The following is a 56540-nucleotide window of genomic DNA, read 5'->3' on the forward strand; positions in this document are numbered from 1 at the left end:
CGTGAAGCGCCTCGCCGTCGGCGAGAGCGTTGACGTGGTCGACGGCGCCGGGCGCCGGCTCACCGGAACCGTGACCGAAACCGGTGCCTCGGTCCTCGAGCTGCGGGTGGAAAACGTCCTGGATGAACCGGCACCCTCCGAACGGTTTTTCCTGGTGCAGGCACTGGCCAAGGGGGACCGGGACGAGCAGGCCGTCGAGGCCGCCACCGAGCTGGGGGTGGACGCCGTCATCCCGTGGCAGTCCGACCGCAGCATTGTCCGCTGGCGTGCGGAGAAGGCCGCCAAGGGACAGGCAAAATGGCAGGCACTGACCTCGTCCGCAGCCAAGCAGTCCCGCCGCTCCCGCATCCCCGTGGTGGAGCCGGCACTGGACAGCCGCGCGCTGCCGTCCCGGTTGTCGGACCTGGATCTGGTCCTGGTCCTGCACGAGGAAGCCGACATGCCGCTGGCGGAGGCGCTGGGGGAGCTGGGTGCGCGCAGCCCGGCAGCCGGTGCCGCATCCATTGGCGTGGTGGTGGGCCCCGAAGGCGGCATCAGCCCCGCGGAACTCGAGGCGCTGCGCAGCGCCGGAGCTGTGGCCGTCCGGCTGGGACCGCATGTGCTGCGTTCCTCAACCGCCGGCCCCTCGGCGCTGGCAGTACTGAACCAGCTGCTGGGCCGCTGGTAGCAGGCAGGCCCGGCTACTGGTCCCGGGTCCGGGCGGAATCGGTCACCGTGATGCGTTTGGAGTCCCCGCCCGTTTCCTGCCCGCTGTAATAGACCCGGAGACTGTATTCGCCCGGGGCAAGCGCAGTGGTGAAGCTGAACTCGGCGGTTTCGCCGTGGGCCTCGTCCAGTTCCACCGTGCCCGAAGCAGCGGCGGCGGTGGACGGCCTGCCGTCCACTATGGGTTCGGCCCGCCATTGCAGTCCCGCGGACTGCGCCACCGCCGTGCCGCTGACCAGGACATCGGTGCCCCGCACGTGCGACTCCTGCGGATCGATGACCCAGATCGGCGCGACGAGGGCGGGATCCCGGCTCAAGGGCTCCTCAAGGGGGACATGGCCGAACGCACGGTAGCCTTCCTTGCCGTCGACCAGGATCACCACGCTGCTTGCCTGCCCAACAGTGGTCAAACGCGCGTTGGCGGCTGCGGCTGTGGCGGTATACACCAGCTGCTGCACCGCACGGTCGGCCATGCCCGAGTCCAGGGACCCCTTGAACGCGTCCGATGAAATGTCGACGGTGATGACGTTCTTGCTGGAAATCGAAGCCGTCACGCTCTCCGCCGCGTGCCAGGGAGTGAAATAGTCCTGGTCCAGCGGTTCGTCTGCGGTCATGGCGCGGACGGCTTCTCCGATGGGGTCGCCGTTGTTCTCCGAGGGAAAGAACTCACGGTACAGACTGACCGTGGAGTCGTTTCGTCCCAGCCAGTACACCGGCATGAGGGCGGCGGCGGGGCTCGCTTCCGCCGGCGGGGAAATGGTCATGGGGGCCGGGCCGACGCTTGCACCTGCCTCGAAGGACGAGGGCATGGTGATGGTGGGATTTTCGGCCACGACGCCGCATCCGCCCAGTGCCAGTGCGGCCGCGGCCAGCAGCGAACCGGCGAGGAAAGGCCGGGGGAGGAGTCCCCGGAGGCAGGACGGTCCATGGTTGGTTCCGGTGTCCATCTATCCTCCTAGGCCAGTTGCGAAAAGGTACGTCTTCCACCTTTGCACACGCTTCCGGACCCATCCGTGCTCCGGACGGGGTTCCGCCCGGACTGAAACACGATTGAGACATCACCGTTGCGGGGCCGAGATAAAACCGATGCCGCTCCGCCCGCCGGGGAGTGCATCCAGTAAGATTTAGGTAACGGACGGACGTGCCCGCTCAACGTGCACACTGAACGCGGCCACTGGACACAGCCGGGACAGCCCAGCCGGGACGACAGGGAAATAATCATTCCTGCCAGGGCGTTTGACCCAGCGGGACCGGACCGCGGGCCCAAAACATGCTTTACCACGAGGCTTTACCACGAAAACAGACTCTATAAGGGGCGATGAAAGGCCTGAAAAGGCCGTCTATATGACCGAATCTTCAATGGAAATCGGCACCATACGGCTGGATAACCAGACCATAGTCTTTGACTCCACGGAACACATGGTCCAGTCGCTGGGTGCCAATGATGAGGCACTCAGAATCATTGAGACGGCCAATCCCGAAGTAAGCCTGATGGTGCGCGGAAACGAACTGTCGGTTTCCGGCCCGGCTGCCGAAGTGGAACAGACCGTACGCCTGATCAATGAGGTACGTGTGCTGGCCCGCAATTCCACCCGGGTGACACCGCAGGTCCTTGAGCAGCTGATCAGCATGCTCAAGGAACAGAGCACGCACCGCCCGTCGGATGTCCTCACCCAGAACATCCTGTCCACCCGCGGCAAGACCATTCGCCCCAAGACCCTGAACCAGAAGAACTACGTGGATGCGATCGACCGCAACACCGTTGTCTTCGGCATCGGTCCGGCCGGCACCGGCAAGACGTACCTGGCCATGGCCAAGGCGGTCCAGGCGTTGCAGCAGAAGGAGGTCAACCGGATCATCCTCACGCGTCCCGCCGTGGAGGCGGGGGAGCGGCTCGGCTTCCTTCCCGGCACACTGAGCGACAAGATCGACCCGTACCTGCGTCCGCTCTACGACGCCCTTCACGACATGATGGACCCGGAGTCCATTCCGCGCCTGATGGCCGCGGGCACCATCGAGGTGGCCCCGCTGGCCTATATGCGCGGCCGGACCCTCAACGATGCCTTCATCATCCTCGACGAGGCCCAGAACACCACGCCCGAGCAGATGAAGATGTTCCTGACCCGCCTCGGCTTCGGCTCGAAGATGGTGGTCACCGGCGACGTCACCCAGGTGGACCTTCCGGGCGGCACCGCGTCCGGCCTGCGGATAGTCCACGACATCCTGGGCGGGATTGACGACGTCGCCTTCTCCGAACTGCAGGCAGTGGACGTTGTGCGCCACCGCCTGGTCAGTGACATCGTCACCGCCTACAGCGAATGGGACGAGGTCCGCCGCAGCAGCGCCGTGCGGAACGACGGCGCCCGAAACGGAAACCGCTCCGGCGGGCACAGCAGGGAGGCCCGCTCATGAGCGTCGAAGTAAACAACGAATCCAGTGCACCGGATGTCGACGAAGAGGAACTGGCCCGGCTGGGCCGGTACCTGCTGGACAGCCTCTACGTGCACCCGGAGGCAGACCTGTCCATCATCTTGGTGGACGAGGACGCCATCGAGAAGCTGCACATCGAGTGGATGGACCTGCCCGGTCCGACGGATGTGCTGTCCTTTCCGATGGACGAACTGCGTCCCGGCACCGCCGGACGCATCACGCCCGCCGGAGTGCTCGGCGACATTGTGCTCTGCCCGCAGGTCGCCGCACGCCAGGCCCGCGATGCCGGGCACGGCACGGATGAGGAGCTGCTGCTCCTGACCACCCACGGCGTCCTGCACCTGCTGGGCTACGACCACGCCGAGCCCGAAGAGGAGAAGGAAATGTTCGGACTCCAGCGCCGCCTTCTTTCCGCCTACCTGGGTAAACAGGCACCCAAGGAGACCCGAAGTTGAGTATTGGCGTTCTCATCGTCATGGCCATGGCTTTCATGGTCCTGGCGGGCCTGCTCACCGCCGCGGAGTCCGCTTACGGCTACCTGCCCCGGCAGGACGCCGAAGCGCTGCTCCACGGCAAGGCAGGAGCCCCGCTGCGCCGCATCCTGGCGCATCCGGTTGCACATATGCACGCGCTGCGGTTCTGGCGTGTGTGGTTTGAAATGTCCATGGCCGTGTCCGTGGCGACCCTGTTCCAGCTGCTGCTGGACAACATCTGGCTGGCCGGCCTGCTCGCCACGGTGACCATGGCCGCGGTCGGCTTCGTCCTCGTGGGGGTCTCCCCGAGACAGATCGGGCGCAAGCACGTTACCGCCGTCGTCGTCCTCACGGCCGGACTGGTCCGCGTGCTGCGGACCGTCCTGGGGCCGATCCCCGGCTGGCTCGTCCGCCTGGGCACCGCCGTCGCCCCCGGCACGCAGGGACCCGACGCCGCGTTCTTTACGGAAGAGGAATTCCGGGAACTGCTGGACCGTGCCTCCGACGCGGACATGATCGAGGACACCGAGGCGGAACTGATCCACTCCGTCTTTGAACTCGGCGACACCAAGGTCCGCTCCGTCATGGTCCCGCGCACCGACATGGTGTGCATCGAAGCCGGCAGCACACTGCGCCAGGCCATGTCACTCTTCCTCCGCTCGGGCTATTCCCGCGTCCCGGTGATCGAGGACAGTGCGGACCATCTGGTGGGCATCCTCTACCTGAAGGACGTCGCCGCGCAGATTCACAGTGACCCGGAGCGCGCCTCCGTGCAGAAGGTCGAGGATTATGCCCGCGGCGTCCGCTACGTCCCCGAATCCAAGGCGGTGAGCGAGCTGCTGCAGGAGCTGCAGCGCGAGTCCACCCATGTGGCGATCGTCATTGACGAATACGGCGGAACAGCCGGCCTGGTGACGCTGGAGGACCTGATCGAGGAAATCGTCGGAGAAATTGTCGATGAGTACGATTCGGAGCGTCCCGAGATCGAAGGCCTCGGCGACGGCCGCTACCGCGTCAGCTCCAAGACCGGCATCGACGACCTCGGTGAGCTGTTCGACGTCGAACTGGAGGATGATGAAGTGGACACGGTGGGCGGCCTCCTGGCCAAGGCCCTGGGCCGCGTCCCCATCGTCGGCAGCGAAGTAGTGGTCGAAGGCATCGCCCTGCACGCCGAACGGCTCGAGGGACGGCGCAACCGCGTCTCCCACGTGCTGGCCTGGAAGACCGAAAAAGAAGAATTCAGCGACGAGGGCAGAAACACTTCCCCGCGCACCCGCTCTACAGAATTGGTACCCCGTAATGACTGAACCGCAGTTCCGCGCAGGCTTCGTTTCCCTGGTGGGCCGGCCCAACGCCGGCAAGTCCACCCTGACCAACGCCCTGGTCGGTTCCAAGGTGGCCATCACCTCCGCCAAGCCGCAGACGACGCGGCACACCATCCGCGGCATCGTCCACCGCGAGGATTCCCAGCTGATCCTCGTGGATACCCCGGGCCTGCACCGCCCGCGCACCCTGCTGGGGCAGCGGCTGAACGACCTGGTCGCGGACACCCTGGCCGAGGTGGACGCGATCGGCTTCTGCCTGCCGGCGAACGAAGCCGTGGGCCCCGGCGACCGCTACATTGCGGCTCAGCTCGCCGCCTTGAAGCGGACCCCCGTCATCGCGTTGGTCACAAAAACCGACCTCGTGGACCGTGCCGCGCTGGCCAAGCAGTTGATGTCCGTCACTGCGCTGGGCAACGATGTGCTGGGCGAGGAGGGCTGGGCCGACGTCGTTCCGGTATCGGCTGCGGACGGATTCCAGGTGGATACCGTGTCGGACGTCCTGGTCAGCCACATGCCCGCCTCCCCGCCCCTGTACCCGGACGGCGAACTGACCGACGAGCCGGAAGCGGTGATGGTCGCGGAGCTGGTCCGCGAAGCAGCCCTGGAGGGCGTCCGCGACGAGCTGCCCCACTCCCTGGCCGTGGTGGTGGAGGAAATCGTGCCCCGCGAGGGCCGCAGCGAAGAAAATCCGCTTCTAGACGTCCGGGTCAACCTGTACGTGGAGCGCTCCTCGCAGAAGGCTATTATTATTGGCCGCGGCGGGTCCCGGCTGCGCGATGTCGGCACCACCGCACGGCGCGGCATCGAGGCGCTGCTGGGCACCAAGGTGTACCTCGACCTGCACGTAAAGATCGCGAAGGACTGGCAGCGGGATCCCAAGCAGCTCGTCAAGCTCGGGTTCTAGTCCGGCGGGCTCCGCTCCCGGATCCACAGGAGCTGCCCGTACACTGTGAAACATTCGTTTGAGCTTTTTGATTCGTGAAGGGGACCGGCCATGTCATCTCGCCGTGCCGCAACGGGCGGCGGCCCCTTGGAAAAACCGACTACCGGTCCGGGTTCAACCGAACCCGGCGGCAGGCACCTCTCCAGCGGGGCTTCCTCCGGCCACCCGCTGCTGAAGGGCATCGCCGCCGTCCTCGCCCTGGTGCTCGTGGGCGGGGTGGTTTTCGGCGCCGTCCAGCTGCTGCGGCTCCGGGGCAACTTCGATACCCAGCCCCTGAACCTCGGCTCCGACGACACTCCGGTGGAGCAGGTGGACGTCAACACGGATCCGCTGCAGATCCTGGTCCTGGGCACTGACCAGCGCGACGGCCAGGACTCGAACAACTCCGACGTGATGATGCTGGTGAATCTCTCTGCGGACCGCTCAAACGTCACCGTGACCAGCTTCCCCCGCGACCTGCTGGTCCCGCTGCCGGCATGCAAGGATCCCGAAACCGGCACGGTCTATGACGCCATGGACCTGGGTCAGCTCAACGGCGCGCTGGGCAACGGCGGCCCCGGCTGCACCGTTGCTGCCATCAATAACGTCACCGGCCTGTCGATCGACCACTTCATGATGGCCGACTTCGATGCCGTGAAGGAACTGTCCAATACCCTCGGCGGCGTGGAGGTCTGCGTCAACCAGCCCGTGAACGATCCGCTGTCCGGCCTGAATATCCCCGCCGGGGTCAGCAGCGTCAAGGGCGACCAGGCCCTCGCGTTCCTGCGGACCCGGCACGGCTTCGGCAACGGCGGCGACGAAGGCCGCATCCGGGCCCAGCAAAGCTTCCTCGCCTCCATGGTCCGCAAGGTCAAGGACGAAGGAACGCTGAACAACCTGCCCAAGCTGTATTCGATTGCCGAGACCGTCACGAAGAACCTGACGGTGGACGACGAGCTCGCGAACATCCCCGACCTGGTGTCCCTGGCCACCCGGTTGAAGGACGTGGACCTCGGCAACGTCGCTTTCGTCACCGTTCCGGTCATGCCCTATGAATATGACCCCAACCGGCTGGTGCTCGACGAAGCCAAGGCCCAGCCGCTGTTTGATGCGCTGGTCTCGGATAAGGGCATCACCTCGGCCGCAACGCCGTCCCCGGAGCCCTCGGCTTCCGCCGCAGCCGGAACTCCGGCGGCCCCGGAGCCCGAAGAGCCTGCCGTTCCTGCCGTCGACCCCGCCGGTGTTCCGGTGACCCTGGTCAACGCATCGGGCACCGCCGGCCGGGATGCGAAGGTTCTGGCGTACCTGAAGTCCAAGGGCTTCGTCCAGGCCCTTGCCGGCGGAGCCGCTCCCGCCGAGAGCCCTGCCACGCAGGTTTTCTTCGGCTACGGCTATGAAGAGATGGCCCTGGAAGTCGCCCGGACCCTGAACATCCCGGATGTGCAGGTAGTGCTCAGCGCTGCCTCCACGGGAGTGTCCGTGCAGATCGGTGCGGACTTCGCCAGCGGCTCCACCATGGGAGACCTGGGGGATCTGGGCGACCTCGACGGACAGACCGCAGCCCAGGTTACGTGCCAGTCGGCGTTTGGGAACTAGCACTTCAGAAACCTGGACGGCTGCGTGTTAGTCTGATCACGTGCACGCAGAGATCCTTCTCCTTAGCTGCCGCGGCGAGGCCACACAAGCACCTGCTTAGGCCGCCCCTCGCTGCGGAGTCTGTGTTGCCCGGCCACCATTTCTGATGATCGACTAGAAAAGGCCACACCAACACCATGCGTAACGCACAGCAGCCTTCGGGCATGCCGATCTCCAAGTACGTCCCCTTCCACGAGCAGATTGCCGTTGATCTCCCGGACCGGACATGGCCCGGCAAGGTCCTGACGAAGGCGCCGCGGTGGTGTGCGGTGGACCTCCGCGACGGCAACCAGGCGCTGATCGACCCCATGACGCCCGAACGCAAGCACAAGATGTTCGATCTGCTGGTGAAGATGGGGTTCAAGGAAATCGAAGTCGGCTTCCCGTCCGCCTCCCAGTTGGACTTCGACTTTGTCCGCCAGCTCATCGAGGGGGACCGGATTCCCGATGACGTCACCATCCAGGTCCTGACCCAGTCCCGGGAGCACCTGATAGAGCGCACCTACGAATCCCTCGAGGGCGCGGACCGGGCGATTGTCCACCTCTACAACTCGACGTCCGTGCTGCAGCGGCGCGTCGTGTTCAACACTGACCGGGACGGCATTGTGGACATCGCCCTCGCCGGTGCACGCCTGTGTAAGAAGTACGAGGAGCAGCTGCGCGGCGTCGACGTCACGTACGAGTACTCGCCCGAGTCCTACACCGGCACGGAACTGGATTTCGCACTGCGCATCTCCGACTCCGTCGCGGAGGTCCTGGAAGCATCCCCGGACCGGCAGATGATCCTGAACCTTCCGGCGACGGTGGAAATGACCACCCCGAACGTCTACGCGGATTCGATCGAGTGGATGCACCGCAATATTGCCAACCGCGAATCGATCATTCTCTCGCTGCATCCGCACAATGACCGGGGCACCGGCGTTGCGGCTGCGGAACTGGGGTACCTGGCCGGCGCAGACCGCATTGAGGGCTGCCTGTTCGGCAACGGGGAACGGACCGGCAACGTGGACCTGGTGACGCTGGGCATGAACCTGTTCAGCCACGGCATTGATCCGCAGCTGGACTTCTCCGACATGGACGAGATCCGCCGCACCGTGGAGTACTGCAACCAGCTCCCCGTGCCCGAGCGGTCACCCTACGGCGGCGACCTGGTCTTCACGGCCTTCTCCGGCTCCCACCAGGACGCCATCAAGAAGGGCTTTGAAGCCATGGAGAAGGATGCTGCCGCCGAGGGCAAAACCGTGGATGACCTGCAGTGGGGCGTGCCGTACCTGCCGATCGACCCGAAGGACATTGGCCGCAGCTACGAAGCGGTTATCCGGGTGAACTCCCAGTCCGGCAAGGGCGGGGTGGCCTACCTGCTCAAGAACGAGCACAACCTGGACCTGCCGCGCCGTGCGCAGATCGAATTCTCCGGAGTCATCCAGCGGCGCACGGACACCGCCGGCGGCGAGATCACCGGAGCGGAACTCTGGAAGGTGTTCCAGGACGAGTACCTGCCGTACACGCCGGAGTCCGACGGCGCCGCGTGGGGACACTATGAACTGGTGTCCGTGAACGCCGACAGTGCAGCGGACGGCCGCTTCAACCTGACCGCAACCCTGGGCGTGGGCGGCGTGAAGCAGCGCCGGGTGGCCAGCGGGACCGGACCCATTGCGGCGCTGCTGGCCATCCTGGAGCAGGACGGCATCGACGTCCGGCTGCTGGACTACACCGAACATGCGCTGTCCGCCAGCGGCAACGCGCACGCTGCGGCGTACGTTGAACTTGCCGTGGGGGAGCGGGTGCTGTGGGGCGTGGGCATCGATCCCAACACCACCATGTCCGCACTGAAGGCAGTGATCTCGGCCGTGAACCGCGCCATCCGGGATCAGCCCTAAGGACGCCGGGGGCACGCCGGACGGCTGCGGTCGGCCGGACGTGCCCCGGCGTGGGAAAATAGCTTCTGTGGCCAAATCCTTTGCATCCCGCACCTACCGGGATGACGCGGTTGTCCTGCGCACCCACAAGCTGGGCGAAGCGGACCGCATCCTCGTCCTGCTGACCCGTGAGCACGGGCAGGTCCGTGCCGTGGCCAAGGGCGTCCGCCGCACCTCGAGCAAGTTCGGTGCCCGGCTGGAACCGTTCATGGTGGCAGAGCTGTTGCTCTCCCACGGCCGGAACCTGGACATCGTGACCCAGGCCCAGACCAAGGGTGCCTACGGGCACGGCATCGCTGCGGATTACGCCCGCTACACCGCTGCGGCTGCCATTGCCGAAACCGCGGAGCGCCTGACCGACATTGACGGCGAATCCGCGAAAGCCCATTACCAGCTGGTGATCGGCGCCTTCGCGGCGCTCAGCCGGGGCCTGCACGCGCCGGAACTCATCCTGGATTCCTACCTGCTGCGCGCCCTGGCGACGGCCGGGTGGGCGCCGAGTTTCACCGACTGTGCCCGCTGCGGTGCCCCGGGTCCGCACACCGCGTTTTCCGCTCCTCTGGGCGGAGCGGTCTGCCCTGTCTGCCGTCCGCCCGGTTCGGCCTCGCCGTCACCGGAAACCATGACGCTGCTGGCCGCGCTGCTCACCGGTGACTGGGCTACCGCGGACGAGTCGGGTCCGCAGCCGCGGCACGAATCCGCCGGCCTGGTGGCCGGATATCTTCAGTGGCACCTGGAACGGGTGCTGCGGTCCCTTCAACATGTGGAGCGTGTCTGACCTTGCGTTCGAAAACCCCGACTGCCAGGCAGGCAGGACCCGTGAGCCTGCCCGCACCGCACCCCTCCGGCGCGGTTCCGCCGCCGGTTCCGGCCGAACTGGTGCCCGCCCACGTGGCAATCGTGATGGACGGCAACGGCCGCTGGGCGAACCAGCGCGGCCTGCCCCGGACCGAGGGGCACCGCGCCGGCGAAGCGGCGCTGCTGGACGTGATGGCCGGCGCCATCGAGATGGGCATCCGCCATGTCTCCGTCTACGCGTTTTCCACCGAAAACTGGAAACGCTCTCCGGAAGAAGTCCGTTTCCTCATGGGCTTCAGCCGGGATGTCCTGCGCCGGCAGCGGGACCAGCTCAACGAGTGGGGTGTACGGATCCGCTGGTCCGGCCGCCGCCCCCGGCTGTGGCAGAGCGTGGTGCGGGAACTGGAGATTGCGGAAGACGAAACCCGCGGCAACACGGTGTGCACGCTGAATATGTGCGTCAACTACGGCGGACGGGCCGAAATTGCCGACGCCGTCTCCGCGATTGCCGCCGATGTCCAGAAGGGCAGGCTGCGGCCGGGCTCCATTTCCGAGAAGACCATCCAGAAGTACCTGGATGAACCGGACCTGCCGGACGTGGACCTGTTCCTCCGCACCTCCGGGGAGCAGCGGTTCTCCAACTTCATGCTCTGGCAGTCCGCGTACGCGGAGATGGTCTTTATGGATACCCTCTGGCCGGACGTGGACCGGCGGACCCTGTGGGAAGCGGTGGAGATCTACGCCCGCCGGGACCGCAGGTACGGCGGCGCCGTGGACAAAGCCGCCGACAAAGCCGTGGACAAAGCTGCGGGCAGTGCGGTCGCCGGAGCCGGACCGGCCGAAGACGCCGGCACGGCCGGGGTCAGCACGGGAGCATAAACGCCCGGGCCCACCGCCGGATTCCCGCGTAGACCCGGGCCCGGACCGGCAGCGCCGAAAGCAGGGTGTCATGCAGGGCGCCCTCAAACCGGTACACGGTGACCTCGGGGCCCAGCAGGACACCGCGCTGGACCATCAGGAACACGTCCAGCACGCTGTCGGTACGCAGCATCAATGGATTCCATGTGGGGGAAATGGTGGATGCCGCGGAAGCCAGCAGCAGTACCGGCACCCGTATGTCCAGGCCCCGCGCCACCCGTGCATGGCCTGCCAGCACAGCCTTGATCCAGCCGGCCCGGACCGGGAAGCTGAACGGCGGACGCCACTGCGGATCAACGTCCCATGCGCCGTCCATGGTTGAACTGATACTCCGGAAATAGAAACCGAATTCCGGAATCTTCAGCCGCGTCAGGGGCCGCCGGCGGGCCACAGGCTCCAGCAGCCCGTTGGTGGCGAAGCGGAGCATGGCACTGCCGCTCAGTTCCAGCCAGGGGCTGTTCAGGATGAGCGCCTGCAGTCGGTCGGGAAAACGGTCGGCCCAGAGCGCGGCGACCAGTCCTCCCGTTGAGTGCGCCATCAGCGTCAGGCGCATGCCGGCGTCGTACCGCTCCCGGACGTCTTTTTCCATGGCCTCCAGCGCGGCCTCGATATCGGCGTCGTACTCCGCCAGATCGGTCACGTAGCCCTCCGACTGGCCGGGGCGCAGGCTCCGCCCGTACTTCCGCAGGTCCAAGGCATAGAAGGCGACGCCCTGCCCGGCCCAGAACCGCGCCAGATCCGCCTGGAAGAAATAGTCGCTCCAGCCGTGCAGGTACAGGACGGCGTCGACCCTGCCGGCGGACGGGACCGGGGGAACAGGGGGAAGGTGGGAGACCAGGGTGGCGACCACCGGGCCTTCGTCGTCGACCCCCAGGTCGAGGGTGAGGCTGCGGAAATCCTCGCCTAGAACGTCCGGTTTCCAGGTGGGGAGTTCGTGCTGCATGCCTTTGACAATAGTCGACCGGCCGCCGGTTTAGCTCCGGGGGTTTGGCACGTGGTGCCGGTTCTGGAATCTTTGAGCTATGCGCATTTATCCCACCTTCTTCCGGCTGGTGTTTTCCGGCATGGACCCCGAACTGGCACACCGGATCGGCTTTGTGCTGATCCGCGCCGCGGCCCGAACCCCGGCGGGCCCGGTGATGCGCCGCCTGATGCGCCCTGCCCCGTCCCTGCGGACCGAAGCACTGGGACTGACGTTTCCGTCGCCGTTCGGACTGGCGGCGGGATTCGACAAGGAGGGTTCGGGCATTGCGGCCCTGAGCAACCTGGGCTTCGGGCACGTGGAGGTGGGTACCGTGACCGCCAAGGCCCAGCCCGGCAACCCGAAGCCGCGGCTGTTCCGTCTGGTCGAGGACCGGGCCGTGATCAACCGGATGGGATTCAACAACGACGGCGCCCCCGCCGTGGCGCCCCGCCTGGACAAGGCACGGAAGTCGCTGGCAAGGGCTTTCGGGACGCCGCGGCCGGTGATCGGCATCAATATCGGCAAAACCAAGACGGTTGATCTCGCGGACGCCGTTGACGATTATCTTTCCAGCGCCCGGGAGCTGGCACCGCATGCCGATTACCTGGCGGTGAACGTGAGCTCGCCCAACACGCCCGGGCTCCGGCTGCTGCAGGACATTTCCACCCTGCGGCCGCTGCTGGCCCGGGTGGGCAGCGCGGCGGACGAGGCCGCCGGCCGGCATGTCCCGCTGCTGGTCAAGATTGCCCCGGACCTCACGGATGCGGACATCGACGACGTCGCGGAGCTGGCCCGCTCGCTTCAGCTGGAGGGAGTGATTGCCACGAATACCACCGTCACCCGGGAAAACCTGGTCACTGACCCGGAACGGGTCATTGCCTGCGGCGTCGGCGGGCTGAGCGGCGCGCCGCTGAAGAAACGGTCCCTCGAAGTGCTGCGGCGGCTCCGCACCGGGCTGGGGGAGGACGGCCCGGCCATCATTTCCGTCGGGGGAGTGGAAACGGCAGCCGATGTCCAGGAGCGTCTGGACGCCGGCGCGGCCCTGGTCCAGGGATACACCGCGTTCCTCTACGAGGGACCCTTCTGGGCGGCGCGGATCAACCGGGGCCTGGCACGGAACCGCTCTTAAGCAAAAAGAAGGGCCGCCGGAGGGCGGCCCTTCTTTGCGTGGAAAAGAATCAGGAGGGGTACTGGCCGTGGCGGACCTGCGGCTTGGGGAGGCGGAACCGCCGCAGCTGCAGGGACCGGCTGACCCCGTACCAGACATCGCCCGGATTGGGTCCGCCGAACTTGGCGGTCAGGCGCTTCCGGATCTGGCGGCGCAGCATAAAGCTGTCCGCGATGACCAGCAGGATAAGCACCCAGAACGCGGCCATGACAATCAGCTGGACATCAATGTTCTGGATGAAGCTGAACAGGACGAACACGAGGGCGGCGATCATGATGAACTCGCCGATGTTCCAGCGGGCATCCACGATGTCACGCACGAACCGGCGGTTGGGGCCCTTGTCCCGAAGGGGAAGGTAGCGTTCCTCGCCGGTGTCCAGGGCGCGGCGGGTCTTCATCCGCTCTTCCCGGAGTGCCTCGCGGTTGGCGGCCTTGGCTGCCTTCCGGTCATCGGGCACCAGCGGGCGGCGGCGGGCGGCTACCTGGTCCTTGCGGCGGGGCGTCGGGGCACCCTTGCCCACCCGTACGTTGGCTGCCTGGTCAGCGGCAGCTGCCTGGTCCACAGTTTCCTGCGCGGTGGGCGCTTCTTTCTTTCGTCCGAACACACCCCAAGGATACCGTGAAAGATTGTAGGGTTTTGGCTATGACTTCCAACCCCACCCCAGACGCCATTCCCTCTTCCCCGGATATCCACGAGGACGCCCTCCGCTCCAGCGTGGCCGGTGATTTCCCGCGGACCGTGGAGCAGCTCAAGTCCCTGGTCAGCATTCCGGGCATTGCGTGGGACTCCTTTGATCCCGAGCACCTCAACCGCAGCGCCGCCGCCGTCGCGGACCTGGTCCGCGGAGCCGGCATCGAAGACGTGCAGATCCTCCGCGTGGATAACAACGGCACCCCCGGCGGCCCCGCCGTCGTCGCCCGCCGCCCCGCGCGGGACGGAGCGCCCACGGTCCTGCTCTACGCCCACCACGATGTCCAGCCCCCCGGAGACCCGGACCTGTGGGAGTCCGACCCGTTCACCGCCGAGGAACGCAACGGCCGGCTCTACGGCCGCGGCGCCGCCGACGACAAGGCCGGCATCATGGCGCACATCGGTGCCCTGCGCGCACTGGAGGATGTGCTGGGGGAGGAGTCCGGCGTCGGCGTCACACTGTTCATCGAGGGGGAGGAAGAGGCCGGCTCGCCGACCTTCCGCACCTTCCTGGAGACCTATCAGGACCTGCTCCGCGCCGACGTCATTGTGGTTGCCGACTCGGGCAACTGGAAGGTGGGTGTCCCGGCACTCACCACGAGCCTGCGTGGACTGGTGGACGGCACGGTGGAGGTCCAGGTCCTGGACCACGCAGTGCACTCGGGCATGTTCGGCGGACCGGTGCTGGATGCGCCCACCCTGCTGGCCCGGCTGATTGCGACCTTCCATGACGACGCCGGCGATGTCGCCATTGCGGGTCTCGTCTCCACCGATGATGCTGCCGTGGATTACCCCGAGGCCGACTTCCGTGCCGATTCGTCCCTGCTCGACGGCGTCCGGCTCGCCGGAACCGGCTCCATTGCCTCGCGGCTCTGGACCAAGCCGGCGCTGTCGATCATCGGTATCGACGTACCGACGGTTGCCATGTCCTCCAACACCATCCAGCCCAAGGCCCGGGCCAAGTTCAGCCTGCGGCTGGCCCCCGGGCAGAGCCCCGAGGCCGCCATGGAAGCGGTCCAGGCACATGTCCAGGCCCACGCGCCGTTCGGTGCCAAGGTCACCTTCACCCCGGGGGAGCAGGGCAATGCCTTCGCCACGGATACCACCGCCAGTGCCGCCCGCACCGCACTCTGGGCCCTCGAACGGGCATGGGGAGTGCAGCCGGTGGAATCCGGGATGGGCGGCTCCATCCCGTTTATTTCGGACCTCGTGGAACTGTTCCCGCAGGCACAGATCCTGATCACCGGCGTCGAGGATCCGGATTCGCGTGCCCACAGCGCCAACGAGTCACTGGACCTGGGCGACTTCCGGAACGCCATCCTGGCCGAAGCGCTGCTGCTGGCCCGCCTGGGGGCCGTTGCCGGCTAGGAGGCGGGACACAGGCAGGTGCCGGGTGGGAATCAACATTGCCCGGCACCTGTTAGATCGTTGGGGGACAGCAGACGTACCATTGAGACACTGGTCCCGGCCCGCGGCAGGCGCATAAGGCTTGCCCGCGGATAGACCAGCTGAGGAAAGAGAGAAACTATGAGCGTTTCCACCAGCGAAAACATCACCACCGCAGCAGAGGCTGAACTGCCCGTACACGAAGTGCTGTTGTCGGATGTCGCCGCGCAGAAGGTCCGCAGCCTGCTGGAGCAGGAAGGCCGCACCGACCTCCGTCTCCGCGTGGCTGTGCAGCCCGGAGGCTGCTCCGGACTCATCTACCAGCTGTACTTCGACGAGCGCGTCCTGGACGGTGACGCTGTCCGCGACTTCGACGGCGTCGAGGTCATTGTGGACAAGATGAGCGTTCCGTACCTGTCGGGCGCTTCGATCGACTTCGAAGACACCATCTCGAAGCAGGGGTTCACCATCGACAACCCCAATGCCGGCGGCTCCTGTGCCTGTGGAGATTCCTTCCACTAGGACCCGTGGCTCCGGCGGCCCGTATTAGGAGCATTAATGGCCCGGCGCGGCGGTGATCTGTCACTGGATCGCCGCGCGTACGGGTAAGCTCTACACGTAGTAGTAAAACTAATGTCCGTAACCGGGAACTTTTCTGTGTCCGGTACGGACAGCACTTGCACGCAACAAGAGGAAGGGCCGTCTGTGAGTTCGCAGGACCGAACCAGCAGCCGACGCGCCAGGATCTTAAAGATCTCAGCCGTAACGTCGGCCGGCGCGTTGTTTTTATCGGGGTGTTCATCAGAGGCTCAAACGGGCTGGTTGCCGTCGGACCGCGACACCACTAACCACACCGGCCGCATCATTGACCTGTGGGTCAACTCGTGGATTGCCGCTCTGGCGGTTGGTATCCTCACCTGGGCTTTGATCCTGTGGTGCATGGTTGCCTACCGCAGGCGCAAGAACGAGACCGGGTACCCCCGCCAGCTCAGCTACAACCTGCCGCTGGAAATCTTCTACACGGCCGTTCCGCTGTTCATGGTTCTGGTGTTGTTCTACTTCACCAACCAGGACATCAAGGCGATCAATGCAACCAGTGATGACCCGGACCGGGTCATCATTGACGTGCGCGCCAAGCAGTGGTCCTGGGACTTCAACTACGTCAACGAAGACAAGTACTACCAGGGCACGCAGGTTAACCTCGATGGAACCGAAGTTTCAGCGGATGAGTTCCCCACCCTGGTGCTCCCCGTTGACCAGACCATCGAGCTGCAGCTGAACACCCGCGACGTCCAGCACTCCTTCTGGGTGCCTGCATTCCTGCAGAAGATGGACATCTACCCCGGCCGCACCAACATCATCACCCTCGAAACCGGCAAGACCGGCACCTTCGACGGTAAGTGCGCCGAACTCTGCGGTGAATACCACTCCGAAATGCTCTTCAACGTCGAGGTCGTCACGGAAGACGAGTACAACGACTATGTAGAGACCCTGCCCAGCGGTCAGGTCGACGGGGAATACGACCGCCAGTACACCTCAGAATCTAGCGAAGTTAGGAAGTAGGTGACGTCATGACTACTCTCGAATATACTTCGGAAGATTCCGGCACCAGGGTCGCGCCCCGCGTAGTACCCGTCTCCAAGGGACGAATCGTTGTCAGTTGGATCACCTCCACTGACCACAAGACGATCGGGTACATGTACCTGATCTCCTCATTTATTTTCTTCTGCCTCGCAGGCGTGATGGCCCTGGTCATCCGCGCGGAGCTGTTTGAGCCCGGTATGCAGATCCTGCAGACCAAGGACCAGTACAACCAGCTGTTCACGATGCACGGCACCGTGATGCTCCTGATGTTCGCCACCCCGCTGTTCTCGGGTTTCGCAAACGTCATCATGCCCCTGCAGATCGGCGCACCGGATGTTGCCTTCCCGCGGCTGAACGCCCTGGCCTTCTGGTTCTTCCTCTTCGGCAGCACCATCGCCGTTGCCGGCTTCATCACCCCGCAGGGCGCTGCGTCCTTCGGCTGGTTTGCCTACACCCCGCTGTCCAGCACCACGTTCTCTCCGGGCGTGGGCGGTGACCTCTGGGTCTTCGGCCTGGCACTGTCCGGCTTCGGTACCATCCTCGGTGCCGTCAACTTCATCACCACCATCATCTGCATGCGTGCCCCCGGCATGACCATGTGGCGGATGCCGATCTTCACCTGGAACACCCTGGTGACGGCCATCCTGGTCCTGATGGCGTTCCCGCCCCTGGCAGCAGCACTCTTCGCCCTCGGCGCAGACCGGCGCTTCGGCGCGCACATCTTTGATCCGGAGCGCGGCGGTGCCATCCTGTGGCAGCACCTGTTCTGGTTCTTCGGCCACCCCGAGGTCTACATCATCGCCCTGCCGTTCTTCGGCATCGTGTCCGAGATCTTCCCGGTCTTCAGCCGCAAGCCGATCTTCGGCTACAAGGGCCTGGTGTACGCGACCATCGCCATTGCTGCACTGTCCGTGACGGTCTGGGCCCACCACATGTACGTGACCGGCGCCGTTATGCTGCCGTTCTTCGCCTTTATGACCATGTTGATTGCGGTGCCTACGGGCGTGAAGTTCTTCAACTGGATCGGCACCATGTGGCGGGGGTCCATTACGTTCGAGACCCCCATGCTGTGGAGCATCGGCTTCCTCATTACGTTCCTCTTCGGCGGCCTGACCGGCATCATCCTGTCCTCCCCGCCGCTGGACTTCCACGTCTCGGATACGTACTTCGTGGTTGCCCACTTCCACTACGTCATCTTCGGCACCGTCGTGTTCGCCATGTTCGCCGGCTTCTACTTCTGGTGGCCCAAGTGGACCGGCAAGATGCTCAACGAACGCCTGGGCAAGATCCACTTCTGGCTCCTGTTCTTCGGTTTCCACGGCACCTTCCTGATCCAGCACTGGCTGGGCGTGCTCGGTATGCCGCGCCGCTACGCCGACTACCTGGTGGAAGACAACTTCACCGCGATGAACCAGTTCTCCACCATCGCCTCCTTCGTCCTGGGTGCCTCGATGATTCCGTTCTTCTGGAACGTGTACATCACCTGGCGCCACGGCAAGAAGGTTGAAGTGGATGACCCCTGGGGCTTCGGTGGCTCGCTCGAGTGGGCAACCTCCTGCCCGCCGCCGCGCCACAACTTCACCTCGCTGCCGCGGATCCGTTCCGAGCGTCCGGCACTGGACCTGCACCATCCCGAGCTGCAGCAGCACGTCACTGACGATTCCGCCGCAGCCAAGGTATTCGGCCCCGGCGACCGGAAGGAAAAAGTCTAATGAAGGTTGAGACTAAACTCTTCGCTTACATGACGCCGTTCTTCATCGTCGTCGGTGTTGTCTACGGCTACATGGTGGAGTGGACGGAGCCCGTCGGTTACCTGGCGCTGTTCCTTACCGGCGGTATGTCCGGCATGATCGCCTACTACATCGGCTTCACCGGCAAGCGCGTCGGTCCCCGGCCCGAGGACCGGCTTGACGCCGAGATCCACGAAGGCTCCGGCGAGCAGGGCTTCTTCAGCCCGTGGAGCTGGTGGCCGCTGCTGCTGGGCGCCTCGGCAGCCATTGGCTTCCTGGGCATGGCAGTGGGCTGGTGGATCCTGTACATCGGTGCCGGCCTGGCCGTCATCGCACTCGTTGGCTGGGTCTTCGAATACAGCCGCGGTAACCACGCCCACTAGGGCTGGATAAGAACATACAAGGGAAGGGCCCGCAGGAAACTGCGGGTCCTTCCCTTTTTCGTGAGTGGCCCACCGGGCAGCCGGGGGAGGGGAGCCAGTAGCTATGCCGGTATTCTTAGACGGCAGCAGTTTTCCCAGCCGAAGGGGCGGAGTCGAAGCATGCGTATTTACGGTCCGTCCGTCCGTCCGGGACACCGCCGGTGAGCAATCACCGGCTGCGGCTGATCACCGAGGGTATTGACCCCGCCGCGGGCGTTGCCAAGCATGTCCAGCTGCAGGGCATCCTCCGCCGGTTCGTGGAGACCCATGCCGGCGCGGGGGAGATCATCCCCTCCGAACGTGAACTTTCGGAACACTTTGCCGTAGCTCGCATGACCATCCGCCAGGCCGTGGACGCACTGGTGGCCGACGGTGTCCTGGAACGCGTCGTCGGGCTCGGCACCTTCGTTGCCCGCCCCAAAATGGACCTGCAGGTGCAGCTGACCTCCTACTCGGAGGAAATGCACCGCCGCGGGATGGTTCCGGACGCACATGTCCTCAGCTTCGAGCAGATCGGTGCCTCGCAGCTGGTGGCCCGTGAACTCCAGATTGAACCCGGCCAGCCGGTGGTCCGCTTCCGCAGGCAGCTGCTGGCCGACGGCGAGCCGATGAGCGTGGACGAAAACTTCATTCCTGCGCACTATGTGCCGGGCATCCTCGAAGAGCAGGCGCCGACGTCGTTGTACAACGTCCTGAGCGAACGCTACGGACTGGTGATGGAGTGGGGCGAGGACACCATCGAAGCGACGGCGGCCTCCGCCTCCATCGCGCGCCTGCTCAACGTGGAGCTCGGTGCGCCGGTGCTGAAGATCCAGCGCCACGCCTACGTCTCACGCGCGATGGTGGACTACTCCGTGTCCTACTACCGTGCGGACCGCTACAAGCTCTGGGTGCCCCTCCAGCGGCCCGGAGTACGCACTCCCCGTTCCTACCACCCGCGCAGGCGCCCGCACGCCTGAAAGCACCACCAGGGCCCGCAGCCCCTCACCCAAACCCCACAGCAGGAAGAAGAACAGCATTATGGTCACCATTCGGATGTACAAGCGCGACGACGCGGGGGTGCTCCATTTCCGGGAGGCGCTCTACGACGAGGACGACGGACAGCTGATGCTGACGTCCGGCCCGGTTGGATACGAGGGCTCCGCAAAGGTGCAGGACGTGGCTCCTGACGCCGCCGAGGACCTGCTGCACGCCTTTGCGGTTGCCTCGGAGGAGGAGGGGTACGCGGAGATGGAGCCGGCGGAGCAGCACTGGGTGATTGTCCAGTATGCACTCAAGACGGCGGCCGGCACGGAGCGGGACCGCTACCTCGAACATAAGGCGACCCAGGCCATCTCCTCATACTTCCTCTGGCGGGGACTGGGGGAGGTGGACCACACGGAGTTCGCTCCGCGGAAGCTGAACATCTACTGCCTGGTTCCCGATGTGAACAAGGCCGTGGCAGGTCTGAAGGTTGTCCTGCGTGATCCGCTGCTGGACTTCACCAAGATTACGATCGGCTCGGCGCCCGTAGCGGAGCCCGCCGCGCTGAAGCAGCGCTACCCGCTTCCGGCCAAGCGGCCGTTCACGCTGGCCTAGCCGGTACAAAAAAGAGGGCCCGACCGGATGATCCGGTCGGGCCCTCTTTCTGCGTTTGCCTAGCGGCTAGCGCTGTTCGATCGATGCGGAGTCGTCGGCCTTGGCCTCGACCTCGGCAGGCGACTCGTGGTGGTGTGCGTTCTCGAGCTCCGAGGGCGTCACCGGGGCGACACGGTCCTCGAAGAAGAAGCGGGAGAGCTTCGCACGGCGCTTCTCCTTGCGGGAGACCTTGCCGTTGGCGTCCGGCTGGGCCGGAAGCGCCTTGTACGAGTCGAAGTCCACCAGGCGGTAGCGCTTGTACTCGTCCAGCGGCTCGTGGACCTCGATGTACTCACCGTGCGGGAGACGGACAATGCGTCCGCTCTCGACACCGTGCAGGACAATCTCGCGGTCCTTGCGCTGCAGCGCCAGGGCGATGCGGCGGGCAATGATGAAGCCCAGGATCGGACCGACGAAGAACAGCACCCGCAGCCAGTACGTGACATCGTTCAGCGACACATGGAAGTGCGTGGCGATGAGGTCGGAGCTGGCGGCTGCCCACATCACGCAGTAGAACGTGATGCCTGCAACGCCGACGGCGGTGCGGTACGGGGCGTTGCGCGGACGGTCCAGGAGGTTGTGCGCGCGCTTGTCCTTGGTCAGCCAGGCTTCGATCCACGGCCAGGCGAAGAGCAGCGTGAAGACCAGGCCGGCCGGGCCCAGGGCGGGCAGCAGGACGTTCAGCGAGAGGGTGTTGTCACCCCACGGGAACGGGATGACCCACTCCAGCGGGAAGGCGCCGATGAAGCCCGGCATCAGGCGCAGCGCGCCGTCCACCCAGCCGATGTACCAGTCAGGCTGGGTACCGGCGGACACGGGCGAGGGATCGTAGGGACCGTAGTTCCAGATCGGGTTGATCGTGAAGAAGCCCGCAATGATCGCAATCACGCCGAAGACGATGAAGAAGAAGCCGCCGGCCTTGGCTGCGTAGACCGGGCCGACCGGGTAACCGACAACGTTGTTGTTGGTCCGGCCGGGTCCGCGGAACTGCGTGTGCTTGTGGATAACCACCATGAACAGGTGGATGGCGATCATCAGGAGGATCAGCGCCGGAACCAGGAGGATATGCAGCATGTACAGACGGCCGATAATCGCGGTTCCGGGGAATTCACCGCCGAACAGGAAGAAGCTGATGTAGGTGCCAACCACCGGGACTGACTTGATAACGCCGTCGATGATGCGCAGGCCGTTGCCGGAGAGCAGGTCATCGGGGAGGGAGTAACCGGTGAAGCCGGCAGCCAGGGACAGGATCAGCAGGACGCCGCCCACCACCCAGTTGAGTTCGCGCGGCTTGCGGAAGGCGCCGGTGAAGAACACGCGGAGCATGTGCACCGAGACGGCTGCTACGAAGAGCAGTGCCGACCAGTGGTGTACCTGGCGCATGAAGAGGCCGCCGCGGACATCGAAGGAGATGTTCAGGGAGGACTCGTAGGCGACGGACATTTCGACGCCGCGCAGCGGAACGTAGCTGCCGTCGTAATGCGTTTCCGCCATGGACGGATCGAAGAAGAACGTCAGGAACGTTCCGGTCATCAGGAGGATGACGAAGCAGTACAGCGCAACTTCACCGAACATGAAGGACCAGTGGTCGGGGAAGACCTTGCGGCCGAACTCCTTGACCATGGCCGAACCGCTGACCCGGGAGTCAACGAAGTTGGTGATGCGGCCCAGACGGGTTTTCGCCTCGTAAGGGGTGGCAGAGGGAACACTCATGATTAGCCACGCTCCCAGTAGCTCGGTCCGACAGGTTCTTGGAAGTCATCCTTGGCGATGAGGTAACCCTCGGCGTCGACCTCGATCGGCAGCTGCGGCAGCGCATGGCCGGCCGGGCCGAAGATGACCTTGCATTCCTGCGTCACGTCGAAGGTCGACTGGTGGCACGGGCACAGCAGGTGGTGCGTCTGCTGCTCGTAAAGCGCAACCGGGCAGCCGACGTGGGTGCAGATCTTGGAGTAGGCGACAATGCCGTCCACGGCCCAGTCTTCGCGTCCGGGGGAGGGGTTCAGATCCTCGGGGTTCAGACGCATCAGCAGGACTACGGCCTTGGCCTTTTCCTCGAGCTTGTGCTCGGGGAGATCGTTCAGGCCGTCCGGGATGACATGGAAGGCCGAACCGAGAGTGACATCCGAGGCCTTGATGGCGGTACCGCTGGGATCGCGGACCAGCCGCGTACCCGATTTCCACATCGTGTGGCGGAGGGTGTCGCCCGGAAGGGGGCCCAGGTCGCGGAACACGGCGATGGCAGGCAGCGGTGCCAGCACCATGGCGCCGAGGAGGGTGTTGCGGATCAGGGGACGGCGCTTGATGCCCGTTTCCTCAATGATGTCCCCAACGATCTTCTCCGCGATGACGCGGTCCTCTTCGGGACGGATCTCGTGGCGCTCTTCCGTGACCTCGTGGTCCGGCATAAGCGTCTTCGCCCAGTGGACAATGCCGACGCCGATGCCGAGCATGGCGAAGGCGGTGCCGAGTCCCAGGAGGATGTTCTGCAGCCGCAGTTCCGCGATGCTGGCATCGTCCAGGTGGATGCTGAAGTACCCGATGAAAAATACGATCGTGCCGATGATCGACACGATGAACAGGCTCGCGACCTGCCGCTCCGCGCGCTTTTCGGCGCGGGGATGTGTGTCGGCTAGACGAGGGCGGTGCGGGGGAAGTCCCGGATTCTGGAACTTCTCCTCATCTCCCTGGCCAGCCGTAGCGACGGTGCCCGAGGTGTTCGGACTGCCGTGACTATGGTCGCCCATGATCCCCCTCATCCTTCTGTGAAAACTGCATTTATAGACCTATATGTAACTGTGATGTCACCCGTGGAGGTGAGCGCGGCTGTGGTTAGGAAGACCGGGCGGTCAACCAAATGGTGAAAGCGATGATGATTCCAAGACCGGCGGTCCAGATGAACAGACCCTCGGATACCGGACCCAGTGAGCCCAGCTGGGCTCCACCGGGGGAGCCGCTGGTTTCGATGTCCTTCAGGAACGTGATGATGTCCTGCTTCTCCTCGGGGGAGATGTTGGTGTCGTTGAAGACAGGCATGTTCTGCGGGCCCGTGACCATGGCCTCGTAGATGTGCTTTTCGCTGACGCCGTCCAGGCTCGGAGCGAACTTGCCGCGGGTCAGTGCACCGCCGGCAGCTGCTGCGTTGTGGCACATGGCGCAGTTCACGCGGAAGAGCTCGCCGCCGTTCGCGGATGCCTCTTCGTCAGTGGTATCCGACTCAAGGTATTCCGAGTCCGGAACCGACGGGCCGGCGCCGAGGCTGGAAACGTAGGCCGCCAGCTCCTCGGTCTGCTCCTCGTCGAACTGGACCGGCTTTTCCTGGGCCTGGGGGCCCTGCATGGCCATCGGCATGCGGCCGGTGCCCACCTGGAAGTCGACCGAGGCTGCGCCGACGCCCACCAGCGACGGGCCGTTTTCGGTGCCGGAGGCCTCAATGCCGTGGCACGTTGCACAGTTGGCGACGAAGAGCTTCTCGCCCTCGCTGACGTCTTCGGCAGTGTACGTGGTGGTAGCTGCCTGGGCCTGGTTGGCTCCGTTGGCTACGGCATAGAGACCACCCGTAACGAGGAGTCCCAGCAGCAGCAGCGCGACTGCTGCGAGGGGATGACGCCGCCTTTGCGATAGTGCCTTCACTTCGTAGTTCCTAACTTATGTGGTCTTTGGGAAACTGGTGCCACTTTGAAGTATTTCGTGGGGGTGCGGGTCCTCAAGCAGTGTTACTTGAGGAAGTAAATGATGACGAACAGGGCAATCCAGACCACATCAACGAAGTGCCAGTAGTACGAGGTTACGATCGCCGAAGTAGCTTCGAAGTGTCCGAAGCGCTTGGCGGCGTAGGCACGGCCGATGATGAAGAGGAACGCGATCAGGCCGCCGGTCACGTGCAGGCCGTGGAAGCCGGTGGTCAGGTAGAACGCGGAACCGTAAGAGTTCGACGAGAGGGATACGCCTTCGGAGACGAGCATGGCGTATTCGTAGGCCTGTACGGAGACGAAAATCGCTCCAAGTACGAAGGTCAGCAGGAACCACTCAGTCATGCCCCAGCGGGAAAGCTTCAGGAGCCCTCCGGTGCGGCGTGCCTGAAGACGTTCTGCGGCGAAGACGCCTGCCTGGCAGGTGAAGGAACTGGAAACAAGGATCACCGTGTTCACGAAAGCGAACGGAACGTTCAGCTTCTCCGTCTCCATGGCCCACAGGTCGCTCGAAGTCGAGCGAAGGGTGAAATACATGGCGAAGAGAGCAGCAAAGAACATCAGTTCGCTGGAGAGCCACACCACGGTTCCTACGGAAACCATATTGGGGCGGTTCAGCGTGGGGTGAGCCGGGGTACTGGGGGCATGGGTCGCTGTTGTCACATAGACATTATGGCGGTAAAAGTGCCCAGTTCTCCAACAGATAGCGGCCTACGGCGCGTCCAAAGCAGGCCCCGCTGCCCCGGATCCCTGTGTTGGCGCGGAAATGGACCTCCAGAAAGAAATCGGCTTTTTCTACGATTCGTAGATAACCTAGGGTGTGTGACTACGATTCCGAGTTCCGGCGACACCTGGCCAAGCCTGATTACTGCGCTGATCGGGGGCATGGACCTTTCCACGGAGCAGACCCGGTGGGCCATGTCGACCATCATGGCCGGCAACGCCACGGACTCCCAGATAGCGGGGTTCCTGGTGGCTCTGCGTGCCAAGGGAGAGACCGTTGACGAGCTGACCGGGCTCGTGGAAGCAATGGTGGCCAATGCACGGCCCATCGACATACCGGGGGAGACCCTCGACATTGTGGGCACGGGAGGCGACCGCCACAACACCGTTAACATTTCCTCCATGGCTGCACTGGTCTGTGCCGGTGCCGGAGCGAAGGTCGTCAAGCACGGAAACCGGGCGGCGTCGTCGGCGTCCGGATCCGCCGATGTGATTGAGGCGCTGGGGGTCCGGCTGGACCTGTCCGTGGAGCGTGTTGCGCAGGCGGCCGTCGAGGCCGGGATCACCTTCTGCTTCGCGCAGGTCTTTCATCCCTCCATGCGGTTCGCCGCTGTGCCCCGCCGCGAGATGGGTGTGGCCACCGCTTTCAACTTCATGGGGCCCCTGACCAACCCCTCCAACCCCAGCGCTTCGGCCATCGGCGTGGCGGACGCCCGGCTGGCTCCGCTGATGGCCGGCGTGCTTGCCCGGCGCGGCGTCCGTGCCCTGGTGTTCCGCGGCGATGACGGACTGGACGAGATGACCACCACCGGCGTCTCCACCGTCTGGGAAGTCCGTAACGGGGCCGTAGAGCAGTCCGTAGTGGATCCCCTGGATCTCGGCATCAGCCGGGCAACGCTGGAGGACCTGCGGGGCGGTGACGCCGCGGCCAACGCAGCCGTGGTGCGCAGCGTGCTGGCCGGGGACAAGGGACCGGTGCGGGACGCCGTGGTGCTGAACGCTGCGGCCGCCTTGGTGGCCCTGGACCGCGAGGCGGAAGGTCCGCTGATCGAGCGGCTGGCCCGCGGCCTGGCCCGGGCCTGCGACTCGATCGACAGCGGGGCGGCCCAGGCGGCGCTGGAGCGCTGGGTGGCCGTTACCCAGTAGGCACGCCGGGACCGCAGCGCAGGTTCTGCCAGCTGTCGAAGCCAGCTGTCGAAGCCAGCTGTCGAAGCTAGCTGTCGAAGCCGAGCGAGAACGCAGCGTCCAGGTCATGCCGGGAGTAGGCGCGGAACGCAATCTGCGTGGTGGTTCCGACGACGCCTTCCACCTTGGACAGGCGGTTGGCAATAGCGTCGGCAAGGTCTTCGTGGCGCTGTACCCGTGCGATGGCGATCAGATCGCAGTCACCGGTCACGGAATAGACCTCGCTGATGCCTTCGATCTCGGAAATCTCCTCCGCGCATTCCGGGATCCTGGCGGCATCGGTCTGGATAAGTACAAAAGCTGTGATCATGGCGGGGCCTTTCCTGCGGTGGTCTTTACTGGTGCTCTCTTCGAGCCTAGTGGATGGCCCGGTGCCGCCGGCGGGCAGCCGCGGTCCAGGCAGCGCGCTGGCCCAGGAGGAAAACGCCGAGCACCGCGAGGGTGACCACCTGGAAGCTGACGGCGGTGCCGCCGCCGGCCAGGGCACGGATGGCCAGTCCGGCGGCCACAGTTCCGAGCCAGATGACGACGCCGGCCGGCCAGAGCTGCGCGGGACGCCGCCAGGCGCGCGTGGCCGCCCAGCTGAGCAGGCAGGCGAGGAGGAACGGCAGTGCCGTGGCGAGGATGCCGGGCAGCGTTAGTCCGTGTTCGTGGCTTTGCCGGCCGAGGGCGGCGAAGACGACGATGAGGACCAGATCCAAGGCGAGGACCCCGGGCCAGGTCCGGACGGCTGCGTCGGTTCGGGGGGTGTCGGTTCGGGAGGTCGTGTCTGTCATGGCGTGCCCTCCGGAGCGGGGGTAGTGCGGTTTTCACGGACATAGGGGCCCAGGAGCCCGCGGACCCTGTCCTCCACCGTTTGCCGGGCGGCGCCGGATTCCAGCAGGCGGGTGGATGAGTGGACAATCGCATTGATGAGTTCGGCCGTCACCTGCGGGTCCGGTGCGCCCAGCTGTGTCAGCGTCTCCACCAGGGGGGTCTGCAGCTGCCGGTGCATCATGGCGCTCTGGTTGTTGAGCTCCTCGCCGGGGGCGACGGCGGCGAGGGCGTTGCCGACCGCGTGCTCACCCTCCGCGACCAGGGCAATGTTGGTCAGCACATAGGCCATGATGCGGTCCGCCGGTTCCGGCTCGGCATCCATTGCTTCCCGGACCCGCTGGGTCCAGCGGGGGAAAACGTCCAGCACCAGGGCGTGGAGGAGGTCCTGGCGGGATTTGTAGTACTGGTAGGCACTCGGACGGGCGAGGCCCGCCAGCGCAGCCACCTCGGCCATGCTGGGGGCCTCACCGGTCCGGGCCAGGAGGGTGCGTGCCGCGTCCAGCAGCGCCCGCTGCTGTGCCGCCCGGTGTTCGGCCACCGTGGGGGCCTTGATTCGGGGCACCCTGTGGCCCTCCTGTTCGTGCTGAGGCTAGCTGGCGAGGCGTCCGTCCACCATCTCGACAACGCGGTCGCAGTGGTGAAGGACGTCGTGATCGTGCGTCACCATAACTGTAGCAACGCGGTGTTCATGGGTTTCACGGGCCAGCAGGCCAAGCACCTCCTGGCTCCGGGCCTTGTGTTCCACGCCCGCCGCCGGCGCCGGGAGGTAGTCCTCACCGGCGCCAGCGGTTCGGGGCGGTGGGGCCGGTTAGGACCAGATGTCGTCGCCGCGCAGCGTGGCGTCGGCGCCGCCGTCGGTGTAGATGGTCTGCCCCGTGGTGTGGGTGTTCTCTTCGGAGGTCAGCCAGACCAGGAGGCGGGCAATAACTTCCGGATCCGAGTGGCCGTTCAGCGGCATGGGCACGTTGGCGTCCACCATGGCCCGGCCTTCGGGGGTTGACAGCAGGTCGCGCGTCATGGCGGAGACCACGGTGCCCGGGGCCACCGCGTTCAGCGGAATGCCGGCGCCGGCGAAGGCGGGGGTGATGCTTTCGCGGCGGACCCAGCGGCTCAGGGCGCGCTTGCTGGACGGGTAGTTCAGGTAGCCGGTCTGCGGGCCGTTGTCGGCGAGCGCCTGGCCGATCCGCAGGGCTTCCTCCTCGTTGCCCGCGAGCATGGCGTCAACGAGTTCGGGGGAGTTGGGCTGCAGGCTGGCCATGGAGCTGACGACGGCGGCGCGGGGGGCGCTGCTCTTGGCCAGGGTCGGTGCCAGTTCGGTCAGGAAGTCCGTGACGCCGAAGAAGTTCACGGCAACCGTGATCGGCGCGGGTGCGGAGATGCCGGCGCAGGCGATAACGGCGTCGACGTTTCCGCCGGCGAGTTCCACGGCCTTGGCGACGGCGGCGGAGCGGCCCTCGGGCTTGCTGAGGTCCGCCTCGACGTCGGCGTTGCGCAGGTCAACGCCGATGACGGTGTTGCCGCGCTCCTTCAGGATGGCGGCGGTGGCTGCTCCGATGCCCGAAGCTGATCCGGTCACAATGTAGGTTCTAGTCATGTTTACAGTGTAGACCTGTCAGCTTCGCCGGCGGCATCTCAGTGCAGGAGCTTCTGCCAGCCCGCCGGCACCCGCTCGGCGGGGCCGGGAACGGACTGGCTCTCCGGATGGTGTGCCGGCGGGGCCAGCTCCGGTCCGGCGAAGACCGAGGAGTCCGCGTAGTTCCAGAACCAGTCCTCTCCGGGCTCGAAGCTCCGGATGACGGGGTGCCCGGTCTGCTGCTCGTGGAGGGTGGCATGCTGTCCCGGCGAGCTGTCGCAGCAGCCGATGTGTCCGCACTCGGCGCAGCGGCGCAGGTGGTACCACCACCCCTGGTGCTGGGTGCATTCGACGCAGCCCGGGCCGCTGGGCGGAACGGCAATGTTGATACCGGGGATCGGATCCATGGCGGAACCTCCGTAGGGCGGGGACTCAGTACAGGAGCTTGGCCGGCACGCAGAGATGCCGTCCCCACCACGGTAGCCACCCGGCGGTCCCCGGCAACAGGGACCGGGGCGCCACAGCTTCCTGAAGGACTAGGCCAGCCAGGCGGTGGTAGCGGGAGGCAGCTGGGCGCCGTCAAGTGGCCCGCTGCTGTGGAGCACGGATCCCTCAGGTAATGGCACGGCCTCGGTGCCGAAGTTGGTGATGCTCTGCCATCCGCCCGGGCGCCGGAAGTGCAGCACGGTGGACGGGCTGTCCAGCCAGTGGAGTTCCTCCGCCGTCTGCTGCTTGCCGCGGAGCGCCAAGGCCTGCCGGTAGAAATTCAGGGTCGAAGCGCCGTCGTGTTCCTGGCCCGACACCGCAGCAGCCGCGAACTCCTCCGGTTGGGGGAGATGGGCCTGTCCTGCGCCGAAGCCGAAGGACGGGCCGTCGGTTGTCCAGGGCAGCGGCACGCGGCACCCGTCACGGCCCTTGTCCACCCCGGGGCTGCGGTGGAACGTGGGATCCTGCCGGTCCGCGTCGGGGATCTCCGCCACTTCGTGCAGGCCCAGCTCCTCGCCCTGGTACAGGTAGGCGGAGCCGGGCAGTGCCAGCATCAGGAGTGTCGCGGCCCTCGCCCGGCGCAGGCCCAGACCACGGTCCAGTTCCGGTTCGGTGCCGCCGGAGAGCACCCAGGCCTTCCCGTCCTGTCCTTTTTTGCTGCCCGCCGGAGCGGACGGCAGGCCGTAGCGCGTGGCGTGCCGGACGACGTCGTGGTTGGACAGCACCCAGGTGGAGGAGGCACCGGTGGTGGCCGCCTGCTCCAGGTTGGCGGTGATGATTTCACGGAACCGTGCGGCGTCGAAGTCTGCCTGCAGCAGGTCGAAGTTGAACGCCTGGCCCAGCCCCTCCGGGCTGGCGTATCGGCCCCGGCGTGAGGCATGCACCCAGGCCTCGGCCACGGCGGTGCGCGGAGGGTCGTATTCGTTGAACAGCTTCCGCCACTCGGCGAAGATGGCGTGGACCTCGTCGCGGTCCCAGAAGGGGTGGGTGCCGGCGGTCCCCTCACCCTCCGCGGTCAGCTCGGCTGCGGCCGCCAGCGGTTCCGTGAGGTCCTTGGCGAGGGCGTGGGCCACATCGATCCGGAAGCCGTCCACGCAGCGGTCGGACCAGAAACGCAGCGTCGTGAGGAACTCCCCGCGGACCTCGGGGTTCTCCCAGTTGAAGTCCGGCTGTTCCGGGGCGAACAGGTGCAGGTACCACTGACCGTCCGGCACCTGTTCCCAGGCGCTGCCGCCGAAGACGGACTGCCAGTCCGACGGCGGGAGGTTCCCGTCCGGGCCTGTTCCGTCGCGGAAGATGTACCGGCTGCGGGCCGCGGATCCCCTGGGCGAGGCCAGTGCTTCCCGGAACCAGGCGTGCCGGTTGGATGAGTGGTTCGGGACGATGTCCACGATGAGCTTGATGCCGGCGGCGTGCAGCGCCGCGGCCATGTCATCAAAGTCGTCCAGGCTGCCCAGCCGCGGATCGACGTTCCGGTAGTCGTCGACGTCGTACCCGCCGTCGGCGAGCGCCGAGGGGTAAAAGGGGCTCAGCCAGACCGCGTCGACGCCCAGCTGCGCCAGGTACGGCACCTTGGCCGTGACCCCGGGCAGGTCACCGAGACCGTCGCCGTTGGCGTCCGAGAAGCTGCGCGGGTAGATCTGGTACACCGCGGCCTGCCGCCACCAGTTCGGGTCCGTCATCGGGTCGGCTGGAAATGGCTGCGCGGAAACGGTCAAGGCGGTCCTTCGGGTGGGAAGTGATGGTACTGCGTTGTCCGGACTCTACCAACCGGTACGGCGCAGCCGGCAACTCAGAGGCCAGCCGCGCGGCGCTCCAGAACCTCCCGTTCGCGGAGGTTCCGGGCCAGGGCAGCTGCTGCACTGAACTCCGCGCGTGCCTCTCCTGTCCGGCCGAGCCGGGCCAGCAGCTCGGCCCGCACACTGGGCAGCAGATGGGAGCCGCGCAGCACCCCCTCGTCCGCAAGCCGGTTCACGACCACCAGCGCAGCTTCCGGTCCCGTGGCCATCGACACCGCCACGGCCCGGTTCAGTTCCACCACGGGGCCGGGGGAGAGCCGGCCCAAAGCTTCGTACAGCAGGACGATCCGCGGCCAGTCCGTTGCGTCGGCGCGGACCGCCGTCGCGTGGCACTGGGCAATGGCTGCCTGCAGGGCGTAGCTGCCGCGCGCGCGGCCGAGTTCCTTCGACAATGCGTCGGCGCGGGCCAGACGCTCCCGTCCCCGCTCGATCTGCGCCCGGTCCCAGCGGGTCCGGTCCTGGTCCGCCAGCAGGACAGGAGCGCCGCCGGGACCGGTGCGGGCGGCGAAGCGGGAGGCGGAGAACTCCATCAGCGCGACCAGGGCGTGTGCCTCCGGGACCCGGGGGACCAGCCCGGCGAGGATCCTTCCGATCCGCAGCGCTTCGGCCGCCAGGTCCGGCCGCGTCCAGCTCTCGCCGCTGGTCGCCGCGTACCCCTCGGTGAACATCAGGTAGATGACATGCAGCACCCCGCGCAGCCGCGGCGTCCACTCATTGGGCTCCGGCGGTTCAAAGGGCACCCGCGCCGCCGCCAGCGTTTTCCGGGCCCGGACAATGCGCTGCTGCACTGTGGCGGTGGGAACCAGGAACAGCCGGGCAATTTCGTCCGTGCGCAGCGACCCCACTACCCGCAGCGTCAATGCAATCTGGGCCTCCGTGGAGAGCACCGGATGGCAGGCCGTGAACAGCAGCCGGAGCACGTCATCCGGCAGCGGGTTCCACTCCGGGGCTGCCCCGTCCTGAGCCCCGCGTGCCAGCTCCTGATAGCGGTCCTGCAGCAGCTCGGTCCGCCGCCACCTGTCGATGGCCCGGCGTTTGGCCACGGCGGTGATCCACGCACCGGGGTTACGGGGAATGCCCGTCCTGCTCCATGAGGCCATCGCCTCGGCGACGGCGTCCTGTGCGGCATCCTCGGCCAGGCCGACGTCACCGGTCACCCGGGCCAGGGCGGCAACAATCCGGGCGCCTTCGATGCGCCATAGCGCGTCGAGACGTCCCGGAACTGCTGCCTGATCCACGGCTATTTGTTGCCCGCGTTCAGGTTCTCCTCTTCCTGCCGCCACAGCTCTTCCTTCTGGATGTATTCGTTGTCCGCAAAGTCGGCGAAGTCGGAGGCTTCGGTCACACGGCGGACCTCGAGTTTCGATCCTGGGCCCAGGGGTGCGCGGCTGGCCCACTCCGCGGCCTCCTCGCGGGAACCCACCTGCACAATCCAGAACCCGTTGAAGAGCTCGTGCGTTTCGCCGTAAGGGCCGTCGGTGACGAGCGGAGGATCCTCGGAGAAATCCACCACCAGCCCGCTGCCCTCGGAAAGGTCGGCGAGGCCTTCGCCGCCGAGCATCACTCCGGCATTGATCATGGACTCGTTGTAGGCGCCCATCTGGTTGATGATCTGCTCAAACGGGATGTCCTTGGAAGCCTGCACGGCTTCGTCCGTGGCCCGCATGATGAACATGTACTTCATGGCACTCTCCCTGCTGCTTGTTCCGTTGAAGGTGCTGATGCGCCTCCTACTATGACGTCGAACGGGCGGGATGGATATCGACAGCGGGGAAGAATTTTTTCTGCCGCCCGTGTGGGGGAACCGCCATGTTGTCCGCTGCACCGCCGACAGCGGATCCCCCTGCCCACGGCTGATTGCGCCCGGCCTTTCGGCGTGCCGGGCCGGGTTCTACAGTGTGGAGCATGGCCGGGATTCAGGTGCGCCTCCTGGGGCCGCCGTCGATCGAGTGCCCAGCCGGTGACGGGAGGCAGCCCCGTGGCCGGAAGGGCTGGGGGCTGCTTGCTTATCTGCTGCTGCACCGCACTCCCACACCGCGCGGCCAGCTCGCCGCGATGCTGTTTCCTGATGCCGGGGATCCGCTCGGCGCGCTGCGCTGGCACCTGTCGGACCTGCGCCGCGTGCTGGGCTCAGGGTCGGTGCTGCAGGGTGACCCGCTGATCCTGCGGCTGCCGCCGTCGTCGTTCTGCGACGCCGACACCGCCGCACCCTGGTCAGCGGACACCGCGTCCGCCGAGCTGCTCGAACGGCTGGAGTTCGCTGACTGTCCCGGCTTCGATACCTGGCTGACCGTGGAACGCCACCGGCTGCGGCACTTCGTCGAAACAGCTGCCTACGAAAGGGGGCTGGCTGCCCTCGCCGACGGCGACGCCGGGAGTGCCGTGCAGTTCGCCGGGCAGGCCGTCAGCTTGGACATGCTGAACGGGGACTTCCATGCGCTGCTGATCCGCGCCCTCCTGGCCGGCAGGGACCGCAGCGGAGCCCGGGAGCAGGCCGCCCGGTGCACCCGTCTTTTTGCCGAACACCTTGGTCTGGGCATGCCCGCTGAAGTCCAGCAGGCACTGGCCGCCCCGGATGTCAGGATCAGCGCTCTGGCAGCCACCGGCGTCGCGGTCAGGTCCTATCTGGAAGCGGCCGCGTCCTGTCTCGCCGCCGGTGCCACAACGCCCGCATTGGCGCACCTGCGGGTGGCCGGCGGCCTGGCCGAACGCACCGGGAACCGCCAGCTGCAGGACGAGGCGCTTCTGGCCCTGGCCGGCGCCCTGATCCACGGTGCCGGAGGCCGCGGCGCCGAGGTCGCTGATCTGCTGCACCGTGTGGTGTCCCTCGCCGGACCGGACGGCAGTCCTGCCGTGCAGGCGGCCGCCTACCGGGAGCTGGGATTCCTCGCCGTGCAGCGCGGCTTCCCGGCGAGCGGGCTTCGCTGGCTGGACCGGGCATTGGCGACGGCGGCGGGACTGGCGGACGAAACGGCCAGGGTATTGGGCGTCCGCGGGATGCTGGCCACCGATACCGCTGACTACCCCGCAGCCGCCGATGCGCTGGGCAGATCGGCGGGACTAAGCGCCGACAACCTGCGGCAGCAGGCGTTTGCGCGTGCCATGCTGGGCCGGCTGTACCTGCTGACCGGGCAGTACCGCGCCGCCGCTGAGGAACTCGACGCGTCCCTGTCACTCCTGGCAAGTGAGCACTGGACCGCGTTCCGGCCGCTGGTGGAAGCCCTGCGAAGTGAGACGTACCTGCTTTCCGGTGCGTCGTCGGAAGCGGCGGAGATGGCCGACCAGGCGGTCGCACTGGCTGAGGCGTTCGGTGACCGCTGCTTTCTGGACTCGGCGTTCCAAGCCAAGGCCCGGGTCCTGCTGGCTGCCGGCGAGCGGGCTGCCGCGGCAGAGTGGATCCGCCGCGGGCTGCGCCCCGACCCCTGGTACCGCTGGTTCCGGGGACGGAACCTGGACCTGGCCTGCACGGTGGCGCTGCATGCGGATCCGCCGCTGGCACTCGGGTACGCACGGGAACTAAGTGAGTTGTCCAGCCGCTACGGCCACGACGAGCTCACTGTCCGGGCCTATTCTTTCCGGGCGGCGCTGGGGGATTCGGCCGTGGAAACGGCTATTCCGCTCATGGCCGCCCGGATCACCAATCCCCGGCTGCGGGCTGACCTGGCCGGCCTTGCACACGGTACCGCACATGCCGGGGTCGAACACTGAAAGGGTCAGACAGCACTGGGGCGGGATATAAGCCCCCAAACGCAAGGACGTGAGGATCATGACGGAAACGCAAACCAGTCCCGACCGGGAACTGAAGGCGAGGCTCCGGGCGGTGTGGGCGCTCGGGAACTACACGGCCGTGGCCACCGAGATCATTCCCGCCCTGGGACCGGTGCTGGTGGGGGCCTGCGCTATTACGGACCGGGATGAAGTTCTCGACGTCGCCGCGGGTACGGGCAACGCAGCAATTCCTGCCGCGGAGACCGGCGCCGACGTGACTGCCTCGGACCTGACACCGGAACTCCTCGAAGCGGGCAAACGGATAGCGCAGTCCCGGGGTGCGCACCTGAGCTGGGTGACGGCCGACGCCGAATCGCTTCCGTTCGCGGACGGTTCCTTCGACGCGGTGATCTCCTGCGTAGGAGTGATGTTCGCTCCGCACCATGGGCAGACGGCGTCGGAATTGGTGCGCGTGTGCCGGCCGGGCGGGCGGATCGGGCTGATCAACTGGACGCCTGAAGGTTTTATTGGGCGCATGTTCGCCACCATGAAGCCGTACGCGCCGCCGCCGCCTCCCGGCGCCCAGCCGCCGCCGCTGTGGGGAAATCCCGACCATGTGGAGTCTCTCCTGGCGGGAAAGGTGCAGCATTTCACAGCCGAACGCCGTACCCTGCGTGTTGACCGGTTCGCGACGCCGGAGGATTTCCTGGGCTTCTTCAAAACGAATTACGGTCCCACTATTGCCGTGTACAAATCGCTTGGGGACCGCCCGGACCGCGCTGCTGCGCTGGATGCGGAGCTGTTGGAGCTGGTGAGCCGGTTCAGGGCCGGCCCCGGCAACACGGCTATGGACTGGGAGTATTTGCTGGTCACTGCGCGGCGCGCCTAGGGGACGGGGGAGTGGGCCGGGGAGCCGGCCTGGCGAGCCCCCTCCGGTCCACTCCCCGGGGTTCCGGTCGTCTGATCAATACCTCCGCGGGTTTCAGGGCCTTACTGGAGACAGGCTGCAAATGGCTGTGCATCTTCCGGCGCTGCTGATGCAGCCGGTTGGATGCCCGTGCGTCACAGGCCTCGGGATTCTGAGGGAATCTGCAGCTGATGCTGCCAGCGGGCTATCCAGGCCGGCATCAACTGCCCGCGAGAGGAACCCGGTGAACGCGCCCAAAGCTATCCGGGCGAATAAGGGCATCCGGACGGCGGGAACCGGCCCCGGGGGACCCCCTTCTCAGCGCTAGTTGACATAATGTGGATTATCGGCGTTTATATAAGGGTGCCGGAAGTGGTGGAAACCACAGATATGCCCGAAGCGTCCATCCAGCCCCGAATGTCCGCTGATCCCCCGTTTTTAGCTCTTTTTCACGTTTCGCCGACGCCGGGAACATCCAGTAAGCCTGAGGCCGCTGCCTTGAGGGTCACAAGCTGCCTGAGGGCCACAGGTCCCGAAACCGGCCGACCTGGTCGGACCATTTCGGGGCCTCCCACCCGCGGATGCACCCTGGCGTTTCAGTTGACATAACGTCCCCCGGTGACCAGCGGACACCGTTCGTGCGGCTTTACATAACCGGTCAGCCTGCTCCTGCCCTGCCGGAAAAACGGCGGACCTGGTTGCACGGTTTTCCGCCTGCGCCGGCGCCCCGGGCCGGTCCCTTTGCAGTTGACATAACGCATCGCACCGCAGGGGCAAAGGTTGACATAACCCGCCGTTCGGCACTGCCCTGCCCCGGTACGCCGCCGTCCGGCAGCCGACCCCGCACCGGACTGCCGACGGGAATACAAAATCACGACGGGATGTTGATCACTTTCCCGCCGTATTTCGTCATCCGTGGTCCGCCACGCCTGTACGGTTTGGTGCAGCGACTTTCGTTGCCCTATATGATCTACGCTTCACCCCCCCACAATCAGGAGATAAGCACAAGAAAATGGCTACCGATTACGATGCCCCGCGCGTCAAGGAAGAAGACCAGCACACAGACTCCCTGGAGGGTCTGAAAGCTCAGCAGCGTGGCGGAGCGATGACTGCAGTCATCGATGTCGAAGAGTCAGACGCCATTGACGGTTTTGACCTTCCGGGTGCGGATCTGTCCGGCGAGGAACTCCTCATCAAGGTGGTTCCCCCGCAGGCCGACGAGTTCACCTGCATGTCCTGCTTCCTCGTACGTCACCGCTCACAGATTGCCCGCGAAAAGAACGGCGAGGCCTACTGCGTGGACTGCGAGGGCTAGTCTCTCCCCGAGCCGCACAGCCGGGTTCCGCCCTACGGCGGTCCCCGGCTGTTTGTCTTTAACGCCGCACGCTCCCCCGTAGACTCTCCCGCATGAGCACCCATCTTCCAGCCTCAGCCCGTCCGCTCACCGCGGCGGACCGGAAACTCGTGGACCTGGCCCGCAGAACGATTGACGCCGCCACTGACGCCGGGCCGGGCGAAGACGGCATCCACACCATGGGTGCGGCGGTCCGCACGGCCGACGGCGGGATGCACGTGGGCGTGAACCTGTACCACTTCACCGGCGGTCCCTGCGCCGAACTTGTTGCTCTGGGCGCAGCCCGAGCGGCCGGGACCGGTGATCCCAGCGTCATCGTCGCCGTCGGCAACCACGGCCGCGGCGTGCAAAGTCCGTGCGGCCGGGACCGGCAGGTTCTTGCCGACTACTATCCGGAGATCCGCGTGATCCTGCCGACGGCGGACGGCCCGGTCAGTATTGCCGCACGTGACCTGCTGCCGCTGGGATTCGTCCCGCCCGCCGCATAACGTCCCCATGCCCGCCTCTCCCCTGCTGCGCCCCTGGACAGCCGCCGATGCGCCGGATCTCCATGCAGCCTTCACCGCCGATCCCTCCCTCGAACACCAGCTGGGCCGGCGGCTCGACGACGCCCGGCAGGCCGCAAAGTACCTCGAGGCCAACCTCACCGGATCGGAGCGGCGCCGCAGCTTCGCGGTCGATGTGGACGGCGTGGCCGTGGGCAATATCGGAATCAGCGCCATCGATCCGCGGCACCAGACGGCCTGGATTTCCTACTGGATTGCACCGTCTGCGCGGGGACTGTCCCTGGCCGCCCGCGGTGTCGCATCCGCTGCCGCCTGGGCTTTCAGCGACGCCGGTCTGTTCCGCCTCGAGCTGGGACACCGGACCAACAACCCTGCATCCTGCCGGGTGGCGCTGCGGGCAGGCTTCCGGTCCGAGGGTATCGAGCGGGAGAAGCTGCGGTACGGCGACGTCCGCTTCGACGTGGAAACCCATGCGCGGCTGGCCAGCGACCCGCATCCCGGCATCGTGCCGCTGCCGCGTCAGTCCCCCGGTCCCTCCACGTCCTGAACCACTTCATTGCGGCGCAGGAACCACGGCCGGAAGGGCGGATCGAAACGCGCGAAGCGTGGATTCCCGAGAGCCGTGAACCCCGCTGCGGACACCCCCGCCAGAAGGGCCGCCCGATGGCTCTGATAGTTCGCTTCGCTCCACCGGCCGGAAAACGACAAGGCCGCGGCCGCCTGCCCGGGAACGGGAACAATGCTCACGGCCGGGTCCTCCGGCACGGTGGCGGCCGTGGCTGCGGCGGGCAGGACGAACGCAACGATGAAGGCTCCCGGAACCGGACTCGGTTCCAGCAGCACCGGCGCCGTCATGGCCAGCGGCATCCCGGCCGTTCCGGCGGGGTAAGGTTCCCGTTCGCCCAGGGACGAGTTCTGCCCGGTGATGTAGGCGTACAGGTGCCTGAAGCCGGTGTTCCCCGCCCCCTGGAAGCCTGCGTTCACGGTGACCTGGGCCAGCAGGTGCGCAGGGTAATGGCGCAACTCGAACCCTGGATACCGTCCCAGGACGGTGTACGGCTGCTGCTCGGTCATGGTGCAGACGAGGTTACGCCCTTCGGCGGCACGGGAACACTGCAGCGGCCACTAGGATAAAGCGGTGCCCACCGATTCCACCGCCCTGCTGCGAGACCTGGTCCTGCCGATGCTCGAACGGGACCTCGTGCCGATAGTCCAACTGGGGCACCCCGCCCTCCGCCGCGCTGCGCTGCCCTTCAACGGTGAACTGGACGCCGTCGAACTCGACGCCCTCATTGCGCTTCTGCGCCGGGTCATGCATGCCGCGCCCGGCGTCGGCCTGGCGGCACCCCAGGTGGGGATTCCGCTGCAGATCGCCGTACTGGAGGACACCTACGACGTCGGTGCGGAGTCCGCGGCCGTCCGTGAACGGTCCGCACTGCCCTTCTTCTCCATCATCAATCCCCGCTACGAGGCCGACGGCGAGGAAACGGCCGAGTTCTTCGAAGGCTGCCTGTCCTTCGAGGGCTACCAGGGTGTGGTCCGCCGGCCACGGTCCGTGGTGCTGGACTACACCGATCAGCAGTCCCGGCAGCGCATGGAACGCTTCACCGGCTGGCAGGCACGGATAGTCCAGCATGAAACGGACCATCTTGACGGCACTGTGTACGTGGACCGGATGCTTTCCCGGTCGCTGTGCAGCAATGACGAATACTCCCGCCGCTGGGCCACGCCGGACATCGGCGAGGCCCAGCGCATCCTGGGGTTCTAGGCCCGGCGGACCCTAGGCCCGGACCGGTTCCGGCTCACGGGCCTGCTCCGGGGACGGATTCTGCGGCGTGGGGAGCCAGCGGGACCACCAGGCCAGGAGGTGCTCGAAGCGCCGGCGCCGGTGCCAGGGTGTGCCGCTGCGGGAGAGCTCGTGGTTCTCGCCGGGGAAGAGCAGCATCTCGGTGGGCACGGAGCGCAGCTTCAAAGCGGTGTAATAGCGCTGTGCCTGCTCCACCGGGCAGCGCAGGTCATCTTCGGAATGCACCACGAAGGTGGGGGTGCGGACGGCGTCCACGACCGCCATCGGGCTCTGCGCCCGGACCGCGGCCGGATCGGTGCCGGTGTAGCCGGCGCTGAAGAACCAGCCGATGTCCGCGGAGCCGACAAAGGACAGCGGATCCAGGAAGCCGCGTTCCACCACGGCGGCGGTGAACCGGTGGTCGTGCGCGATGGTCCAGGCGGTCAGGTAGCCGCCGTAGGACCCGCCCATGATCCCCAGCCGGCTGCCGTCCAGTTCGGGATGCGCGGCCAGCGCACCGTCCACGAACGCCAGGACATCGGCCAGGTCATGGGTGCCCATGGCTTCCTTGATGCTGCGGCCGTGCGCCTGCCCGTAGCCGGCCGACCCCCGGGGATTGCACATCAGCACTGCGTAGCCGGCCTTGGTGTAGACCTGCGTCTCGTCGAAATAGCCCCAGCCGTACTGCGAAAACGGTCCGCCGTGGATATTGAGCAGCACCGGGTGCGGGCCGGGCCCCTCCGGCAGGGCCAGCCAGCCGTGCACGGGATAGCCGTCCGCGGAGGGATGGGTTTCCTCCGCCGGCAGTGCCACCACGGTGTCCCGGCGGAGCGTTTCGGAGAAATCCGTGACCGTGCGGAGGCCGCCGTCGTCGACGACGGCAAGGTCGCCGGCCGTCTGCGGATCGGTGTAGCTGACCACCACGGTGCCGTCCGCCGATCCGGCGGTTTCAATGACCCGGGGGCCGGCTGCCAGCACTTCCACGCGTCCGCGGGGATCCACGGCCAGGAGTTCCCCCGTCCCGCGGGTCCGGTTCAAGACCAGAACCTCGGCGCTCAGATGTGGCACGATGGTGCCGTCGGACAGGTCGACGGTTTCCGGGTCCGTGAGGCGGCGGACCGCCGTCGGATCCGCCGCCGGTGCCGCATACAGGGCGGTGTTGCGGGCGACGAAATCGGTGCCGGTGACGGAAACTTCCTGGCCCAGGTAGAACAGCCAGTGGCCGTTGGTGCTCTCCACCGGGTCCGATACCGACAGCGGGTTGCCGGGGTCGTGGCTGGTAAGCCGGGTCAGGCCGGTACCGTCCGGGCGGATGCTGAAGACATCGGAGACGAGGGAAGCGTCCAGGTCCGGCGAGGACGTGAACAGGATCCTGCTTCCGTCCGCCGAGAACACCGGCTGCAGGTGGTCCGCGGCGTCGGAGGTCAGCTGCACGGCGTCGGGCAGTCCGGTTTCGGAGCCGGCGTCGTCCTTCGCCCGCCCCCGCGGTTCGATGCGGGGTTCGCCGTCGAGGTCCGGGAGGGTCACATGGAAGATCTGCACGGGTTTGTCGCCGGTGTAGCCCACGCCGTTCATCCGGTATTGGAAGGTCGTGATGAGCCGGGGATCCTCGGCGCCGGGTCCTACGCCGTCCGTGGTCCCGTACCGGCCCTCCTCCGGCACCCGGGAGGAAAAGACCACGCTGCCCCCGTCCGGGGAGAACTCAAACCAGGAGACGCCCAGCAGTGCGTCCGTCAGCTGCACGGGCTCCGCGATGCCCGCGCCCAGCACGTACAGCTGTGCCGGTTCCCCCGGTGCTGCCCGGAGGAAACCCAGGCTGGCACCGTCGGCACTGTACTTGGGCATGGTGTCTCGGAAACCGCGGGTGAGCCGGCGCGGCCGGCCTCCCGGCGTCAGCGGGACGCGCCACAACTGCCCGGTATAGGCATCGGCACGGAAGTCCGGGCGGGTCACCGAGACCACGCAGTGCAGGGCATCGGGATGCACGGCAGGGGCGGAAAGGGAATTGATGAGAGACAGGTCACATGGGTTCACGCTCCGAAGCCTAATGTCCGCGGACGTCCGGGCCAACTGCCGCCTTAGGATGGAGTTATGCCTTCCCTGCCGCTGCTGGTCTGTCCCGTCTGCGGGGCAGACCTCGAACCCGACGACGGCTTCCGGACCCTCAGCTGCCCGGCAGGGCACCGGTACGATGCGGCCAAGCAGGGGTACTTCAATCTCCTCACGGGCAGCGGCACCAAATTCCAGGCCGACACCGCGGCCATGGTCCAGGCCCGCGCCGACTTCCTGGCAGCCGGTCACTATCAGCCCATGGCGGCCGAGCTGGCACGGCTCGTGGCCGCCGCCGCACCGGACGCGGCAGCGGTCCTCGACGCCGGAGCGGGCACCGGCTATTACCTCGGCGAGGTGCTCCGCCCGCTTCCGGACGCCTCCGCGGTGGCACTGGACATTTCCAAATACGCCCTGCGCCGGGCTGCCCGGGCACTGCCCGGCGCCTACGCGCTGGTGTGGGACGTCTGGAGGAAGCTGCCGCTGCGGGATGCGTCCGTGGATGTGGTCCTGAATGTTTTCGCACCGCGGAACCCGACCGAATTCCACCGGGTCCTGGCCCCCGGCGGCATCCTGGCCGTGGTGACGCCCCGGCCGGAGCATCTGCAGGAAATTCGGGCAGAGGCGGCAATGCTGGGCATCGCCGGCGAGAAGGAGGAACGGGTCTCCGCGTCACTGGCGTCCGGGTTCACTCCCCTGCATACCGGGCACTGCACCTACTCGATGCGGCTGCACCGCTCCGACCTCCGAAACGTGGTGCTGATGGGTCCCTCCGCCCGGCACCTGGACCCGGCCGTCCTTGAGCGGACCCTGGCAGCCCTGCCCGATCCCGTTGCGGTGACGGCATCCTTCACCCTGCAGATCTTCCGCGCCGGCTGAGCCCGCGGAGCGCGAAACGTTATCCTTCCGACGTCTGCGGCACTAGGTCTGCGCCGCGGACTCGGGCAGAATGAACTAAACGCCGGCACAGCGTGCCTGCAGCAGGTCCGGGAGACAAGGGGAAAACGTGATGCAGGAAGTCTACGAATGGATGCTCAGCTACGGCTGGGCCCTCTGGCTGGTTCTTTTCCTTGGCTTCGCTGCCGTGGAGGCCCTCACCCTGGACCTGTTCTTCGGAATGCTCGCCGTGGGCGCCCTCGCCGCCATGCTGACCTCGTTCTTCGCCGTCCCGCTGTTCCTGCAGGTAGTGGTGTTTGCGGTGGTGTCCGTCCTCATGATCGGAGTCATCCGCCCGCTGGCCCTGAAGCACCTGCAGCACACCACCAAGGACCAGTTGTCCAATATCGACCGGATCGTGGGCGCTCCCGCTCTGACGCTTGAGTCCGTGACGGGTTCCTCCGGCACGGTGAAGATCGGCGGCGATACCTGGACCGCCCGCAGCGTCGACGGGTCCCGGCTGCCTGCCGGCGTCGAGGTCAGCGTGGCACGCATCGACGGTGCCACGGCACTGGTCCAGGCCGCGGGCACCGAAAAAACAGCAACTTACTGACGAACTCCGGCGGCCCGTCCGCCGGCCGAAAGCGCGGGGTCCTTTCCGGGGTCCTGCTGAACCAAACCGCCGGTCTCTTTCCGGGTCCGGCGGACTCAGAGGGGGAACATGAGCGCAACAGCAGTCCTTGTCATTCTTGCCGTCCTGGTGATCTTTGTTTTGGTCATCCTGGTCAAGGCGGTCAAGATCGTCCCGCAGGCCCGGGCGGGTGTGGTGGAACGGCTCGGCAAGTACCAGCGGACACTGAACCCCGGCCTGACCATCCTGATTCCCTTCGTGGACCGCATGCTGCCGCTGCTGGACCTGCGCGAACAGGTCGTCTCCTTCCCTCCGCAGCAGGTCATCACCGAGGACTCCCTGGTGGTGTCCATTGACACCGTGGTCTACTTCCAGGTCACCGACGCCCGGGCTGCGACGTATGAAATCGCGAACTACATCCAGGCCGTGGAACAGCTGACCACCACCACGCTCCGCAACGTGGTGGGCGGCCTGAACCTGGAAGAGGCGCTGACCTCCCGTGACCAGATCAACGGCCAGCTGCGCGGCGTCCTGGATGACGCCACCGGCCGCTGGGGCATCCGGGTCTCCCGGGTGGAGCTCAAGGCCATTGAACCGCCCCTGTCGATCCAGGATTCCATGGAGAAGCAGATGCGGGCCGAGCGGGAACGGCGCGCAACCATCCTGACGGCCGAAGGCACCAAGCAGTCGCAGATCCTCACCGCCGAAGGCCGCCGGCAGGCCGCCATCCTGGCTGCCGAGGGTGACGCGAAAGCCGCCATCCTGCGCGCAGACGGTGAATCCCAGGCCATTGCCAAGGTCTTCGAAGCCATCCACAAGGGCAATCCGGACCAGAAGCTGCTCGCCTACCAGTACCTGCAGACCCTGCCGAAGCTGGCGGAAGGCACCTCCAACAAGCTGTGGATCATTCCCAGCGAACTCGGCGAGGCGCTCAAGGGTGTCGGCAGCGCACTGGGTGACTTTGTCCCGGACTCGGCCAAACAGTCCTCCAACGGCACCGCTCCGGCACAGAGCGCCGGTTCCTCTGCAGCACCGGGCAGCACCGGCGGGCTCTAAAGCCGCCTGGTAGGCGGTTCCGTGCGCGTACCGGTATAATTGTCTGTTTGCCGGACAATAGCTGCGGCACCGAACGGGACCGCCGTCGGGAACAGCTGCAGCGCCGTCGGCGTTGTAAGAACTGTGGCGGCCAGGCGGCCGGCCGGTCCGCCCCCAGGGCGGCAGGCGGGTTTGGCACCGGCATAACAAAGGGATCCGCCAGCGGATCCAGCGGATTGAAGAGGGAGAAAAGATGAGCGATCGTAGCCTGCGGGGTATGCGCCTCGGCGCGCAGAGCATGGAGACTGAATCCGGTGTGGAGCCGGCTCCCCGCCAGCGGGTGGAATACCGCTGTGAGGACGGCGAGCGTGTTTTCGTAACTTTCGCTGCCGAAGCGGACATCCCGCCGGTCTGGATCTCCAAGACCGGCAAGGAAGCCCTTCTGGTGAACGGCGAAAAGCCGGACACCAGCAATGACAAGCCCGTGCGTACGCACTGGGACATGCTGCTGGAACGCCGCAGCATCGAGGAACTTGAGACGATCCTCCAGGACCGCCTGAACATCCTGCGTGAACGCCGCGGAGAGCGCACCAGCGCCTAGCTCTGGCGCACCGGCCTTTTATTTCGGCCGCACAGCAGACACAAAAAAGCGGGGCGGCTGCCAACTGGCAGCCGCCCCGCTTTTTCGTGTCGGCTCAGCCGCGTCCGGTGAGCTTCTGCCAACGGGCGGTCAGTCCCCAGCGGGTCACATTGGCCATCGCCTCGACCACGATGTTGCCGCTCATCTTCGAGTCCCCCAGCTCGCGCTCAACGAAGGTAATCGGCACCTCGGTGATGGACAGCCCCATGCGTGCCACGCGGAACGTCATGTCCACCTGGAAGCCGTAGCCAACGGATTCGACGGCGCCCAGGTCCAGCTGCTCGAGGGTGCCGCGGCGGAAGGCACGGTAGCCGGCCGTGATATCGCGGACCGGGATGCCCAGCATGAACCGCGAATATGTGCTTCCCGCACGGGAGAGCAGTTTGCGGTGAAGCGGCCAGTTGACCACCGATCCCCCCGTGACCCAGCGGGAACCGATGACGAGGTCTGCGCCGGCCTTGGAAGCCTCCAGCAGCCGGGGCAGTTCCTCCGGGCGGTGCGAGCCGTCGGCGTCCATTTCCACCAGGATGTCGTAGCCGCGTTCCAGGCCCCATCGGAAGCCGGCAATGTACGCTGCTCCGAGCCCTTCCTTGCCCTTGCGGTGCAGTACGTGCACCTGCGGGTCTTCAGCGGCGATTTTGTCGGCGTAGGCACCGGTGCCGTCCGGGCTGTTATCGTCCGCAATCAGTACATCCGAATCGGGAACTGCGTTCCGCAGCCGCTTCAGTGTGATGGGGAGCGACTCGATCTCGTTGTATGTGGGGATGATGGTCAGGACACGCACTCGGTAAGCCTTTCAGCGGACGCACGCCGCGGTGTTCGGGGCCGGGACGGGAGAACTCCCCCGGCAGACTATCCAGTATATGGGAGTATGCGGCGCGTCAGGTCGGGCCCCGGGGCTCCGGACAGCACAACCGGGCGGGTCCAGCCGTCTTCGGGCCAGTTCCGGCGCAACTGCCGGACCTGTTTTCTACTGACGGTTGGACCCACCCGGTTGTGTAATGCCGGACCCGGTCACCGGCACGGCGGAGCATCTGCTCCGGTGCACGTAGTGCGGGCCATGGCAGCACGGAGCCGGTTAAACGGCCCCCAAAGCACCCTCTGGAAGAGATCCAGTAAGCGCCCGGTACGCCTGAATCAGCCGGCTCCGACTGCGATGCTCATAGCCTACGTGCTGGTCGGCCCCTGTCAATAAGGCCGCTGACTAGGACGTTTGTGTGTTCCTGCAGGTCAGACGCAGTTCCGGGGGCTGGGAGCGGACGGGTAGTTTTACCGTTCACATCAGATCCGGTGCGCGGTAGAGCTCCCGGCCGTTGTGGACGGTCTGCAGGCAGCGCGGCTGGTCGCCGTTGTCCAGGGCGGGCAGCAGCGGGGTTCCGGCGCGTGGATCAGTGCTCCATGCCGAGACGTTGGCATCCGGCGTCTGGACCATCAGTTCCTGCACCTCCCAGAGTGCGAAGGACGCAGGCGCACCGGCGGCCAGCTGGCCCCGCATGAAATTGCTCTCCCCTGCCGCACGCCAGCCGGCCCGGGTGTGGCCGATAAACGCCGCCCGCGCCGAGACCCGCTCCTTCGGGTTGGAGTGGGACACTGCGGCGCGCACACCGGACCAGGGGTCCAGCGGCAGGACGGGAGTGTCGGAACCCAGGGCGACGGGCACGCCGGCGGAGAGCAGCGAGGCCATGCGGTTCATGTTTTCGCGCCTGTCGCCGAGGCGCTGCTCGTAAAGTCCGCCGGGGTGGCCCCATGCAGCATCGAACCCGGGCTGCAGGCTGACACTGACGCCAAAGCGCAGCAGTTCTGCGATGGCGGCGTCATCGGTCAGTTCTGCATGCTCCAGCCGGTGGTGGGCCGCCCGGACAGCCGCCTCCCCGACGGCGTCGGCGGCGATGCGCAGTCCGGCCAGTGCGGTGTCCATGCCCCCGTCGCCGATGACGTGGAAGCCGCCCTGCAGCCCGGCGCGGGTCATCAGTTCGAGATGGCGACCCACCTGTTCCGCCGTCAGGTACATCGTGCCGGTGGTTTCGGGGCGGTCGGTGTACCCCTCGCGGAGCGCGGCGGTCCGGGCGCCGAAGGAACCGTCAATATTCAGGTCCCCGGCCAGACCCAGCAGCCTGCCTTCGAAGAAGTCCACCAGGCCGGTTACTTCTGCCTCGTTCTCCACCAGCTGGCCCCAGTACGGCAGGACCTGCGGCAGCGGCTCGTCGCCGAGCGGCCCGTCGAGGCCCAGCAACCGGCGCAGGTCCTCCGGCGGCGCGATGTGGGGTGCGGCCATTTCGGCCACTGCCACCACACCGCGGGAAGCGGCGTGCTTCAGGGCGGCCAGCTGGAACACTGCGCGCTGGTCCGGATCGGCGTCGCGCGCGACGGTGCGGGCGGCGTCGTGGGCGGCACGGACAACGAACCCGTTGTCCCAGCCGTCGTATTCCTGCAGCCGCAGTTCGGCCGCCAGCGTGCCGGACACGGCCGCGCAGTGCACATCGGAGCGGGAGAGGTAGACGGCCCGGTTGCCGGACGCAGCATCAAGCTCCGCAGCGGTGGGCGCGCGCCGTTCCGGCCAGCGCGACTCGTCCCAGTTGGACCCCAGGATCAGTCCGGTGGTTCCGGCCGCATAGTCCGAGACTTTGTCCAGCAGGTCTGCAAGCGAGGTGCAGCCGCTCAGGTCCAGGGTGGTCAGGGACATGCCCAGTTCGGTGGTGTGGACGTGGGAGTCCACGAAGCCGGGGGCAACCAGTGCGCCCTGCAGATCCACCACGTCCATCTTGCTGTCCTGGATGGAGGTAGCGGCCTGCTCGGAACCGACCCAGGCCACGGTGTCGCCGTCGACCAGCATGGCGGTGGCAAAGGGATCGCCGGCGCTGTAGACCGAACCGTTGCGGTAGAGCGTCAGGGTGCGGGCGCTCGGGATTTCACTGCCGTTCAAGGACTCACCTGTTTTCTGTAGCACGTTGGGGATGGGAGGCGGGGTTCAGTCGCCGACGTTGGAGTAGGCGACGACGCCGCGCCGCACCAGGGAGATGGCGTCCAGGAAGCGGCGGCGCATGCCCGCCGGTAGATCCGGAACCTTGGCCAGCTGGTCCAGCAGGTCGATCACCTGCTTGGCCCAGCGGACAAAGTCCCCCGCGGCCAGTTCGGTGCCGTTCAGGGCCACCTGCAGGTGCTTGCCCTTGACCCACTTGTACATGGGCCACACCAGTCCCAGCTCCGGCTCGCCTGTCTGGGGCAGCCGGGACGCTTCTTCCAGGTCCGTGAGTTCGGACCACTGGCGGATGACGGTGTCCACTGCCGATTCCAGCGAAACACTGGGCATTTTCGGCCGCAGTCCGCGCTCTTCCCGCTTGGCCTGGTAGACCAGGGTGGAGGCCAGGCAGGCGAGTTCGGCGGCATCAAGGTCATCGAAGGCGCCGTGTTCCAGCGACAGGGCGACCAGTAGGTCCTTTTCGCCGTAGATCCGGCGCAGTTTCTGCCCGGCGGGGGTCACGCCGTCGGTGCCGGTCTCGTCCGGGGTGACGTAGCCGTACCGGGTCAGCACGTCACAGACCCGGTCAAAGGTCTTGGCGATGGTGTTGGTGCGGCCCCGGATCTGGCCCACGAGGTTGTCGGTTTCCCGGCGCAGCTTCCACCAGCGCTCGGCCCAGCGGGCGTGGTCTTCACGGTCGCTGCACCCGTGGCAGGGGTGGGCGCGCATTTTCCGGCGCAGTTCCGCTATGGCCTTCTCCTGCCGCTCCGTGCCGGCGGTGTGCATGGCATTGGCGCGGGTGGCTGCCGGCCGCGGCGGCCGGTGGTCATGCAGGGCATTGCGGAGCGAGGAGGACAGGTCGCGCCGGTCCTTGGGTGAGCGGGAGTTGAAGGATTTCGGGATGCGGATGTGCGATACCGGTTCCAGGGCGTCGTCGAGGTCCGCTGCACTGATGCGCCGGATCTGCTTGTCCTCGGTCAGGATGGCAGGCCGGACTTCGCGGGCGGACGCGTCCACGTCCAGCACGACGGCGTGGCCGGAGTTCCGGCCGCCGGGAAGGAAGACGATGTCGCCGGGGCGCAGGTTCTCCAGCGAGGCGGCAGCGGAACTGCGCCGATTCCGGGCCTTGGTCTTGGAGGCGGTGTTTTCCAGGTCCGAAAGCTGCCGGCGCAGGGCTGCGTACTCGTTGAAGTCGCCCAGATGGCAGGTCATGGCCTTCTCGTAGCCGGCCAGCGACTCTTCGCGGGAGCGTACCTGCTTGGCCAGGCCCACGACGGACCGGTCCGCCTGGAACTGGGCGAAGGAGGACTCGAGGATCCCGCGGGCCCGTTCCCGGCCGAACTGGGCAATCAGGTTGATGCTCATGTTGTAGGTGGGCCGGAAACTGGAGTTCAGCGGGTACGTCCGGCGCGAGGCAAGGCCTGCCACGGCTGCCGGGTCGGTGCCGGGCTGCCACAGGACGACGGCGTGGCCCTCGACGTCGATCCCGCGGCGTCCGGCGCGGCCGGTCAGCTGGGTGTATTCGCCGGCGGTGATGTCCACATGGGCTTCACCGTTGAACTTGTCCAGCTTCTCCAGTACCACCGAGCGGGCCGGCATGTTGATGCCCAGGGCCAGGGTTTCGGTGGCGAACACCGCACGGACCAGGCCGGCGGCGAAGAGACGTTCCACCACTTCCTTGAAGGTGGGCAGCATGCCGGCGTGGTGGGCGGCGAAACCCCGCACCAGACCCTCCCGCCAGGTCCAGAAACCGAGCACTTCGAGGTCTTCCTCGGGGATGTCCTGGGTGGCTTCGTCCACAACGCGGGCAATCTCCCGGCGTTCATCTTCATCCGTCAGCCACAGCCCGGACTCGACACACTGCCGGACGGCGCCCTCGCAGCCGTTTCGGGAAAAGATGAACGTGATCGCAGGCAGCAGGCCGTTGCGGTCCAGCTGGGCGATGACCTGCGGGCGGGAGGCGCGCTGGATGCGCGAAATCGGCGGGCCGCCGTGTCCCCCGCCGTGTCCCCCGCCGTGTCCCCCGCCGGAGCGGCCGCCGCGCGGGGAATCCCGCCGTCCGCCGCGGGAGGAACCCCGCGGCCCGCCCCAGTGGCTGCGCTGGTTGACGCGGGACTCCGCGCGGGCCAGCTCCATCAGCTCCGGGTTGACCCGGTAACGCTCCTTGATGCCCGGCTGTTCGTCTGCGGCCTCGTCGAAGGACACATCGGATTCGAACAGGTCGAAGATGTCCCGTCCCACCATGACGTGCTGCCACAGGGGTACCGGCCGGTGCTCGGAAACCACCACGTCGGTGTCGCCGCGGACCGTGTCCAGCCAGGCACCGAATTCCTCTGCGTTGGACACGGTGGCGCTGAGCGACACCACCAGCACGTCGGAAGGCAGGTGGATGATCACTTCCTCCCACACGGCCCCGCGGAACCGGTCCGCCAGGTAATGCACCTCGTCCATGACCACGTAGCCGAGGTCCATGAGCGTGTCCGAGTTGGAGTACAGCATGTTCCGCAGCACTTCGGTGGTCATGACCACGACGTCTGCATCGGGGTTGATGCTGGTGTCGCCGGTCAGCAGGCCCACCCGGTCGCTGCCGTAGGTTGCCGCCAGTTCACTGTACTTCTGGTTGCTCAGTGCCTTGATGGGCGTGGTGTAGAACGCCTTCAGCCCCTGCTGCAGGGCGAGGTACACGGCAAACTCCCCCACCACCGTCTTGCCGGCTCCCGTGGGGGCGGCGACGAGGACGCCGCGGCCTGCCTCGAGGGCCCCGCAGGCCTCGGACTGGAACGGGTCCAGCTCGAAGCCCAGCGACTGCTCGAAGACCCCCAAACGGGTCCTGGCATGTTCGGAACGTTGTTTCGCGGCAAGGTACCGCTCCGAAGGAGAAGTCATAAACCCAGCCTATGCGCTGCGCCCGAAGCCGGATGCCACAATCATCGGTGGGCGAACGCCGTACCCGCGGCCTTACAGCTTGTCGACGGGGGTTGCCGTGTCGACCTCGGCCTCGACGGCGGCCTCGCGGGCCGCCTGCTTCCGGAGGCGGCGCCGGTCATTGATCAGGCAGATGCCCACCGCTAGGGAGAACAGCGCCAGCAGGGGTGCGGCCAGGTAGAACATGCTCAGGGCGTCGGCGCCGGGGGCTGCCATGGCTGCAAAGAGGCAGATGAGGAACACCGTGATGCGCCAGTATTTGATGATGGTCCGGCCGGTCAGCAGGCCGGCCAGGTTCAGCCCCACCAGGAAGACTGGAATGAGGAACGCAATGCCGAAGGCCAGCAGCAGCCGGAGCACAAAGGCCAGGTAGACCGAGGCCGTGATGACGTTGGAGCCGCCTTCGGGGGTGAACTCCGTGAGGACCCGCACCGCGTTGGGAAGGATCAGCCAGGCCAGGTAAACGCCGCCGATGAACAGCGGCACGGCGGCGGACAGGAATCCCAGGGCGGCCCGGCGCTCCTTGCGCTTCAGTCCGGGGGTGACGAACGCCCACGCCTGGTACAGCCAGACCGGGCTGGAGACCAGCAGCCCGATGAAGACCGAGACCTGGATCATCTGATCGAAAGGAGTTGCGACTCCCTCGAAGTTGATGGTGGTGAAGCGGCCGTCGCTGTTGCCTGCGTCCAGGAGCGGCTGGGTCAGGGCTTCAAAAACGGGCAGATACAGGAAGAACCCGCCTACGGTACCGAGGACAACGGCGATCCCGGACTTGAAGAGCCTGTTGCGGAACTCCCGCAGGTGCTCTTTAAGGGCCATCCGCCCTTCGGGGTTGGATTTGCGCCCTTTACGCAGCGCCACGGCTGCTAGCGGCTGGTTGGCGGGTTACCCGCAGAATCCGGGGAACCTCCCGGGGTGCCGGACGGCGGAGTCTGCCCGGGGAAGAACGTCTGGTCGGACGCCGCAGGATGCTGTTCGGGGTTCACGACCCGCCCCTGAACCGGATCGGTGTCCGCGGGCTTCGAAGGGCTCTCGTCCTTCATCTGGCGTACCTCGGACTTGAAGATGCGAAGGGACTGCCCCAGGCTCCTTGCCAGCCCCGGAAGCTTCGGAGCGCCGAAGAGCAGAATAGCCAGTACAACAATGACGATGATTTGCCAGCCTTCAAGCCTCATGGCGGTGTCCTTTCGTTGGAAAATATACTATGTCAGAGTTCCGGGAAATCGCGCCATGCCCGCGGCTGGCCTTTGGCCATACGCCGCTCGACACGGCGGCGCCGTCTGGCCTCGCTGCGGGCCGTCTTACCGGCATCGTAGGCCTTCCGTGCCTGGGCCGGCTCCGTGAAGATGCCTGCGGGCACCTCGTCGACGACGGTTGACTTCACGGTGTCCGGAGCGTTGAAGGACAGCTTCGCCGAAGCAGCTTCGAATTCCCGGAGGATACCGAGGAACCGCTTAAACAGCCGGTAGCCGATCAGGGCATAGAAACCCGCGGCGCCTGCCGCGAGGGCAAGCCAAATCAGTATCCAGGACCACCAAGGCATACCTCCAGCATAGTGGAGACTGTCTGGCCGGTCCGACCGGCAGCTAGGCGGGCGGGTAGTTTGCCGCAGCCTCCTGCAGCCAGGCGAGGGTGGCCTGCCGCAGCTCGGCAGGCCCCGCGACGGCGGCCGTTCCGCCCAGCCGGGCCGTGAAGGCCGGAATCCAGCCGGTGTCGGCCGTCCGCAGCTCCACCGCCGTCCGTCCGTCCGGCAACGCGGCCGTGCGTTCGGCGTCGTAGGCCTCGGCGACCCAGAGGGCGGCCGGTTCCAGGACCAGGGTGACCCGAAGATCCAGCGGGCCGGGAGTGAACAGACTGGCAGGGAACGCAGCCCCGGGCTCCGGGGCGTGGGTCAACGCCGGCCCTGTCTCCCGCACGCCATGGATGCGGTCAACCCGGAAATTCCGCGGAGCCTCCGCCCGGTGGCACCACGCCTCGAGGTACCAGGTGTTGTCCACGGAGAAGAGGCGCCGGGGGTCGATGGTGCGGAGGGTGACTTCGTCGCGGCGCGGCACCAGGTAGCGCAGTTCGAGCTGGCGCGTGCCGGCAATTGCCTGCTGGAGTTCAGCCAGCACGGTGCCGCCGGCAGCATCGTCCAGGCGTGCCGCAACGGCGGTGCCGACGCTGCCGGCCTCCCCCGCGGCCTCGGTCAGTTTCTCCAGGGTGCTGGCGACGGCGGCGGAGGAACCGATGCCCGGCAGCGCCGACAGTGTGTCCAACCCCACGATCAGGGCCGCTGCCTCGTCCATGCCGAAACGCACCGGTTCGGAGAGGTTCTCAGCGTTCTCAATGTAGATCCGGTCGTCGTCGAAACTGACGTCCATCAGTCCGTTGGGGTAGTGCCGCGGCCCACTCACGAACAGCAGGTCCAGATCCTTGGCCAGCTGTTCCTTGCTGACACCGAAGGCAGCAGCGGTCTCGTTCATATCTGCGCCCTGGTTCCCCAGCACGTAGGGCACCAGGTCCAGCAGGCGCGTGAGGTGGTCCTGTGCACCCGCGGCCGCCGCGCGGCGCGCCGGAGCGGGGGCCGCGGCCAGGTCGAAGCCGGGCAGCGGCAGGCTCTGGGCTTCCAGTGCGCGCGTGAGGGCCGTGCGGACGGCGTCCACGTACTCAGCGGGCGCGACGGCGACGGCGGCCGCGCCCAGCGCAGCGGTGTCAGCGGCCAGCGCGTCCAGGTCACGGACCAGCAGATGCAGTCGGTCCCGGCCTGCATCTGCTGCGTCCACGGATTCCGCCTGCAGCCGCAGCGCAGCCCCGGCCCCGGGGCGTACATCCACCACTGCCGGCCGCGGAGCATAGACATCATCCAGGGACGCCAGCGAGGTGTCGATGTCAAAGTCCGCCGGTACGGTGTACGTGCCCGGCCGCAGCCGGACCGGACCCTCCATGCGGGAAAGCCGGAAGATCCGTTCCGCTGCGCGGTCCAGGTCGTAACCCACCAGGTACCAGTGGCCGAAACGGCTGCCCATCCCCCACGGCTGCACCCGGCGTTCGGACTGCGCGGCGGAGCCCGGCGGCCGGTAGCCGAACGTCACGGGGGTGCGGGTGGTGGCTGCGCGCCAGACCTCGTCGAAATGCGGATCGTTGGTCCGGATGCTGGGCTGCAGGGGGATGGCGGCGGCGTCTTCGGGCAGCACGCCCCGGGCGGAGAGTTTGCGCAGCGCGCGGGCTGCGGCGGAGCCGAGCGAAGCCTGGTCCCACATGCGGGCGGCCAGGGTCAGGACGGCGGATTCCTCGGGGGTGAAGCGGACACCCGGAAGCCGGTACGCGTCCTGCCGGATGCGGTAGCGCTGGGTCGTGTTGTCCTCGAACATTGCCTCTTCGCTGTAGGACTCCACCGGTATGCCCTGCTCACGCAGGAACGCCTTGTCCCGGTCGAAGAGTTTCTCCCGCGCATCGGCGGTGGCGGCTTCTGAGTACAGTTCAATCTCTTCGAACAACTCGTGCTTGGTAAAGCCCCTGCGCGTGGAAAGCAGCGCAATGACCAGGTTCAGCAGGCGTTCGGTTCTCTTGGCGGACACGGGAGCTAATCTACCTCCCTTCCGGGCCGCCGCATGCGAAAGGGGCGGGACCGCCGTCATTGATGACAGCGGCCCCGCCCCTTTCACAGGAGTCCGGATCAGCGGACGCCGAGCAGATCCACAACGAAGATCAGGGACTCGCCCGGGGCCACGGCGGAACCGGCACCGCGGTCGCCGTAGGCCATGGAGGAGGGGATTTCCAGCCGGCGGCGGCCGCCGACCTTCATGCCCAGCAGGCCCTGGTCCCAGCCCTGGATGACCTGGCCAACGCCTACGCGGAAGTCCAGGGGCGTGCCCCGGTTCCAGGACGCGTCGAACTCCTCGCCGGTGGAGAAGGCTACGCCCACGTAGTGGGTGGAAACCGTGTCTCCGGCCTTGACTTCCTGGCCGTCGCCGACCACAAGGTCCTCAATGATGAGGTCGGTGGGTGCGTCGTGGGCCGGGAAATCAATTTCCGGCTTCTGGCGGTCGTATTCACGCTTTCCGAATGACATTGGTGCTCCTTATGTCTGGTGGGTCAGGTGTTAAGGCTACTTGACTTCCTTGATGTCCACGACGAAGACCAGCGGACCGGAGGGGCTGCCGCCGGAGGACGGGTCACCGTAAGCCAGCTCGGACGGCAGGACCAGCAGGACCTTGGAACCGGCCTTCTGGCCGGCCAGCCCGTAGGTCCAGCCGGAGACGACGTTGGCGAGGGGGAATTCGGCAGGTTCGCCGCGCTCGTAGCTGGAGTCGAACGTCTCGCCGTCCCGCAGGCCGACACCGAGGTAGTCGGCTACAACGGTGCCGGTGGATTCGAGCACCGGACCGTCGCCTTCTTCAAGGACCTTTACGATCAGGCGGTCCGGTTCCTCCGCGCCTTCGGGAACGGTGATGGACGGGGCGCCGTCTTCAGCGAACTTGACCTCAGGAAGCTTGCCGTCGGCCTCCAATGCCTGAACGTCTTCGCTGCTCATCAGCAGGGTGCCGTCCTCATTCCGGGCGGCTGCTTCATCCGGAGTAAGCGTCGGGACGGTGTCCACGGCGCTGAGGAGGTTCAGGATCATCACCTGGGTAGGCTCGTCGCCGCTGCCGGCTTCAGCCTGGGCATCAGGGAAGGCATAAGCGACCTGGGAGCCGACCTTGGTGCCCAGCAGAACCTCATACAGGGCCGGGTCCTGTTCCTTGAGCGAATCATTTACCGCCAGCGTAACCGCGTCCCGGGCGTAGGTATCGCCCAGGACACTGGCATCTTCGGCGTTCAGCGCGACGAACTTGAAGCTGACGCTCTGGCCTTCGGCAACCGGTTCCCCGTCACCGGTGTGGACTACCTTGGCTGCGCCTTCGGTGATGTCCAGGGGTGCATCGAATTCAACCTCAGGGGGTGTTTCCTGGTCCTTGACCGTGACCTTCACGGAATCAAAAACACCTTCCTGGCCGGCCGCCTTGTCGGAATCGCCGCCGGAACATGCGGTCAGGAACAGCAGGAAAGGCAGGAGAATGGCTAGTACTTTACGCACAGTACTTCTTTCAGTGGTGGACGGTGAGCACAGCGGCCCCGGGCGGATGCCGGTATACCGGGCAGCTCAACGCCGCACAGCCGCAACTGCCCAGACTAGCCGGTCCGGCTGGATGAAGCCTAGGTACGCGCGGCGGACGGGTCAGAGAGTGGACAGCAGCGCCTCTACCCGCTCGTCCACGGAGGCGAACGGGTCCTTGCACAACACCGTCTGCTGGGCACGGTCGTTGAGCTTGAGGTGGACCCAGTCCACCGTGAAGTCCCGGTTGGCGGCCTTGGCCCGGCGGACAAAATCCCCGCGCAGTTTGGCCCGGGTGGTCTGCGGCGGCTGGTCCACGGCTTCCTTGATGTCGCTGTCCTCGACCACGCGGGCCGTTTCCCCCCGGGCCTGCAGCAGATAGAACAATCCGCGGCGCCGCGAAATGTCGTGATAGGTCAGGTCCACCTGGGCCAGCCGCGGGGAGGACATTTCGAGTCCGTGCCGCTCGCTGACTCGGTCCACCAGTTTCTTCTTGATCGCCCAGTCGATCTCTGTATCGATGCCCGAATGGTCACCGGATTCAATGGCGTCCAGGGTCCGCTGCCACAGGTTCAGGACCCGGCCGACATGCCGGTTGTGCTCGCCGTTTGCAGCCACGAAGTCCATGGCCCGCTGCAGGTAGATCCGCTGCAGGTCCAGCGGTGTCATGGTGGACCCGTTGGCCAGTTTCAGCGGCTGCCGGCCCGAGAGGTCGTGGGAGGTTTCCCTGATGCTCCGGATCGGGTTCTCCAGGCGGAGGTCCCGCATCAGCACGCCGGCCTCGATCATCCGGAGCATCAGGTCCACGGAGCCGGCCTTGAGGAGCATGGTGGTCTCGGACATGTTCGAATCGCCGGCAATCACATGCAGGCGGCGGTAATGCTCGGCGTCGGCGTGCGGCTCGTCCCGGGTGTTGATGATGGGCCGGGACCGGGTGGTTGCGGAGGACACACCCTCCCAGATGTGGTCCGCCCGCTGGGAGAACGCGTACAGGGACCCGGACTGGGTCTTGAGGACCTTGCCTGCCCCGACCAGGAGCTGGCGGGTCACCAGGAAGGGAATCAGGATGTCCGCCAGCCGGGAGAATTCGAGCCTGCGCGGGATGAGGTAGTTTTCGTGGCTGCCGT

56 protein-coding genes (2 of these 56 running past the window's edge) are annotated in these 56540 nt (G+C 66.4%); 28 read left to right on the forward strand and 28 right to left on the reverse strand.

All coding sequences use genetic code 11. From position 1 onward, the window contains the following. Positions 1-667, forward strand: the 3' portion of a protein-coding gene (locus tag NNX37_RS08455) for a 16S rRNA (uracil(1498)-N(3))-methyltransferase (protein ID WP_255791972.1). Its footprint begins 101 nt before the window's first position; 667 of the gene's 768 nt are visible here — the last part of the coding sequence; the start codon falls outside the window, past its left edge; it ends in the stop codon at positions 665-667. A 13-nt stretch (positions 668-680) separates the two neighbouring features. On the opposite strand, the gene NNX37_RS08460 is transcribed toward NNX37_RS08455, so the two are convergent. Beyond that, on the reverse strand, positions 681-1652 hold the full coding sequence (locus NNX37_RS08460) for a GerMN domain-containing protein (RefSeq protein WP_255791973.1): 972 nt from the start codon (positions 1650-1652) through the stop codon (positions 681-683). Positions 1653-2049: 397 nt separating this feature from the next. Here NNX37_RS08460 and NNX37_RS08465 point away from each other — a divergent pair, with 397 nt between their 5' ends. The 8 genes from NNX37_RS08465 (at position 2050) to NNX37_RS08500 (ending at position 11086) form a co-directional block, all read left to right on the forward strand. After that, positions 2050-3117, forward strand: coding sequence for a PhoH family protein (locus NNX37_RS08465; RefSeq protein ID WP_255791974.1), 1068 nt, complete (start codon positions 2050-2052; stop codon positions 3115-3117). Next, positions 3114-3590 (forward strand): rRNA maturation RNase YbeY, encoded by a 477-nt coding sequence (gene ybeY, locus NNX37_RS08470; RefSeq protein ID WP_255791975.1) that lies wholly within the window; start codon positions 3114-3116, stop codon positions 3588-3590. Before NNX37_RS08465 ends, ybeY begins: the two co-directional genes overlap by 4 nt. A gap of 20 nt (positions 3591-3610) precedes the next feature. Further along, positions 3611-4915: a hemolysin family protein gene (locus NNX37_RS08475; protein ID WP_407079949.1), complete on the forward strand. Its 1305-nt coding sequence runs from the start codon at positions 3611-3613 to the stop codon at positions 4913-4915. Continuing rightward, positions 4908-5837, forward strand: a complete 930-nt coding sequence (gene era, locus NNX37_RS08480) for a GTPase Era (protein WP_255791979.1) — start codon at positions 4908-4910, stop codon at positions 5835-5837. The genes NNX37_RS08475 and era overlap by 8 nt, the downstream gene beginning before the upstream one ends. A 90-nt stretch (positions 5838-5927) precedes the next feature. Next, the gene (locus NNX37_RS08485; protein ID WP_255791980.1) at positions 5928-7451 is read left to right on the forward strand and encodes an LCP family protein; all 1524 of its coding nucleotides are present in this window, start codon (positions 5928-5930) and stop codon (positions 7449-7451) included. 176 nt (positions 7452-7627) lie between these two features. Further along, complete coding sequence (gene leuA, locus NNX37_RS08490; protein ID WP_255791981.1) at positions 7628-9370, forward strand: 2-isopropylmalate synthase; 1743 nt, start codon at positions 7628-7630, stop codon at positions 9368-9370. A gap of 67 nt (positions 9371-9437) precedes the next feature. After that, positions 9438-10187, forward strand: coding sequence for a DNA repair protein RecO (gene recO / locus NNX37_RS08495; RefSeq protein WP_255791982.1), 750 nt, complete (start codon positions 9438-9440; stop codon positions 10185-10187). Then, a complete protein-coding gene (locus tag NNX37_RS08500) occupies positions 10184-11086 on the forward strand; it encodes an isoprenyl transferase (RefSeq protein WP_255792813.1) in 903 nt (300 codons plus the stop codon). Before recO ends, NNX37_RS08500 begins: the two co-directional genes overlap by 4 nt. On the opposite strand, the gene NNX37_RS08505 is transcribed toward NNX37_RS08500, so the two are convergent. Continuing rightward, the gene (locus NNX37_RS08505; RefSeq protein WP_255791983.1) at positions 11070-12068 is read right to left on the reverse strand and encodes an alpha/beta hydrolase; all 999 of its coding nucleotides are present in this window, start codon (positions 12066-12068) and stop codon (positions 11070-11072) included. The genes NNX37_RS08500 and NNX37_RS08505 overlap by 17 nt on opposite strands. 79 nt (positions 12069-12147) lie before the next feature. Here NNX37_RS08505 and NNX37_RS08510 point away from each other — a divergent pair, with 79 nt between their 5' ends. Further along, the gene (locus NNX37_RS08510; protein WP_255791984.1) at positions 12148-13218 is read left to right on the forward strand and encodes a quinone-dependent dihydroorotate dehydrogenase; all 1071 of its coding nucleotides are present in this window, start codon (positions 12148-12150) and stop codon (positions 13216-13218) included. A 49-nt stretch (positions 13219-13267) separates the two neighbouring features. Here the strand turns inward: NNX37_RS08510 and NNX37_RS08515 are convergent, their stop codons facing one another. Next, a complete protein-coding gene (locus NNX37_RS08515) occupies positions 13268-13861 on the reverse strand; it encodes a DUF3043 domain-containing protein (RefSeq protein WP_255791985.1) in 594 nt (197 codons plus the stop codon). A 38-nt stretch (positions 13862-13899) separates the two neighbouring features. Here NNX37_RS08515 and NNX37_RS08520 point away from each other — a divergent pair, with 38 nt between their 5' ends. From NNX37_RS08520 to NNX37_RS08550, 7 genes are all read left to right on the forward strand, one after another. Further along, positions 13900-15315, forward strand: a complete 1416-nt coding sequence (locus NNX37_RS08520; protein WP_255791986.1) for a dipeptidase — start codon at positions 13900-13902, stop codon at positions 15313-15315. A gap of 159 nt (positions 15316-15474) precedes the next feature. Beyond that, positions 15475-15855: a HesB/IscA family protein gene (locus NNX37_RS08525; protein WP_229948456.1), complete on the forward strand. Its 381-nt coding sequence runs from the start codon at positions 15475-15477 to the stop codon at positions 15853-15855. 183 nt (positions 15856-16038) lie between these two features. Then, a complete protein-coding gene (gene ctaC / locus NNX37_RS08530; RefSeq protein WP_255791987.1) occupies positions 16039-16896 on the forward strand; it encodes an aa3-type cytochrome oxidase subunit II in 858 nt (285 codons plus the stop codon). A gap of 8 nt (positions 16897-16904) precedes the next feature. Beyond that, a complete protein-coding gene (gene ctaD, locus NNX37_RS08535; RefSeq protein ID WP_255791988.1) occupies positions 16905-18629 on the forward strand; it encodes an aa3-type cytochrome oxidase subunit I in 1725 nt (574 codons plus the stop codon). Next, entirely contained in the window at positions 18629-19030 is a 402-nt protein-coding gene (locus NNX37_RS08540) for a cytochrome c oxidase subunit 4 (RefSeq protein ID WP_255791989.1), read from the forward strand. Before ctaD ends, NNX37_RS08540 begins: the two co-directional genes overlap by 1 nt. Positions 19031-19230: 200 nt before the next feature. After that, on the forward strand, positions 19231-20028 hold the full coding sequence (locus NNX37_RS08545; RefSeq protein WP_407079937.1) for a GntR family transcriptional regulator: 798 nt from the start codon (positions 19231-19233) through the stop codon (positions 20026-20028). A gap of 61 nt (positions 20029-20089) precedes the next feature. Beyond that, complete coding sequence (locus NNX37_RS08550; protein WP_304659249.1) at positions 20090-20647, forward strand: hypothetical protein; 558 nt, start codon at positions 20090-20092, stop codon at positions 20645-20647. A gap of 66 nt (positions 20648-20713) precedes the next feature. On the opposite strand, the gene qcrB is transcribed toward NNX37_RS08550, so the two are convergent. The 4 genes from qcrB to ctaE all read right to left on the reverse strand — a co-directional run bounded on the left by qcrB (position 20714) and on the right by ctaE (position 25041). Continuing rightward, entirely contained in the window at positions 20714-22399 is a 1686-nt protein-coding gene (qcrB, locus tag NNX37_RS08555; RefSeq protein WP_255791990.1) for a cytochrome bc1 complex cytochrome b subunit, read from the reverse strand. Between the two features lie 2 nt (positions 22400-22401). Continuing rightward, a complete protein-coding gene (gene qcrA / locus NNX37_RS08560; protein ID WP_255791991.1) occupies positions 22402-23433 on the reverse strand; it encodes a cytochrome bc1 complex Rieske iron-sulfur subunit in 1032 nt (343 codons plus the stop codon). Positions 23434-23518: 85 nt separating this feature from the next. Then, the gene (gene qcrC, locus NNX37_RS08565) at positions 23519-24319 is read right to left on the reverse strand and encodes a cytochrome bc1 complex diheme cytochrome c subunit (protein WP_255791992.1); all 801 of its coding nucleotides are present in this window, start codon (positions 24317-24319) and stop codon (positions 23519-23521) included. An 83-nt stretch (positions 24320-24402) separates the two neighbouring features. Then, a complete protein-coding gene (gene ctaE / locus NNX37_RS08570) occupies positions 24403-25041 on the reverse strand; it encodes an aa3-type cytochrome oxidase subunit III (RefSeq protein WP_229948434.1) in 639 nt (212 codons plus the stop codon). A gap of 159 nt (positions 25042-25200) precedes the next feature. Here ctaE and trpD point away from each other — a divergent pair, with 159 nt between their 5' ends. Next, positions 25201-26247 (forward strand): anthranilate phosphoribosyltransferase, encoded by a 1047-nt coding sequence (gene trpD / locus NNX37_RS08575; protein WP_255791994.1) that lies wholly within the window; start codon positions 25201-25203, stop codon positions 26245-26247. A gap of 67 nt (positions 26248-26314) precedes the next feature. Here trpD and NNX37_RS08580 read toward each other — a convergent pair whose 3' ends face one another. The 9 genes from NNX37_RS08580 to NNX37_RS08620 all read right to left on the reverse strand — a co-directional run bounded on the left by NNX37_RS08580 (position 26315) and on the right by NNX37_RS08620 (position 32644). Next, a complete protein-coding gene (locus NNX37_RS08580) occupies positions 26315-26596 on the reverse strand; it encodes an Lrp/AsnC family transcriptional regulator (RefSeq protein ID WP_255791996.1) in 282 nt (93 codons plus the stop codon). A gap of 46 nt (positions 26597-26642) precedes the next feature. Beyond that, positions 26643-27062 carry a DUF3054 domain-containing protein gene (locus tag NNX37_RS08585; protein ID WP_255791997.1) on the reverse strand — a complete coding sequence of 140 codons (420 nt, stop codon included), beginning with the start codon at positions 27060-27062 and terminating at the stop codon, positions 26643-26645. After that, positions 27059-27664: a TetR/AcrR family transcriptional regulator gene (locus NNX37_RS08590; protein ID WP_255791998.1), complete on the reverse strand. Its 606-nt coding sequence runs from the start codon at positions 27662-27664 to the stop codon at positions 27059-27061. The genes NNX37_RS08585 and NNX37_RS08590 overlap by 4 nt, the downstream gene beginning before the upstream one ends. Before the next feature lie 27 nt (positions 27665-27691). After that, positions 27692-27847: a hypothetical protein gene (locus NNX37_RS08595; RefSeq protein ID WP_255791999.1), complete on the reverse strand. Its 156-nt coding sequence runs from the start codon at positions 27845-27847 to the stop codon at positions 27692-27694. A gap of 63 nt (positions 27848-27910) precedes the next feature. Then, positions 27911-28696 (reverse strand): SDR family oxidoreductase, encoded by a 786-nt coding sequence (locus tag NNX37_RS08600; protein WP_255792000.1) that lies wholly within the window; start codon positions 28694-28696, stop codon positions 27911-27913. 38 nt (positions 28697-28734) lie between these two features. Next, positions 28735-29082 carry a UBP-type zinc finger domain-containing protein gene (locus tag NNX37_RS08605; protein WP_255792002.1) on the reverse strand — a complete coding sequence of 116 codons (348 nt, stop codon included), beginning with the start codon at positions 29080-29082 and terminating at the stop codon, positions 28735-28737. A 129-nt stretch (positions 29083-29211) separates the two neighbouring features. Next, a complete protein-coding gene (locus tag NNX37_RS08610; protein WP_255792818.1) occupies positions 29212-30843 on the reverse strand; it encodes a glycoside hydrolase family 13 protein in 1632 nt (543 codons plus the stop codon). A 110-nt stretch (positions 30844-30953) separates the two neighbouring features. Beyond that, on the reverse strand, positions 30954-32198 hold the full coding sequence (locus tag NNX37_RS08615; RefSeq protein WP_255792004.1) for an RNA polymerase sigma factor: 1245 nt from the start codon (positions 32196-32198) through the stop codon (positions 30954-30956). Positions 32199-32200: 2 nt separating this feature from the next. Beyond that, positions 32201-32644 (reverse strand): YciI family protein, encoded by a 444-nt coding sequence (locus NNX37_RS08620; protein ID WP_255792005.1) that lies wholly within the window; start codon positions 32642-32644, stop codon positions 32201-32203. Between the two features lie 221 nt (positions 32645-32865). On the opposite strand from NNX37_RS08620, the gene NNX37_RS08625 reads away from it, so the two are divergent. From NNX37_RS08625 to NNX37_RS08645, 5 genes are all read left to right on the forward strand, one after another. Further along, entirely contained in the window at positions 32866-34668 is a 1803-nt protein-coding gene (locus tag NNX37_RS08625; RefSeq protein WP_255792006.1) for an SARP family transcriptional regulator, read from the forward strand. A 58-nt stretch (positions 34669-34726) separates the two neighbouring features. After that, positions 34727-35557: a class I SAM-dependent methyltransferase gene (locus tag NNX37_RS08630; RefSeq protein ID WP_255792007.1), complete on the forward strand. Its 831-nt coding sequence runs from the start codon at positions 34727-34729 to the stop codon at positions 35555-35557. 1030 nt (positions 35558-36587) lie between these two features. Further along, entirely contained in the window at positions 36588-36890 is a 303-nt protein-coding gene (locus NNX37_RS08635; protein WP_227911407.1) for a DUF4193 domain-containing protein, read from the forward strand. A gap of 92 nt (positions 36891-36982) precedes the next feature. Then, entirely contained in the window at positions 36983-37417 is a 435-nt protein-coding gene (locus NNX37_RS08640; RefSeq protein ID WP_255792008.1) for a cytidine deaminase family protein, read from the forward strand. 7 nt (positions 37418-37424) lie between these two features. Further along, complete coding sequence (locus tag NNX37_RS08645; RefSeq protein WP_255792009.1) at positions 37425-37982, forward strand: GNAT family N-acetyltransferase; 558 nt, start codon at positions 37425-37427, stop codon at positions 37980-37982. On the opposite strand, the gene NNX37_RS08650 is transcribed toward NNX37_RS08645, so the two are convergent. After that, on the reverse strand, positions 37955-38509 hold the full coding sequence (locus tag NNX37_RS08650) for an SOUL family heme-binding protein (RefSeq protein ID WP_255792010.1): 555 nt from the start codon (positions 38507-38509) through the stop codon (positions 37955-37957). The two genes, NNX37_RS08645 and NNX37_RS08650, sit on opposite strands and share 28 nt — an antisense overlap. 64 nt (positions 38510-38573) lie before the next feature. Between NNX37_RS08650 and NNX37_RS08655 the strand changes: the two genes are divergently transcribed. Next, entirely contained in the window at positions 38574-39203 is a 630-nt protein-coding gene (locus NNX37_RS08655) for a peptide deformylase (protein ID WP_255792011.1), read from the forward strand. Between the two features lie 12 nt (positions 39204-39215). On the opposite strand, the gene NNX37_RS08660 is transcribed toward NNX37_RS08655, so the two are convergent. Further along, the gene (locus NNX37_RS08660) at positions 39216-41255 is read right to left on the reverse strand and encodes a S9 family peptidase (RefSeq protein ID WP_255792012.1); all 2040 of its coding nucleotides are present in this window, start codon (positions 41253-41255) and stop codon (positions 39216-39218) included. Positions 41256-41312: 57 nt separating this feature from the next. Here NNX37_RS08660 and NNX37_RS08665 point away from each other — a divergent pair, with 57 nt between their 5' ends. From NNX37_RS08665 to NNX37_RS08680, 4 genes are all read left to right on the forward strand, one after another. Beyond that, positions 41313-42149, forward strand: a complete 837-nt coding sequence (locus tag NNX37_RS08665) for a methyltransferase domain-containing protein (RefSeq protein ID WP_255792013.1) — start codon at positions 41313-41315, stop codon at positions 42147-42149. A gap of 130 nt (positions 42150-42279) precedes the next feature. Then, entirely contained in the window at positions 42280-42759 is a 480-nt protein-coding gene (locus NNX37_RS08670) for an NfeD family protein (RefSeq protein ID WP_255792820.1), read from the forward strand. A 108-nt stretch (positions 42760-42867) separates the two neighbouring features. Next, on the forward strand, positions 42868-43833 hold the full coding sequence (locus NNX37_RS08675; RefSeq protein WP_255792014.1) for an SPFH domain-containing protein: 966 nt from the start codon (positions 42868-42870) through the stop codon (positions 43831-43833). Positions 43834-44065: 232 nt separating this feature from the next. Beyond that, positions 44066-44413: an RNA polymerase-binding protein RbpA gene (locus NNX37_RS08680; protein ID WP_227911401.1), complete on the forward strand. Its 348-nt coding sequence runs from the start codon at positions 44066-44068 to the stop codon at positions 44411-44413. Between the two features lie 94 nt (positions 44414-44507). Here NNX37_RS08680 and NNX37_RS08685 read toward each other — a convergent pair whose 3' ends face one another. The 10 genes from NNX37_RS08685 to pafA form a co-directional block, all read right to left on the reverse strand. Next, positions 44508-45236 (reverse strand): polyprenol monophosphomannose synthase, encoded by a 729-nt coding sequence (locus tag NNX37_RS08685; RefSeq protein WP_255792016.1) that lies wholly within the window; start codon positions 45234-45236, stop codon positions 44508-44510. 492 nt (positions 45237-45728) lie between these two features. Further along, on the reverse strand, positions 45729-47375 hold the full coding sequence (locus NNX37_RS08690; protein ID WP_255792017.1) for an amidohydrolase: 1647 nt from the start codon (positions 47373-47375) through the stop codon (positions 45729-45731). A 45-nt stretch (positions 47376-47420) separates the two neighbouring features. Then, complete coding sequence (locus tag NNX37_RS08695; RefSeq protein WP_255792018.1) at positions 47421-50297, reverse strand: DEAD/DEAH box helicase; 2877 nt, start codon at positions 50295-50297, stop codon at positions 47421-47423. Positions 50298-50369: 72 nt separating this feature from the next. Then, positions 50370-51197, reverse strand: a complete 828-nt coding sequence (tatC, locus tag NNX37_RS08700) for a twin-arginine translocase subunit TatC (protein WP_255792020.1) — start codon at positions 51195-51197, stop codon at positions 50370-50372. A gap of 5 nt (positions 51198-51202) precedes the next feature. Next, positions 51203-51511 carry a Sec-independent protein translocase subunit TatA gene (gene tatA / locus NNX37_RS08705; protein WP_255792021.1) on the reverse strand — a complete coding sequence of 103 codons (309 nt, stop codon included), beginning with the start codon at positions 51509-51511 and terminating at the stop codon, positions 51203-51205. 32 nt (positions 51512-51543) lie between these two features. Then, on the reverse strand, positions 51544-51879 hold the full coding sequence (locus NNX37_RS08710; protein ID WP_255792023.1) for a hypothetical protein: 336 nt from the start codon (positions 51877-51879) through the stop codon (positions 51544-51546). A gap of 43 nt (positions 51880-51922) precedes the next feature. After that, complete coding sequence (locus tag NNX37_RS08715; RefSeq protein ID WP_255792025.1) at positions 51923-53896, reverse strand: helix-turn-helix transcriptional regulator; 1974 nt, start codon at positions 53894-53896, stop codon at positions 51923-51925. Between the two features lie 98 nt (positions 53897-53994). Continuing rightward, positions 53995-54390, reverse strand: a complete 396-nt coding sequence (locus tag NNX37_RS08720) for an FKBP-type peptidyl-prolyl cis-trans isomerase (RefSeq protein WP_255792027.1) — start codon at positions 54388-54390, stop codon at positions 53995-53997. A 36-nt stretch (positions 54391-54426) separates the two neighbouring features. Next, on the reverse strand, positions 54427-55395 hold the full coding sequence (locus NNX37_RS16520; RefSeq protein WP_255792029.1) for an FKBP-type peptidyl-prolyl cis-trans isomerase: 969 nt from the start codon (positions 55393-55395) through the stop codon (positions 54427-54429). Between the two features lie 141 nt (positions 55396-55536). Then, a protein-coding gene (gene pafA / locus NNX37_RS08730; RefSeq protein ID WP_255792030.1) for a Pup--protein ligase crosses the window boundary here: on the reverse strand, positions 55537-56540 show its 3' portion. 358 nt of this gene lie beyond the right edge of the window; the window shows 1004 of its 1362 coding nt (coding positions 359-1362); its start codon lies beyond the right edge, outside the window; the stop codon is at positions 55537-55539.

This window comes from Arthrobacter zhaoxinii, assembly GCF_024385505.1.
GTDB classification, from domain to species: Bacteria; Actinomycetota; Actinomycetes; order Actinomycetales; family Micrococcaceae; genus Arthrobacter_B; species Arthrobacter_B zhaoxinii.

Bases quoted from the DNA above. Each gene is read 5' to 3' on its own strand.
- NNX37_RS08460 (WP_255791973.1), bottom strand. From the start codon at position 1,652: ATGGACACCGGAACCAACCATGGACCGTCCTGCCTCCGGGGACTCCTC.
- NNX37_RS08465 (WP_255791974.1), top strand. From the start codon at position 2,050: ATGACCGAATCTTCAATGGAAATCGGCACCATACGGCTGGATAACCAG.
- ybeY (WP_255791975.1), top strand. From the start codon at position 3,114: ATGAGCGTCGAAGTAAACAACGAATCCAGTGCACCGGATGTCGACGAA.
- NNX37_RS08475 (WP_407079949.1), top strand. From the start codon at position 3,611: ATGGCCATGGCTTTCATGGTCCTGGCGGGCCTGCTCACCGCCGCGGAG.
- era (WP_255791979.1), top strand. From the start codon at position 4,908: ATGACTGAACCGCAGTTCCGCGCAGGCTTCGTTTCCCTGGTGGGCCGG.
- NNX37_RS08485 (WP_255791980.1), top strand. From the start codon at position 5,928: ATGTCATCTCGCCGTGCCGCAACGGGCGGCGGCCCCTTGGAAAAACCG.
- leuA (WP_255791981.1), top strand. From the start codon at position 7,628: ATGCGTAACGCACAGCAGCCTTCGGGCATGCCGATCTCCAAGTACGTC.
- NNX37_RS08505 (WP_255791983.1), bottom strand. From the start codon at position 12,068: ATGCAGCACGAACTCCCCACCTGGAAACCGGACGTTCTAGGCGAGGAT.
- NNX37_RS08510 (WP_255791984.1), top strand. From the start codon at position 12,148: ATGCGCATTTATCCCACCTTCTTCCGGCTGGTGTTTTCCGGCATGGAC.
- NNX37_RS08520 (WP_255791986.1), top strand. From the start codon at position 13,900: ATGACTTCCAACCCCACCCCAGACGCCATTCCCTCTTCCCCGGATATC.
- NNX37_RS08525 (WP_229948456.1), top strand. From the start codon at position 15,475: ATGAGCGTTTCCACCAGCGAAAACATCACCACCGCAGCAGAGGCTGAA.
- ctaD (WP_255791988.1), top strand. From the start codon at position 16,905: ATGACTACTCTCGAATATACTTCGGAAGATTCCGGCACCAGGGTCGCG.
- NNX37_RS08540 (WP_255791989.1), top strand. From the start codon at position 18,629: ATGAAGGTTGAGACTAAACTCTTCGCTTACATGACGCCGTTCTTCATC.
- NNX37_RS08550 (WP_304659249.1), top strand. From the start codon at position 20,090: ATGGTCACCATTCGGATGTACAAGCGCGACGACGCGGGGGTGCTCCAT.
- qcrB (WP_255791990.1), bottom strand. From the start codon at position 22,399: ATGAGTGTTCCCTCTGCCACCCCTTACGAGGCGAAAACCCGTCTGGGC.
- qcrA (WP_255791991.1), bottom strand. From the start codon at position 23,433: ATGGGCGACCATAGTCACGGCAGTCCGAACACCTCGGGCACCGTCGCT.
- NNX37_RS08580 (WP_255791996.1), bottom strand. From the start codon at position 26,596: ATGATCACAGCTTTTGTACTTATCCAGACCGATGCCGCCAGGATCCCG.
- NNX37_RS08585 (WP_255791997.1), bottom strand. From the start codon at position 27,062: ATGACAGACACGACCTCCCGAACCGACACCCCCCGAACCGACGCAGCC.
- NNX37_RS08600 (WP_255792000.1), bottom strand. From the start codon at position 28,696: ATGACTAGAACCTACATTGTGACCGGATCAGCTTCGGGCATCGGAGCA.
- NNX37_RS08605 (WP_255792002.1), bottom strand. From the start codon at position 29,082: ATGGATCCGATCCCCGGTATCAACATTGCCGTTCCGCCCAGCGGCCCG.
- NNX37_RS08610 (WP_255792818.1), bottom strand. From the start codon at position 30,843: ATGACGGACCCGAACTGGTGGCGGCAGGCCGCGGTGTACCAGATCTAC.
- NNX37_RS08620 (WP_255792005.1), bottom strand. From the start codon at position 32,644: ATGAAGTACATGTTCATCATGCGGGCCACGGACGAAGCCGTGCAGGCT.
- NNX37_RS08625 (WP_255792006.1), top strand. From the start codon at position 32,866: ATGGCCGGGATTCAGGTGCGCCTCCTGGGGCCGCCGTCGATCGAGTGC.
- NNX37_RS08630 (WP_255792007.1), top strand. From the start codon at position 34,727: ATGACGGAAACGCAAACCAGTCCCGACCGGGAACTGAAGGCGAGGCTC.
- NNX37_RS08635 (WP_227911407.1), top strand. From the start codon at position 36,588: ATGGCTACCGATTACGATGCCCCGCGCGTCAAGGAAGAAGACCAGCAC.
- NNX37_RS08640 (WP_255792008.1), top strand. From the start codon at position 36,983: ATGAGCACCCATCTTCCAGCCTCAGCCCGTCCGCTCACCGCGGCGGAC.
- NNX37_RS08645 (WP_255792009.1), top strand. From the start codon at position 37,425: ATGCCCGCCTCTCCCCTGCTGCGCCCCTGGACAGCCGCCGATGCGCCG.
- NNX37_RS08650 (WP_255792010.1), bottom strand. From the start codon at position 38,509: ATGACCGAGCAGCAGCCGTACACCGTCCTGGGACGGTATCCAGGGTTC.
- NNX37_RS08665 (WP_255792013.1), top strand. From the start codon at position 41,313: ATGCCTTCCCTGCCGCTGCTGGTCTGTCCCGTCTGCGGGGCAGACCTC.
- NNX37_RS08670 (WP_255792820.1), top strand. From the start codon at position 42,280: ATGCAGGAAGTCTACGAATGGATGCTCAGCTACGGCTGGGCCCTCTGG.
- NNX37_RS08675 (WP_255792014.1), top strand. From the start codon at position 42,868: ATGAGCGCAACAGCAGTCCTTGTCATTCTTGCCGTCCTGGTGATCTTT.
- NNX37_RS08680 (WP_227911401.1), top strand. From the start codon at position 44,066: ATGAGCGATCGTAGCCTGCGGGGTATGCGCCTCGGCGCGCAGAGCATG.
- NNX37_RS08695 (WP_255792018.1), bottom strand. From the start codon at position 50,297: ATGACTTCTCCTTCGGAGCGGTACCTTGCCGCGAAACAACGTTCCGAA.
- tatA (WP_255792021.1), bottom strand. From the start codon at position 51,511: ATGAGGCTTGAAGGCTGGCAAATCATCGTCATTGTTGTACTGGCTATT.
- NNX37_RS08710 (WP_255792023.1), bottom strand. From the start codon at position 51,879: ATGCCTTGGTGGTCCTGGATACTGATTTGGCTTGCCCTCGCGGCAGGC.
- NNX37_RS08720 (WP_255792027.1), bottom strand. From the start codon at position 54,390: ATGTCATTCGGAAAGCGTGAATACGACCGCCAGAAGCCGGAAATTGAT.